The sequence below is a fragment of the Clostridium sp. UBA5119 genome, from assembly GCF_002414285.1.
Taxonomy (GTDB): Bacteria; Bacillota; Clostridia; order Clostridiales; family Clostridiaceae; genus Clostridium_J; species Clostridium_J sulfidigenes.
The window spans coordinates 5003-55941 of sequence record NZ_DHYX01000048.1; the positions used below are offsets into that span (position 1 = coordinate 5003).

At 30.3% G+C, this 50939-nt stretch carries 52 protein-coding genes, 1 tRNA gene, 2 pseudogenes and 4 riboswitches; of the genes and pseudogenes, 41 read left to right on the top strand and 14 right to left on the bottom strand.

Annotated features, from left to right (window positions below; translation table 11 throughout):
* Positions 1-139: 139 nt before the first annotated feature.
* Positions 140-820, top strand: a complete 681-nt coding sequence (locus B2671_RS06685; protein WP_346869707.1) for a ComF family protein — start codon at positions 140-142, stop codon at positions 818-820.
* Between the two features lie 529 nt (positions 821-1349).
* Here the strand turns inward: B2671_RS06685 and B2671_RS06690 are convergent.
* The 4 genes from B2671_RS06690 to B2671_RS06705 all read right to left on the bottom strand — a co-directional run bounded on the left by B2671_RS06690 (position 1350) and on the right by B2671_RS06705 (position 2954).
* A complete protein-coding gene (locus tag B2671_RS06690) occupies positions 1350-1658 on the bottom strand; it encodes a hypothetical protein (protein WP_346869708.1) in 309 nt (102 codons plus the stop codon).
* 46 nt (positions 1659-1704) lie between these two features.
* Positions 1705-2070 (bottom strand): hypothetical protein, encoded by a 366-nt coding sequence (locus B2671_RS06695; RefSeq protein WP_346869709.1) that lies wholly within the window; start codon positions 2068-2070, stop codon positions 1705-1707.
* Positions 2071-2507: 437 nt separating this feature from the next.
* Positions 2508-2756 (bottom strand): spore coat protein, encoded by a 249-nt coding sequence (locus B2671_RS06700; RefSeq protein WP_346869710.1) that lies wholly within the window; start codon positions 2754-2756, stop codon positions 2508-2510.
* A gap of 12 nt (positions 2757-2768) precedes the next feature.
* Positions 2769-2954: a hypothetical protein gene (locus B2671_RS06705; protein ID WP_346869711.1), complete on the bottom strand. Its 186-nt coding sequence runs from the start codon at positions 2952-2954 to the stop codon at positions 2769-2771.
* Between the two features lie 441 nt (positions 2955-3395).
* Here B2671_RS06705 and B2671_RS06710 point away from each other — a divergent pair, with 441 nt between their 5' ends.
* The 4 genes and pseudogenes from B2671_RS06710 (at position 3396) to prfB (ending at position 8876) form a co-directional block, all read left to right on the top strand.
* Positions 3396-3878, top strand: a complete 483-nt coding sequence (locus B2671_RS06710) for a hypothetical protein (RefSeq protein WP_346869712.1) — start codon at positions 3396-3398, stop codon at positions 3876-3878.
* A gap of 610 nt (positions 3879-4488) precedes the next feature.
* The gene (gene hpf / locus B2671_RS06715) at positions 4489-5019 is read left to right on the top strand and encodes a ribosome hibernation-promoting factor, HPF/YfiA family (protein ID WP_346869713.1); all 531 of its coding nucleotides are present in this window, start codon (positions 4489-4491) and stop codon (positions 5017-5019) included.
* A 253-nt stretch (positions 5020-5272) separates the two neighbouring features.
* Positions 5273-7766: pseudogene (secA, locus tag B2671_RS06720) on the top strand (preprotein translocase subunit SecA).
* A 2-nt stretch (positions 7767-7768) separates the two neighbouring features.
* A protein-coding gene (prfB, locus tag B2671_RS06725) for a peptide chain release factor 2 (RefSeq protein WP_346869714.1) occupies positions 7769-8876 on the top strand; the annotation gives its coding sequence in 2 pieces (ribosomal slippage) (positions 7769-7846 and positions 7848-8876; 1107 coding nt in all).
* 6 nt (positions 8877-8882) lie between these two features.
* Here prfB and B2671_RS17580 read toward each other — a convergent pair.
* On the bottom strand, positions 8883-9182 hold the full coding sequence (locus B2671_RS17580) for a M28 family peptidase (protein ID WP_414632621.1): 300 nt from the start codon (positions 9180-9182) through the stop codon (positions 8883-8885).
* Positions 9110-10231 carry a M28 family metallopeptidase gene (locus B2671_RS06730; protein WP_346869715.1) on the bottom strand — a complete coding sequence of 374 codons (1122 nt, stop codon included), beginning with the start codon at positions 10229-10231 and terminating at the stop codon, positions 9110-9112. Before B2671_RS06730 ends, B2671_RS17580 begins: the two co-directional genes overlap by 73 nt.
* A gap of 125 nt (positions 10232-10356) precedes the next feature.
* Here B2671_RS06730 and B2671_RS06735 point away from each other — a divergent pair, with 125 nt between their 5' ends.
* Both B2671_RS06735 and B2671_RS06740 read left to right on the top strand, forming a co-directional pair.
* Positions 10357-12531: a Tex family protein gene (locus tag B2671_RS06735; protein ID WP_346869716.1), complete on the top strand. Its 2175-nt coding sequence runs from the start codon at positions 10357-10359 to the stop codon at positions 12529-12531.
* Between the two features lie 147 nt (positions 12532-12678).
* Positions 12679-12792, top strand: a riboswitch (FMN riboswitch).
* Positions 12793-13104: 312 nt separating this feature from the next.
* Positions 13105-13734 (top strand): ECF transporter S component, encoded by a 630-nt coding sequence (locus B2671_RS06740; RefSeq protein WP_346869717.1) that lies wholly within the window; start codon positions 13105-13107, stop codon positions 13732-13734.
* Between the two features lie 136 nt (positions 13735-13870).
* On the opposite strand, the gene rimI is transcribed toward B2671_RS06740, so the two are convergent.
* The 4 genes from rimI to B2671_RS06760 all read right to left on the bottom strand — a co-directional run bounded on the left by rimI (position 13871) and on the right by B2671_RS06760 (position 16820).
* Positions 13871-14317: a ribosomal protein S18-alanine N-acetyltransferase gene (gene rimI / locus B2671_RS06745; protein ID WP_346869718.1), complete on the bottom strand. Its 447-nt coding sequence runs from the start codon at positions 14315-14317 to the stop codon at positions 13871-13873.
* On the bottom strand, positions 14310-15017 hold the full coding sequence (gene tsaB, locus B2671_RS06750) for a tRNA (adenosine(37)-N6)-threonylcarbamoyltransferase complex dimerization subunit type 1 TsaB (RefSeq protein WP_346869719.1): 708 nt from the start codon (positions 15015-15017) through the stop codon (positions 14310-14312). Before tsaB ends, rimI begins: the two co-directional genes overlap by 8 nt.
* On the bottom strand, positions 15014-15472 hold the full coding sequence (gene tsaE / locus B2671_RS06755; RefSeq protein ID WP_346869720.1) for a tRNA (adenosine(37)-N6)-threonylcarbamoyltransferase complex ATPase subunit type 1 TsaE: 459 nt from the start codon (positions 15470-15472) through the stop codon (positions 15014-15016). Before tsaE ends, tsaB begins: the two co-directional genes overlap by 4 nt.
* Before the next feature lie 94 nt (positions 15473-15566).
* Positions 15567-16820, bottom strand: a complete 1254-nt coding sequence (locus B2671_RS06760) for an HD-GYP domain-containing protein (protein ID WP_346869721.1) — start codon at positions 16818-16820, stop codon at positions 15567-15569.
* A gap of 271 nt (positions 16821-17091) precedes the next feature.
* Between B2671_RS06760 and B2671_RS06765 the strand changes: the two genes are divergently transcribed.
* From B2671_RS06765 to B2671_RS06790, 6 genes are all read left to right on the top strand, one after another.
* The gene (locus tag B2671_RS06765) at positions 17092-17712 is read left to right on the top strand and encodes a CBS domain-containing protein (protein ID WP_346869722.1); all 621 of its coding nucleotides are present in this window, start codon (positions 17092-17094) and stop codon (positions 17710-17712) included.
* A gap of 399 nt (positions 17713-18111) precedes the next feature.
* Complete coding sequence (locus B2671_RS06770; RefSeq protein ID WP_346869786.1) at positions 18112-18672, top strand: DUF3867 domain-containing protein; 561 nt, start codon at positions 18112-18114, stop codon at positions 18670-18672.
* 83 nt (positions 18673-18755) lie between these two features.
* Positions 18756-18831 (top strand) — tRNA-Trp (locus B2671_RS06775).
* 290 nt (positions 18832-19121) lie between these two features.
* Complete coding sequence (locus B2671_RS06780; protein WP_346869723.1) at positions 19122-19793, top strand: hydrolase; 672 nt, start codon at positions 19122-19124, stop codon at positions 19791-19793.
* Between the two features lie 55 nt (positions 19794-19848).
* Positions 19849-20379 (top strand): hypothetical protein, encoded by a 531-nt coding sequence (locus B2671_RS06785; RefSeq protein ID WP_150844086.1) that lies wholly within the window; start codon positions 19849-19851, stop codon positions 20377-20379.
* A 222-nt stretch (positions 20380-20601) separates the two neighbouring features.
* A complete protein-coding gene (locus B2671_RS06790; RefSeq protein ID WP_346869724.1) occupies positions 20602-21753 on the top strand; it encodes an MGDG synthase family glycosyltransferase in 1152 nt (383 codons plus the stop codon).
* A gap of 97 nt (positions 21754-21850) precedes the next feature.
* On the opposite strand, the gene B2671_RS06795 is transcribed toward B2671_RS06790, so the two are convergent.
* Together B2671_RS06795 and B2671_RS06800 are read right to left on the bottom strand one after the other, a co-directional pair.
* The gene (locus B2671_RS06795) at positions 21851-22228 is read right to left on the bottom strand and encodes a hypothetical protein (protein WP_346869725.1); all 378 of its coding nucleotides are present in this window, start codon (positions 22226-22228) and stop codon (positions 21851-21853) included.
* A 254-nt stretch (positions 22229-22482) separates the two neighbouring features.
* Complete coding sequence (locus B2671_RS06800; protein ID WP_346869726.1) at positions 22483-22749, bottom strand: GIY-YIG nuclease family protein; 267 nt, start codon at positions 22747-22749, stop codon at positions 22483-22485.
* Between the two features lie 204 nt (positions 22750-22953).
* A riboswitch (cobalamin riboswitch) is annotated at positions 22954-23134 on the top strand.
* Between the two features lie 144 nt (positions 23135-23278).
* On the opposite strand from B2671_RS06800, the gene B2671_RS06805 reads away from it, so the two are divergent.
* The 25 genes and pseudogenes from B2671_RS06805 to B2671_RS06925 all read left to right on the top strand — a co-directional run bounded on the left by B2671_RS06805 (position 23279) and on the right by B2671_RS06925 (position 46524).
* Positions 23279-24109 (top strand): sirohydrochlorin cobaltochelatase, encoded by an 831-nt coding sequence (locus B2671_RS06805; protein WP_346869727.1) that lies wholly within the window; start codon positions 23279-23281, stop codon positions 24107-24109.
* An 11-nt stretch (positions 24110-24120) separates the two neighbouring features.
* Positions 24121-25437 (top strand): cobyrinate a,c-diamide synthase, encoded by a 1317-nt coding sequence (locus tag B2671_RS06810; RefSeq protein ID WP_346869728.1) that lies wholly within the window; start codon positions 24121-24123, stop codon positions 25435-25437.
* 58 nt (positions 25438-25495) lie between these two features.
* Positions 25496-26122, top strand: a complete 627-nt coding sequence (locus tag B2671_RS06815; RefSeq protein ID WP_346869729.1) for a precorrin-8X methylmutase — start codon at positions 25496-25498, stop codon at positions 26120-26122.
* A 9-nt stretch (positions 26123-26131) separates the two neighbouring features.
* Entirely contained in the window at positions 26132-27211 is a 1080-nt protein-coding gene (gene cbiD / locus B2671_RS06820) for a cobalt-precorrin-5B (C(1))-methyltransferase CbiD (RefSeq protein WP_346869730.1), read from the top strand.
* 10 nt (positions 27212-27221) lie between these two features.
* The gene (gene cbiE / locus B2671_RS06825) at positions 27222-27827 is read left to right on the top strand and encodes a precorrin-6y C5,15-methyltransferase (decarboxylating) subunit CbiE (protein WP_346869731.1); all 606 of its coding nucleotides are present in this window, start codon (positions 27222-27224) and stop codon (positions 27825-27827) included.
* On the top strand, positions 27828-28391 hold the full coding sequence (gene cbiT, locus B2671_RS06830; RefSeq protein WP_346869732.1) for a precorrin-6Y C5,15-methyltransferase (decarboxylating) subunit CbiT: 564 nt from the start codon (positions 27828-27830) through the stop codon (positions 28389-28391).
* Between the two features lie 38 nt (positions 28392-28429).
* Positions 28430-29077 (top strand): cobalt-factor II C(20)-methyltransferase, encoded by a 648-nt coding sequence (locus B2671_RS06835; protein ID WP_346869733.1) that lies wholly within the window; start codon positions 28430-28432, stop codon positions 29075-29077.
* An 11-nt stretch (positions 29078-29088) separates the two neighbouring features.
* A complete protein-coding gene (gene cobM / locus B2671_RS06840) occupies positions 29089-29841 on the top strand; it encodes a precorrin-4 C(11)-methyltransferase (RefSeq protein WP_346869734.1) in 753 nt (250 codons plus the stop codon).
* 171 nt (positions 29842-30012) lie between these two features.
* A complete protein-coding gene (locus B2671_RS06845; RefSeq protein WP_422653224.1) occupies positions 30013-30273 on the top strand; it encodes a hypothetical protein in 261 nt (86 codons plus the stop codon).
* Positions 30263-30871 carry a cobalamin biosynthesis protein gene (locus B2671_RS06850; protein ID WP_346869736.1) on the top strand — a complete coding sequence of 203 codons (609 nt, stop codon included), beginning with the start codon at positions 30263-30265 and terminating at the stop codon, positions 30869-30871. The genes B2671_RS06845 and B2671_RS06850 overlap by 11 nt, the downstream gene beginning before the upstream one ends.
* Positions 30872-30887: 16 nt before the next feature.
* Positions 30888-31613: a precorrin-3B C(17)-methyltransferase gene (cobJ, locus tag B2671_RS06855; RefSeq protein WP_346869737.1), complete on the top strand. Its 726-nt coding sequence runs from the start codon at positions 30888-30890 to the stop codon at positions 31611-31613.
* 21 nt (positions 31614-31634) lie between these two features.
* Positions 31635-32382, top strand: a pseudogene (locus tag B2671_RS06860) (cobalt-precorrin-6A reductase).
* A 230-nt stretch (positions 32383-32612) separates the two neighbouring features.
* Positions 32613-33353 carry an energy-coupling factor ABC transporter permease gene (locus tag B2671_RS06865; RefSeq protein ID WP_346869738.1) on the top strand — a complete coding sequence of 247 codons (741 nt, stop codon included), beginning with the start codon at positions 32613-32615 and terminating at the stop codon, positions 33351-33353.
* A gap of 1 nt (position 33354) precedes the next feature.
* Complete coding sequence (locus tag B2671_RS06870) at positions 33355-33666, top strand: energy-coupling factor ABC transporter substrate-binding protein (RefSeq protein ID WP_051823852.1); 312 nt, start codon at positions 33355-33357, stop codon at positions 33664-33666.
* The gene (locus B2671_RS06875; RefSeq protein ID WP_346869739.1) at positions 33660-34367 is read left to right on the top strand and encodes a CbiQ family ECF transporter T component; all 708 of its coding nucleotides are present in this window, start codon (positions 33660-33662) and stop codon (positions 34365-34367) included. The genes B2671_RS06870 and B2671_RS06875 overlap by 7 nt, the downstream gene beginning before the upstream one ends.
* 437 nt (positions 34368-34804) lie before the next feature.
* Positions 34805-35497, top strand: a complete 693-nt coding sequence (locus B2671_RS06880; protein ID WP_346869740.1) for a Crp/Fnr family transcriptional regulator — start codon at positions 34805-34807, stop codon at positions 35495-35497.
* A 73-nt stretch (positions 35498-35570) separates the two neighbouring features.
* Positions 35571-36344, top strand: coding sequence for a formate/nitrite transporter family protein (locus B2671_RS06885; RefSeq protein WP_346869741.1), 774 nt, complete (start codon positions 35571-35573; stop codon positions 36342-36344).
* Positions 36345-36353: 9 nt separating this feature from the next.
* On the top strand, positions 36354-37361 hold the full coding sequence (gene asrA / locus B2671_RS06890; protein WP_346869742.1) for an anaerobic sulfite reductase subunit AsrA: 1008 nt from the start codon (positions 36354-36356) through the stop codon (positions 37359-37361).
* Positions 37362-38156 (top strand): anaerobic sulfite reductase subunit AsrB, encoded by a 795-nt coding sequence (gene asrB / locus B2671_RS06895; RefSeq protein ID WP_346869743.1) that lies wholly within the window; start codon positions 37362-37364, stop codon positions 38154-38156.
* Positions 38157-38171: 15 nt separating this feature from the next.
* Positions 38172-39134 carry a sulfite reductase subunit C gene (gene asrC, locus B2671_RS06900; RefSeq protein ID WP_346869744.1) on the top strand — a complete coding sequence of 321 codons (963 nt, stop codon included), beginning with the start codon at positions 38172-38174 and terminating at the stop codon, positions 39132-39134.
* Positions 39135-39230: 96 nt separating this feature from the next.
* Positions 39231-39406, top strand: a riboswitch (cobalamin riboswitch).
* Positions 39407-39629: 223 nt separating this feature from the next.
* Positions 39630-40514 carry an energy-coupling factor transporter transmembrane component T gene (locus B2671_RS06905; RefSeq protein WP_346869745.1) on the top strand — a complete coding sequence of 295 codons (885 nt, stop codon included), beginning with the start codon at positions 39630-39632 and terminating at the stop codon, positions 40512-40514.
* Positions 40495-42174, top strand: coding sequence for an energy-coupling factor transporter ATPase (locus B2671_RS06910; RefSeq protein WP_346869746.1), 1680 nt, complete (start codon positions 40495-40497; stop codon positions 42172-42174). The genes B2671_RS06905 and B2671_RS06910 overlap by 20 nt, the downstream gene beginning before the upstream one ends.
* A complete protein-coding gene (locus B2671_RS06915) occupies positions 42161-42850 on the top strand; it encodes an ECF transporter S component (protein WP_346869747.1) in 690 nt (229 codons plus the stop codon). The genes B2671_RS06910 and B2671_RS06915 overlap by 14 nt, the downstream gene beginning before the upstream one ends.
* A gap of 13 nt (positions 42851-42863) precedes the next feature.
* Entirely contained in the window at positions 42864-45638 is a 2775-nt protein-coding gene (locus B2671_RS06920; RefSeq protein WP_346869748.1) for a DUF4430 domain-containing protein, read from the top strand.
* 67 nt (positions 45639-45705) lie between these two features.
* Complete coding sequence (locus tag B2671_RS06925) at positions 45706-46524, top strand: DUF4430 domain-containing protein (protein ID WP_346869749.1); 819 nt, start codon at positions 45706-45708, stop codon at positions 46522-46524.
* A gap of 80 nt (positions 46525-46604) precedes the next feature.
* On the opposite strand, the gene B2671_RS06930 is transcribed toward B2671_RS06925, so the two are convergent.
* Both B2671_RS06930 and B2671_RS06935 read right to left on the bottom strand, forming a co-directional pair.
* Complete coding sequence (locus tag B2671_RS06930; protein WP_346869750.1) at positions 46605-47225, bottom strand: DedA family protein; 621 nt, start codon at positions 47223-47225, stop codon at positions 46605-46607.
* A 352-nt stretch (positions 47226-47577) separates the two neighbouring features.
* A riboswitch (cobalamin riboswitch) is annotated at positions 47578-47760 on the top strand.
* Between the two features lie 237 nt (positions 47761-47997).
* The gene (locus tag B2671_RS06935) at positions 47998-49173 is read right to left on the bottom strand and encodes an aminotransferase class V-fold PLP-dependent enzyme (protein ID WP_346869751.1); all 1176 of its coding nucleotides are present in this window, start codon (positions 49171-49173) and stop codon (positions 47998-48000) included.
* Between the two features lie 238 nt (positions 49174-49411).
* Here B2671_RS06935 and yedE point away from each other — a divergent pair, with 238 nt between their 5' ends.
* The 3 genes from yedE to B2671_RS06950 form a co-directional block, all read left to right on the top strand.
* Complete coding sequence (gene yedE / locus B2671_RS06940) at positions 49412-50509, top strand: YedE family putative selenium transporter (protein ID WP_346869752.1); 1098 nt, start codon at positions 49412-49414, stop codon at positions 50507-50509.
* Entirely contained in the window at positions 50493-50708 is a 216-nt protein-coding gene (locus B2671_RS06945; protein ID WP_346869787.1) for a sulfurtransferase TusA family protein, read from the top strand. The genes yedE and B2671_RS06945 overlap by 17 nt, the downstream gene beginning before the upstream one ends.
* Before the next feature lies 1 nt (position 50709).
* The coding region (locus tag B2671_RS06950; RefSeq protein WP_346869753.1) for a DUF3343 domain-containing protein at positions 50710-50939 on the top strand (230 nt) is incomplete at its 3' end.

The window sequence follows — 50939 nt, forward strand, 5'->3', positions numbered from 1 at the left end:
ATAAGGATTTGATTTATATATCTAGCAAGATAAATAGAAGATCTATGGCAGAGCGAGAAGAGGTTATTTTTCTTTGTAATAGTGAAACTGAGGATATGGATAGATGTAAAAATATTTTAAGGGAGTTAAATAAAAGAGCTTGGGAAGAGGGAGTTTTGAAATTATAAAACAGATAGTAGATAATATATTGTCCACTATATATGGGATAGATGATAAATGTATAATATGTGATGAGTATGAAGATAAGGATTATATTTGTAAAAAATGTAAAAAGAGCATTAATATAATTAATATAGAATCCTCAATAACTCACCAAGATGAGGAATTTATAAGCTATTCTTTAGGATTCTACGGCTATGAATTAAAGAAATTGATTTTAAAACTTAAATACAATAAGAGTTTTTTAGCAGGAAAAATATTAGCAGGTTATATGAGTGATTTCATATTAGAAAATTTGAAGGATAAGGTAGATATATTAACCTTTATTCCAAGTAGTAAATCTGCTTTAAAAAGTAGAGGGTTTAATCAATGTGAAGTACTTTGTAAATATATAAGTAAAAATTGCAAAATTCCTTACAAGGAATTGCTTTATAAAGCAAGTGATAGTGCAGATCAAATTGGATTAGACAATATAAAAAGATGGGAAAATATAAAGGATTCTTTTATAGTTAAAAATAAAAAAGAAATAGAAGAAAAGAGAGTGCTCATTATCGATGATGTAATTACATCTGGAGCTACAGCTTTTTATGCGGCGAAAGCTATTAAGGAAATAAAGGCCAATGAAGTTTTTATATTGACAGTGGCGAAAAGTAGAGTATAATATAAGAGTCGGGTTTGTGGTTGAAAGTCGATGCCAGTCGCAGGCGAAACGATCCACGTAAATTAAATAAAATGTTTAATGAGCNNAGAGGTAAGTCCTACCGCTTTAATGCGAGAGAGTTAGTAGTGAGAGGGTAATTCTGGGTAGCAAAAGCTCCAGTAGGCGAGTGTGGGGTCAAAGACCAGGTCAAACGACATAAAGTGCCCTGTTTTTAAGGGTTTGCAGGTTTACGGACCTGCACTTTTTTTATATTTTTTAAGAATTCCCGACCTATTCCCCACCTATAAATCATAAATGACATCTATTTAGGTACACTTATCCTATAATTTTGAAGAGCTTTCTTAGTGTTTTCTTTATTTATATGGGTGTAAATCTTATGAGTAATCCCAGAACCTTTTTTATGACCAACTATAGCTTGTATAATAGGCTCAGGAACACCGTCAGTAGCCATCTTAGTTATAAAATGTATGTCTTAGTTTGTGAAACGGTCTATAAGGTATTTCAAATTCACTAAGAGCTTTTCCCATTGTCATATTAAATATCTCTTACTCAAAACATCACCTAGTGGATTAGTAAAAACAAAATTATATTTATTATCATAAAGTCCTCCAACTTTAAGTTTACCCTTATTATTTTGAGCTTTAGCTACCTTCCACATATCATCAAAATTCTTTGTATAATCTATATCTCTTACAGAGCTTAAAGCTTTAGGTATTGTTATTTTAAAACTACCACCGATAGCATTTCCATTTTCATCAAAGTCTTTCGTATATATTACAGATTTACTTATGTGTAAAATCCTTCTTTTTAAGTCTACATAATCCCAACTTAATGCCAATATTTCTCCTTCATGCATTCCAAGGCTAAAACCAAGATAAGTTATTCTAGCTATGTGTCCCATATGGATAATTAAGAATTCTATCCTGTTCTTCGGAAGTAAATATTTCTATCTTTGCTGAAATCTTTTCTTTTAAATAATATATTTGTCCAGGAACTTTTAAGCTAACACAAGGATTTTTCAATAGTGCATAAATTTCAATCTGATAGTTAAAGAATCTTTTTAGAAGCTTATATATTTTAGCGAGTAGAAGATAGTTCCTTACCTTACTATGAAGATTGTTTAAAAATGTTTGAATCATTATAGATTTTATATCTTTAATTTTTTTTATACCAATACTAGAATTTTTAATATAAAGCCTATAAATAGATTCATATGTTTCAAATGTACTTGTTTTAATACCAATAGTCATTATGAAGTGTACCCTGTCAAGTAGATAAGGTAAATAAGAAGTTATATGATACGTTTATAGCTTGTTACTAATATCATATTTTATGTATTAAGCAAAGAGACATATAATTAATTTAAGTATATATATGTTTAGTCATAATCTTTATTAGTTGTATAGTTGTATTTAACAGACATTAAGAGTAGTAATTATACAGCTATAATTACTACTCTTAATACTTTTGAATAAATTTTAGGTAATACATAAGTTAATATTTTTAAATATTAATAGAGTAACATTAGTATTTAAATTTAAAAGAAAATATTAAACCAATAGTAAGATTAGGTATTCCAGTAACCATAAATCTCATTGCATAATTAGTATTTTTAAATTTAAATATGAGTATTTAAATTTAAAATAATGATCTTATAAGTTTTACCTATAGAGTTATTACTCTAAAATTATCCCTGTGAAAGCTCTTGTTTAACAGTAGTAATTTCACTAGCTGATGCTGGCTGAGCTGGAATATAATATCCCTTTTCTTTTGCTTTTTGGAAAAGAGCATATTGTCTAGCTTCATCTTGATTTCTAAGAGTTTGAATAGTTCTACGTAATTCTTCATTTTCAGTTTCAGCTATTATTCCACCATATTTAGCTAAGCTTGAATCTAATCCAGCTAAATAATCACTTATCATTTCTTTTTCTTGCATTTCAACTACCTCCTATTCTAAGAAAGCCATTAGCTTTTCTTTACTTGTTTTTGCATCATTAGCATCTTTTTTTAACATATCTTTTAATTGAATATCAGTACATTGATCTGCATAACAATTTAGCTTTTTCTCAATTGTACAATGTCCTCCAATTAAATGACGTAAGTTTTGTAATTCCATTTCATTTAAGTTTGCCATATCTATACCTCCAATCTACCATATTGCAATATTAATATTTGCATCTATACGCCATATTATTCTTATTTTTAAACATTATTTAGAAATACTAAAATTAAAATATAAAGATGCTATAAAAACATTGAAATCATAAGTAATCACATTGGAAGTATAGAAAAATGAATTTAGTATAGGAATATTATGGTGTTTTTTACTTGAATGAGTTTTATATAATATATGAAATATATTAAGTCGGGTTTAAAACACCTTCTTCTACTATAATTAAAAGGTAGAAAGTAATTATAATATTACTTTCTACCTTATTTTTCTTTTGTATAAGCACATGGTTTAAGATGTATTTAGAATATAGACATATAATTTAAAATTTATACATAATAAGTTGACAATATTTCATAAAATGGTAAGATATTCATGTAACTAAAATATTTTAGGGGGTTAATTATGAAAAAATTTTTAAGTATATTATTAAGTGGACTAGTGGTTTTAGGCCTAGTTGGATGTAGTTCAAGTACCGCATCAAAGTCGGATAATCCACCAGTAGAAGTAAAAGAGGAAGCAAAAGAACCAAAGAAGGAATTACCACCAGTTACTATTGAAGAGTTACCTATGAATCTTAAGATTTTAGAACCAGATTCAATTGGTGAGAGGTATATGGAAGCAACATTTACTAATAACTCTAAATATGCTATAAAAGGATTTAATGTAACAATTTTATTAAAAGGTAAAAATGAAAAAACATTCATTAGTAGTTATGATACTGTTATGCCTGGTGAAACTTCACCAAAATTTGAATCACTTGCACCTGAAACAGGTAAGGCTGAGGATATAGAGTATTTGACATATGATATAACCGTAGTAGATGATAAAGGAACTGAAATATACTTATCTTATGATGTAAAATTAAAAAAATATGAATGGCTATAAATGATAAAGACTAGGGATTAACCTAGTCTTTTCTTTTGTCATCAAAATCTTTAAAACTTAATTCCTGATTTTTTCCTGACCAAGTAAGCTAATAGAAGAATAATTTATAGTAAGTTATAAGTAAAAAATATAGCAAAATCAACACTTATCATAACTTATAGTAATGTATAAGTAGACTATTTTCTAAAAGCGAGTGTGGGTTCAAAGGCCAGGTCAAACGACATAAGAACCTTAGTGGTACTAATTAGCAGTCTTTTATGGACTACTATTTTTTCATTATATGTTGAAGTTGTGGTTTTAATTTCAGCTATGAAATGATATTAAAATTTATAAATATGGATAAACAATATTTATATTTTTAGTATATGATATCTAGCACATGTAATTTTATTATAACATAAAATATGAAAGAAATCATATACTATGTAAAGACGATATAAGTCGTAGAGTGAAGGAAAAGAAAGCTAGAAAAGGCTAGAAAGAAAACTTTTCAGAATATTGAGTAAAGTCTTCTTGCAAGTATTTATGGTAAAGTTTAAAATATAATTACAAAATAGAAATATTAAAAGGAAGCACAATAATACTTTTTAATATGAGGGGAGCTGGAATTATGAAAGTTAGAGTTATAGGAAGAAATATAGAGGTTACTGAAGGGCTTAGAGCTGCAGTAGAAAAGAAGTTATCAAAATTAGATAAATTCTTTGTAAATAATGAGAATGCTACAGCTACACTAAGTGTGGAGAAGAACATACACAAAATTGAAGTAATAATTCCGTTTAACAGTGCATTATTAAGAGCAGAAGTAAGAAATGGAGATATGTATAATGCAATAGATACTGTAATTGACAAGCTTGAAGGTCAAATAAGAAAACAAAAAACTAAGCTTGAAAGAAGAAATTATGACAATTCTTTAAAATTTAATAATATAGAACGCTATGCTGACTATGATGAAGAAAAAGAGCCAAGGATAGTAAAGACTAAAAGATTTGCTATAAAACCTATGAGCCAAGAAGAAGCGGTATTACAAATGGAACTTTTAGGACATGATTTCTACGTATTTATGAATGGCGATACAGAGGAAGTAAATGTTGTTTATAAAAGAAAAGATGGAAATTATGGTTTAATTGAACAAGATTTCTAAATTTAATCTTAATGAAAAGTTAAAAATATACTTTTTATATTAATAAAAACTCTATGGCATTAGCTATAGAGTTTTTTATAGTAATAGAAATTATTAATTCTATGTTAAAATAGAACAAAATTTTACTTATTTTGGATAAAAAATATAGGTATAAAGTTGAAGTGACAAAGAATAACTGATATAATCTTAATTAGTATTTATGTGATGATTATAGCTAACAAACCTGAGATAGAAAGAGTGAGGATGATTTTAGATGAAAATATTTAACAAGATATTTGGTACCTACAGTGAAAGAGAAATTAAAAGAATTATGCCAATAGTTAAGAAGGTTAATTCACTTGAAGAGACTATAGAAAAATTAAGTGATGAAGAATTAAGACAAAAGACAGAAGAATTCAAAGATAGATTAAAAAAGGGTGAAACGTTAGATGATATTCTTCCAGAAGCTTTTGCAGTAGTTAGAGAGGCATCTAAAAGAGTTCTTGGTCTTAGACATTATGATGTTCAGATTATAGGTGGAGTTGTATTACACCAAGGCAGAATTTCAGAGATGAGAACAGGAGAAGGTAAAACTTTAGTTGCCACTCTTCCATCTTATTTAAATGCCTTAGCTGGAAAAGGTGTGCACATAATCACAGTTAACGACTATCTTGCTAAGAGAGATAGAGATGAAATGGGAAGAGTTCATGAATTTTTAGGTCTTACAGTAGGAGTTATAATTCATGGTCAGACGCAGATAGAAAAACAACAAATGTATAATTGTGATATTACTTATGGTACTAATAATGAATTTGGGTTCGACTACCTAAGGGATAACATGGTAGTTTATAAAGAAGAAAAGGTTCAAAGAGAATTAAACTATGTTATTGTGGATGAGGTTGANNATAGATGAGGCTAGAACTCCACTTATAATATCAGGTCAAGGAGATAAGTCTACTGATTTTTATAGAATTGCGGACTTTTTCGTTAAAGGATTATTAGAAGAAGATTATTTAATAGATGAAAAAAGAAATTCCGTTATACTTACTGATGAAGGTATAGCAAAGGCAGAAAAATATTTCCATTTAGAAAATTATGCAGATCCTGAAAATATGGATATTCAACACCATTTAGTTCAAGCATTAAAGGCAAACCACATAATGAAGAATGAAAAGGACTATATAGTAAAAGATGGAGAAGTAGTTATTGTTGATGACTTTACAGGAAGACTTATGGAAGGTAGAAGATATAGTGATGGATTGCATCAAGCTATTGAAGCAAAAGAGGGAGTTAAGGTTGAAAAAGAATCTAAAACCCTTGCAACTATAACATTCCAGAACTACTTTAGAATGTATACTAAGCTTGCAGGTATGACTGGTACTGCTGAAACTGAAGAAGCTGAATTTAGAGAGATTTATGGTCTTGATGTAATAGTAATACCAACTCATATGCCAATAGCAAGAGTAGACCATCCAGATGTTGTTTATAAGACTATTAAAGGAAAATATAAGTGTTTAGTAGATGAGATAGGAGAAACTCATAAAAAAGGCCAGCCAGTTTTAGTTGGTACAGTGAGTATAGATAAGTCTGAAGTGATTTCTGCTATGCTTAAGAAAAAAGGAATACCACACCAAGTATTAAATGCTAAGTACCATGAAAGAGAAGCAGAAATTGTAGCATTAGCTGGACAAAAGGGTGCTGTAACTATTGCTACTAACATGGCTGGTAGAGGTACTGACATTAAGCTTGGAGAAGGAGTAGTAGAACTTGGAGGCTTAAAGATATTAGGTACAGAAAGACATGAATCAAGACGTATAGATAACCAATTAAGAGGACGTTCTGGTCGTCAAGGTGATCCAGGTGAATCTAGATTCTATATTTGTCTTGAAGATGATTTAATGAGAATATTTGGTTCTGAGAGACTTGGAGGTATGATTGATAAATTAGGGCTTCAAGAAGAAGATGCCATTGAGAGTAGAATGGTTAGTGGTGCTATAGAAAGTGCACAAAGAAAAGTTGAAGGAAATAACTTTGACGTTAGAAAGAATGTTGTTAAATATGACGACGTAATGAATAAGCAAAGAGAAATTATTTACAAACAAAGACAAGAAGTTCTTATGGGGGCTAATATAAAAGATCAAATACAAACAATGATAAAGGATGTTATAGAAAGTTCAGTTAATACTCATATTAGTGGTATAGACGATACTTTTGAAGATGAATTAAATAAATTAATAAAATACATGGAAGATGTATATCTACCAAAAGATACTGTTACAATAGATGAAATTGCTAAGTTATCTAATAATGAGATTGTAGAATTATTACTAGATAAAGCAATGGAATTATATGCTGAGAAAGAAGTTGAATTTAGCGAAGAGCAAATGAGAGAAATTGAAAGAGTTATCCTACTTAAGATAGTTGATTCTAAGTGGATGGATCATATTGATAGTATGGATCACTTAAAACAAGGTATAGGACTTAGAGCATATAAGCAACAAGATCCAGCTCAAGCGTATCAAATGGAAGGTAGCGAAATGTTTGCGGAAATGATAGAAAATATTAAGCATGAAACAGTTAAGTACCTATTCCATGTTAAAGTTGAGAAGGCTCCAGAAAGAGAAAGAGTAGCTGAAATAACTTCAACTAATGAGGATAATTCTTTAAAGAAAGAGCCAGTAAAAAAACAAGCTAAACCAAATAGGAATGACCCATGTCCATGTGGATCAGGATATAAATATAAGAACTGTTGTGGAAGAGGAGAATAAAAGTGATATTACAATTAGAAGAATGCTTAAATGAAGTAAATGTCATCAGTAGAAAATTACAAGAATTGAAGGTGTCTCTTTGACATAGCAGCAGAAGAAAAGAAATTATCTGAACTTGAGTTTAAAATGCAAGAAGTGGATTTTTGGAGCGATATAAATAAGGCACAAGAAATTACTCAGAATGCAAAATCAATAAAGGATAAATTAGATAATTTTAAAAATTTGGAGATTAGAACAGAAGATGTTCAAATTTTCATAGAGATGAGTTTGGAGGAGGAGGATTCCTCCTCTTATAAGGATATAAAAAGTGAATTAAAGTCTATAGGAGAAGAGATAGAAAATCTTAATATAGAAACTCTTTTAAGTGGAGAATATGATAGAAACAATGCTATACTCGAGCTTCATACAGGTGCTGGAGGTAATGATGCCCAGGACTGGACTAATATGTTATACAGGATGTATACCAGATGGTGTGAAGCCCATGGTTTTAAGGTTACAGTTTTAAACTATGTGGCAGATGATGAAGCTGGAATTAAAGCGGTTACTATTAAGGTTACTGGGGATTTTGCCTATGGATATTTAAAATCAGAAAAGGGTGTTCATAGATTAGTTAGGATATCACCCTATAACTCTAGTGGAAAAAGGCAAACATCCTTTGCTGGATGTGAAGTTTTACCAGAGCTAACTGAAAATCAAGATATAGAAATTAGGTCAGAGGATTTAAAAATAGATACCTATAGATCTAGTGGGTCAGGTGGACAGCATGTAAATACTACAGATTCTGCAGTAAGAATAACCCATATACCTACTAATATAATAGTGCAATGTCAAAATGAAAGAAGTCAGCACACTAATAAGGAATATGCTTTAAAAATGCTGAAAGCTAAGCTTATAGATATTAAAATTCGTGAGCATAAGGATAAAATTGAGGATATAACAGGGGAGATAAAGGATAATGCATGGGGAAGTCAGATAAGATCCTATGTATTCCACCCTTATAATTTAGTTAAGGATCATAGAACTGGAGCTGAAACTTCTAATGTAGGTTCAGTAATGGATGGAAATATAGATATGTTTATAAATGAATATCTAAAACAAATAAAAGAGTAGTTTCAATTAACTACTCTTTTTTGTGTTGTAATAGATAGCACTTAGAATTACAGAAGCGCCTAAGGATAGAAATAGAATTAATTCTAAATGATTATATAGTACATTACTAGAATAACTATCTTTAAATATTTGAGTTTTCATAACACTAAAGCATCTATCAATTGCTTCTTCGCTAATATATTCTATTTTATCATTTGGGGTGTGAATTCTAGATAAATCATAGTCACAAAGGGTTACAGCTTCAATCCCTGCATCAACAAAGGAACCATGGTCACTAGAATTCTCGAAGATGTAATTAAAATATATTTTTNNGTTTTATCTTGGAATGCCTTAGTTAATTCTTCTACTATAGGAGTTTTAGCCGTATTAGTTTTACCAGCCATAATACAAAGAGGAGTACCGTCATAGCTTCCAATCATATCAAAGTTATAAACTCTACTTCCAGATATTAAGTCTTTATATTCTTCTACAAAGGCTTTAGAGCCTTTAAGGCCAAATTCTTCAGCATTAAAGGAAACAAAGATTATATCTCTATCAGGAATGCCTAAGGTTTTAATGTACTTAGCAAGCTCTAAGAGAAATGATACTCCAGAAGCATTATCTAAAGCTCCGTTATAAACAGTTCCACCTAGATCAGTACCTATATGATCGAAGTGGGCACCTAAGATTAAAGGTGGAAGAGATGAGTCCTTACCTTTAATTACACCTACTATGTTATTGATACTTGCTTCTTCTATAGAATAAGGTATATAGGTGTAGATTGAAAAACCTTCATTTAAATAACTTTCTATTTCGGCAAGAGTTTCCTTAGTCACTGTAATAAATAGCCCTTTGTTACTTTCTTCGTAAAAAGAGCTTCTAAACCCAAGAGTATTATTAGAAGAAGTATAAAATATTGCAGTTCCCATATCATTAGAAACTGCTATTGCATCATTGTTTCTAGAAGAGACATCTAAGTTATCAAACTCTATCTCTGTATTCCTAAAGTTAAGTAAATCTTCTTTGTAATTAACACCGTATTCTAAAATCTTATGTATTTTCTTATCTTTATCAATAACTGCAATCATAGGTTCATCTGACAAACTCTTAGGGTAATTTACTTGAAAGCTTTGGTAATAGCCATTACTTAGGGGTTCTAATCCTATGTGTTCAAACTCATCCTTTATATAGGCACCAACTAAAGCATTTTCTAAGGTTCCACTTAATCGCCCTTTAAACTCATCAGAAGATAGATAATGGATAGTATCTTTTACTTCCTTAGCATCGAAGTTTTTAGTTAGCATTAGGCTATTATAACTGATGGAAGAAAGGATTAGGGAAAAGGTTAAAAGAGAAGAAACTATAAATTTTTTCATGGCATCACCTTAAACATTACTATATTAGTATATGTATGAAAAAGTTATTTTGATTATGATAAATTTTCTAATAATGTGATAAAATTAAAGAATACTATGCTTAGAAACAATCAGGAGGAGAAAAGATGTCAATTATAAACGAGAAGTTAATTAAAGAGTTTCCTATGAGCAAGTCTCAAGTGGAGGATGTAATAGAATTATTAGATGAGGGTAATACAGTGCCTTTTATAGCCAGATATAGAAAAGAAAAAACCGGTGGTCTTGATGATGTAATCTTAAGAAAATTTTCAGAAAGACTTACATATCTAAGAAATCTTCAAAGTAGAAAGGAAGATGTTATTAGATTAATTGATGAGCAAGAAAAATTAACAGACGAAATTAAAATTTCTTTAGATAAAGCTGAAACTTTAACAGAAGTAGAAGATATTTATAGACCATTTAAGCCTAAAAAGAGAACAAGAGCTATAATAGCTACAGAGAAGGGATTAGTACCATTAAGTGAGTATATCTTATCTGGAGAGGGAGAAAAATCTCCTGAGGAGTATGCTGCAGAGTTTATAGATGAAGATAAAGGCGTAACTTCTATAGATGAAGCATTACAAGGAGCTATGGATATTATCAGTGAAAAGATTAGTGATAATGCTAAGTTTAGAAAGTGGATAAGAGATTATGTGGTAAATAATGGAGTTATAGAAACTAAAGGAAGCAGTGAAGAGAGAACTCAATATGAAATGTATTATGAGTATAGTGAAAAGGTAAAATTCATACCTTCTCATAGAATTCTTGCTATAAATAGAGGAGAAAATGAAAAAGTTCTTTCAGTTAAGATTACCTGTGATGTAGAAAAAATAAAAAGCTATATAAGCAAATTTATGGTCACTGATAATATGAAGTGTAATGAGTATGTTAATACCAGTACAGATGACTCTATAAAGAGATTAATATATCCATCTATTGAAAGAGAAGTACGTAATATGCTTACGGAAAAAGGAGAAGATGGGGCTATAAAAATATTTAAAGAAAACCTTAAGGCGCTTCTTATGTCTCCACCTATAAAGGGAAAAACTGTAATGGGCTTTGATCCAGGCTTTAGAACTGGATGTAAAGTAGCAATTCTTGATGATACAGGTAAGTTTTTAGAGTATGTCACAGTTCATGCTACAGCTGCAAGTGAAGCTAAGGTTAAAGAGGCTAAAGAAATATTAAAGAAGATGATGATAAAACACAATGTAGATGTAGTTTCTCTTGGAAATGGTACTGCATGTAGAGAGTCAGAAGAGATATTAGGGGAAGTTATAGCACAGATAAAGAAAGAAACAGGTAAAGATATATATTATGTAATAGTATCTGAAGCTGGGGCCTCAGTTTATTCTGCATCAGAGCTTGCAACAAAAGAATATCCAGATTTAGATGTTACGGTAAGAGGAGCTATATCCATAGGAAGAAGGCTTCAAGATCCTCTTGCTGAGTTAGTAAAGATAGACCCTAAATCTATAGGAGTAGGTCAATATCAGCATGATGTTACTGTAAAAAGATTAGATGAATCTCTAAAAAATATAGTTGAAGATTGTGTTAACAATGTAGGAGTAGATTTAAATACAGCAACACCAGCACTTTTATCTTATATTTCTGGAATAAATTCTGGTATAGCTCAGAATATAGTTGCCTATAGAGATGATACAGGAAAGTTTAAATCAAGAAAAGAGCTTTTAAAGGTAAAGAGATTAGGAGCTAAGGCCTATGAGCAATGTGCAGGATTTTTGAGAGTTGATAATAGTAAGGAGCCTTTAGACGGTACATCTGTCCATCCGGAAAGCTATGAAGCTTGTAAAAAACTTATGACTATCCTAGGATATGATGGTAAAGATTTAAGTGGTAAAAATATAGAGGGTATAGATGAAAAAGTTAAAGAGGTAGGAGTATCTAATTTAGCTAAAGAAGTAGGTATAGGGGAACCAACTCTTTTAGATATTATAAAAGAACTTAAAAAACCAGGAAGAGATCCTAGAGAAGAAATGCCAAAACCAATATTTAAAACTGGGGTTATGGAACTATCTCAGCTTAAAAAAGGAATGAAATTATTAGGAACCGTTAGAAATGTATCAGATTTTGGTGCCTTTGTAGATATTGGAGTACACCAAGATGGCCTTGTTCATAAAAGTCAATTAAGTGATAGATTTGTTAAGCATCCACTAGATGTAGTTAAGCTAGGAGATGTAGTAGAGGTTACAGTAATAGATATTGATGAAAAGAGAAATAGAATATCTTTATCAATGAAAAAAGATGTAGAGTTAAAATAAAGTCTGTTTGCGTAGAATAACATTTAAAAAGTAAGATATAAGTTTAAAAATATCGTTAAAAAAATATCTATTTTATCTATGAATTTTAAAAAATATATTGAAGTGTAATGATTTTCATGATAAGATTAAGATGTAATAAAAGTTAATAATGCACTTCAGGGCGGGGCGTAATTCCCCACCGGCGGTAAAGCCCGCGAGCCGAAAGGCTGATTCGGTGAAACTCCGAAGCCGACAGTATAGTCTGGATGAAAGAAGTAGGTATATAGTATTTTAGTGATGCTTGTTTTAGCCCTGATTTTTAATCAGGGCTTTTTTAGATTTGTTATAAGTATTATTTTTAACAATTAAGTTATAATGAACAGTATTAATGAGATAGTCATTAGAGAAATAACAAATCTGAAGGCATTAGGGTACTATAAACAGAGTTCTTAGCTTCTTTGAAGGTTAGAAATCGTTATCCAGGGACGTAGACAATCTTAACACCCATTTCGAAGAAGATGGGAGTATTAGAGTGGATAGTCATCGGATAAATTCACCCTATGAAGTATGCAATAAATTTAGGGGGTATTAAAAATGAACACATCTAAAAATGTAAACAAATTAGTAAAAATCTCTTTATTAGTAGCAATAGCATTTATATTAATGTTATTTGAATTTCCAATACCGGGATTTCCACCATTTTTAAAACTTGATCTTAGTGATTTACCAGCACTTATAGGTGGATTTGCATTGGGACCAGTGGCAGGAGTAATTATAGAAGGTGGAAAAGTAATATTAAATCTAGTTTTTCATGGCACTTACACCGGTGGAGTTGGAGAATTTGCTAACTTTTTAATTGGTGGGTCTTTTGTGTTTGTAGCATCATATGTTTATCATAAAAATAAAACTAAAAAGAGTGCAATTACAGGATTAATTTTAGGAACTATAATAATGACTATAGTAGGAGCAGTATTTAATTACTTTATACTAATTCCATTATATGCTACAATAATGGGTGGCATGGCTAATGTTATAGGAGCATCAGCAGCAGGAAACTCTAATATTTCTAGTTTAACAGGAATAATTGTTCTAGGAATAACTCCTTTTAATATTATAAAAGGAGCCATAGTATCTCTTATAACCTTTGTATCTTATAAGAGAATATCACCACTACTAAATAGAGAGAATGTTTTAGCTGAACAAGCTATGAAAAAGGGTGCCTAATAAAAATGTACTAAATCATATCTTTAATAATTTAAAAAATAAGTTGAAGATAAAATTAAAATATATAAAGATAATTTATAAAAAGACGATAAAAGAAAAATTCTTTTATCGTCTTTAAAATTTCAATATATACCACCTATATGTTGTGGTTCCACATAATGTATCCATCTTCTTTTGGATGTTGATAATAGTTTTTTCTTATACCTTCTACAGAAAAATGGTGTTTTTTATAAAGATTTATTGCAGCTATATTAGAGGCTCTAACCTCTAGAGTCATAGAAACAATATTTATATCTTTAGCAATCGTAATAAGGTTTTCTATTACCACATCTCCAAAATTATTTCTTCTATAGTCGGGATGAACTGCTATATTGGTTATATGACCTTCATCAAAGACAACCCACATTCCACCAAAGGCTACAACTTTATTACCTAACTTTACAACTATATAGACAGCGTTTTTATTAATTAGTTCTTTTTCCATAGATAGTAGAGACCAAGGGCTTGAGAAGCTTAAGTCAGAAATTTCTTTAACTCCTAATATATTAAGGGAACTCATTCTTTCAACAGTTACATCAGTCATGATTTTTTACCTTTTCTTCATATTCACGCTCGGCTTGGCAAAGTCTAAGATATACAGGTGAACTGCTAAGTACATTATCACCTTCATTGTTTATTAACCTAAGATAGCCTAAGTAGCCTATAGAAGATGCCTTTGTCACATTGATATGACTAGGTGCTATGGAAGCATTAGGTAGAGAAGTTAATATGATATCTTTAAATTTTGATGTGCCATCACCTATAAAAGTAATAGGCTCATTAAATTCTGAGCATTTATTTATTACATCTTCCATGGATAATAATTCAGGCTCACTTAAGACTACTAAATTATTATTTTCAAATTTATAAAAATTAGTATATACATTACCCCTCAAAGCATCAATTATAGGACAAATAATACCTTGGATATTAAAGAGATTATTTGCAAGTCCATCTAAAGAATTTATAGACACAAAGGGTTTATTAGTTGCTTGCACAAGACCTTTTATAGTTGACATACCGATTCTAAGACCAGTAAAAGAACCAGGGCCGCTAGAAACTACAAAGCCTTCTATATCTGATATGGATAAACCACAATTTTTTAAAAGGTTATCTATCATAGGCATCATAATTACAGAGTGTTGCTTTTTATAATTTATAATAGTTTCCCCTAATATCTTATCGCTATCAATAATAGCCGCAGTTGCACATTCAGTTGCAGAATCTAAGGATAAAATCTTCATAGCTTCAACTCCTTTATATAATTATATCTATCATTAGTATAGGAAAGAGTAATCTTTCTATAGGTTTCACCTAAGTCTGGAAGTTTAGCTATGTTTATAGTTAAACTTTCTTCTGGTATTAAATCTTCGATATAGTTAGCCCATTCAATGACGCTAACTCCATTTCCAAATATATATTCATCAAAGCCGATGGCAGCAATCTCATCGGGATCATTTACTCTATACACATCAAAATGATACAATTTTAATCTACCTTCATATTCATTAACAATTGTAAAGGTAGGACTAGTTATACAATCATCTATGCCAAGACCTTTTGCAATTCCTTTGNNAAGATGAGTCTTACCAGTACCAAGATCACCTATAAGGCATAAAATATCATTTTCTTTACACATTTTTCCTAGCTGTATACCTAGGGAATCTAATTCATCAACATTACTAACTATAAATTCCATCTGATTCACCTCATTAATATTTTAGCCTAAAAGAAAAAAAATGAAAAGCAAATAGTAAAATTACTTTTCATTAAATAACTGTATAATAATTAAATTAAGGTTTCTTTTCTACACGAGATACTAAAGTATTTTTAAAATGTCTTACTGCATTACCACAAATTAAGTTTCTATTTACCATATCATCTAATATATCAAATGCTTCATACATATACATGCCTTTTCTATAGGGCCTATCAGCAGTTAAAGATTGATATATATCACATACTCCAATAATGCGGCATTCTTCACTAAGGTCCTCAGCCTTAAGTCTTCGTGGATAGCCTTTACCATTTAATTTTTCATGATGACTAGAAGCCCATAAACTAATATCAGATATGTGGTCTATTTTATCTAGAATTAATTTAGTATAGTAGGTATGAGATTTGATAATAGAATATTCTTCTTCTGTTAAAGGACCATCCTTGTCCAATATACTGATGGGAATAGCTAGTTTTCCAATATCGTGAAGTAATCCTGCAATTTTCATTTTAAGGCATTTTTCTTCATTATAGCCTAAATGCTTAGAAACATTATAAGCTAAAGTAGCAATTTCCTTAGAATGTTCTGCAGTAAAAGAACTCTTATTATCAATAATGCTTGCAAATACATCAGCAATTGCTTCAAATTCCGATAGAGAGATAAAAATATCTTTCTCCGGTATTATATTATCAAGGATGAAATTCATATTAGGCAAATTTATAAGGTTTAACCAAAACTCTTCTTTGTCAGCTACCATGAGAAAAGCTTTTACAACCTGTGGTGAAAATAAAGTTTCATTGTGTAGCTTTACCCAATCAATAAGAATATCCTTTTGGATGTGGTAAGGCTTCGAATAATCTACCTGGATTTCAATTAAATCAGCTATTCTCAGAATTTGAGCTTCTATAGGAATTAGTGAACTTTTTAATTTTAAGCATCCACTACCATCATAATTTTCATGATGATAACGTATTATATCATATACTTGTATTAAGGATGGAATACGTTGAATCATTTCAGAGCCAGCAATGCAATGCTTTTTTATATACCATTTTGAGGTGTGAGACTCATCAAATATATTTTGAGTTCCAATATCATGAATCATACAAGCAATATATAAATTATAGTAAGAATTTTCATCTAGCTTCATAGTTTGAGCAATTTCTAAGGCTATATATGAGGTGCATCTAGAATGATTAGAAAATTGCTTATTTGAAATATCTTTAGCATGTGTTGGGTTTATAACATCCTCAAATTTACCCCAATCATTGTCTGTAAGATCCAAGGATAATGATAGAGCAGAAACTATATTCTTTATACTAATATTCATTTTGTCCTCCAAAGCATACCATTTATCTATATAAAAAATTTTAGCATATTTGGCAATGGAATGGTACTAAATATTGTAAAAGTAAATTTATATTTAAGTAAACAAATCTATATATTTTACGTATTATATTTTGGATACGTAAAATAGTAATAATTGATGCAATAATCAAAATATATTTAATATATTAATAATGAAATATATTAAAATACTAACATAGTATACTAAAATAAGGTATAATATAGAATAACAAATAAGTAGAGGAGGATAAATTATGTTTGTAAATAATTTGATGTTATCTAGAGAAAAGTTAATAACTGTAACACCAAAGGTAACCATAGGAGAAGCTCTTAAGGTAATGGAAGAAAATAAGTTTTTATCCATACCAGTAGTAGAAGGAGATAAATTTTGTGGAGTAATTTCAAAAGAGCAAATATACACATATTACTATGAAAAATCTATAGAGAGACAATGTTTACTATCAGATTTTCTAGTTGAAAATGTAATGAGAACTGATGTACCATCAATAACTCCTTTTAATGAAATTGAAGAGGCTGCACATTTCTTAGAAACTAAAAGTGTTTCATTTGTACCAGTAATAAATAAAAATGGAGAAATGCAAGGAATAGTGACACATCACGGTATTTTTCATCAATTTACAGAGTTATTTGGATTAAATAAAGGTAAACGATTAGCTGTAATTGCTTATGACATACCTGGACAAATATCTAAACTATCAAAAATAATTACTGAAAACAAAGGGCAAATTATAAGCTTTGTAGTTGTTGATCCTAAGAGCATAACAGAAGTTAAAGAGATAGTAATAAGATTAAGCACAGACAATATGGATGAAATTCTTGAGAAGGTGAAACAAGCTGGATTCAAGATACAGTAGCATATAGTTGAGTATGTATGTAACTACATACTCAACAGTACATAACTATATATTAAGAAAAGATTAATATATTTTAAATACATAATTAATACAGTAGTAATTTGAATACTTTTATAATATACTGATTTACAAACATATTTCTTAACTTTATACGATGACTATCAGCTCTAATACCCGCATCTTCTTTAAAGTGGGGGTAAAGAGCTCTGTTTATCATCTTTTAACATCAGTTATACTTAAGTAGATTCGTAATGTTTTTATTTCTGATATTATGCAACTATAGGAAATAAAAGTAATTAGAAATTAGATTTAATAAATAATAAGATACTAAAATACAAATTTATGGGATAAAATAAATAATGTGATAGAAGAAATATTGTATTCAAGGAGCTGGTTAAAATTAGTGATGTAATAGATTTTAATGAACTGAAAAATAAGGCTACAGATAAAGATGTAGATAAATTTGAGGATTACATATATTCTATGTATTATTCAATGGCTCAAGGAAAGCTATCCATGGCGGAAATGAGCAGAGAAATATTTAAATATATGAAGGAAAATAATATATCTCAAGAGAAATTTATGAATATTCAGAAGAAGGTTATGGAGAGGTATGGAATTTCTACTGAAGATGTAGAAAGCCAAATGAAGTCTATGGGTATAGAGAATGCTTTAAGTGGATTAGGTAATGAGTATGAAGATGCAAGAAAAATGGTCGGATTTCAAGAAAAGTATAAAGGAAAGCTTAAAGTAAAAAGTGTAACTTCATATAGCATTAAGAATGACAAGAATGATTTAGATATAATGCTTCAAGATGAGAATGTTATATTAAAAAGTTTTGGGAAAATAGATTTAACTGATAATGAGTTAAATGAATTTTTATGTTCCTATAAAAAGGTAATGAATAATAAGATGATAAATATTTCAATATGTGAAAATACTTCGACTTATTTATACTAGTATTGACTTAAGAATATGTTGAATAATTTATATAAAACCTCTTGCATTTATGTTTATTATATAATATAATAAACGAGTAACGAAGGGGTATAGCTCAATTGGTAGAGTAGCGGTCTCCAAAACCGTTGGTTCCGGGTTCAAGTCCTCGTGCCCCTGCCATAAGAACCTAGTGATTTTAGTAATCACTAGGTTTTTTTTATTGTTTTCTTTTATCTTATTTTAGATAGACAAAGAGAGTAGAAATATACCGTATAATTCCATAAAAATAATTAAATAAATTTATTGAGGAAGTAATAAACCTGTGATATAATCTGTAAGTTAAGAAAATAAAATAAGTTATTAATCACATTTTAAGTTTATATATGTGAGTTAAAGTTATCTATGTGAGGCGTGATTTAAGCTATGTTTTTAGAAAGAACATAGCTTTATGTGGTGAAGGGAGAAATTTTATGGAAAAACGTGTGCCAGAATTTAAAGGTTTACTAAGAAGTCATATGATTGAGTTACCTAAGGTTATTAGGGACGCTACTGGAATTGTTATATTTGGGAAAAGAATTAAATCTTTAGTGTTTTCAACTGATGTAGCAGTTATAAGAAATACTAATGCAGATGCTGTTATTGCAGTATATCCATTTACGCCTCAACCTAGAATAACTGAAGCACTATTACTAGCATCAGATATTCCAGTATTTTGTGGGGTAGGTGGATCTATTACTACAGGTAAAAGGGTAATAAATCTAGCATTGGATGCTGAATTTAAGGGGGCTATGGGGGTTGTAGTTAATTCATCTATAGGCAATGATGTTATTGAAGGGATGAGAGAAACTATAGATTTACCAATATTAGTTACCGTTGTTTCAGAGAAAGATGATATAGATGGAAGAATAGCGGCAGGAGCAACTATACTTAATGTATCAGGAGCTAAAGAAACTGCGAATATTGTTAGACATATAAGAAGTAAGTACCCAGATGTACCTATTATAGCAACAGGAGGTCCTACAGATGAGAGCATACGTGAAACTATAATTGCTGGGGCTAATGCTATAACATATACACCACAAAGTACTAGTGAGATATTAAATGAAATAATGATTAAACATAGAAAAAGATATGAAGACTAATTTCATTCAGAAATGTGATATTTGCAACGAATATTATATTTGAGGTGATTTATTTATGGACAAGGCAACTTGGATGTTAGGAATAATAGTGCCATTAATATCTGCAGCATTTGGTGGAGGTATATCTCTATTAATAATGAGAAAACTAATTATGGAAGAGAGAAAAAAATCTAAGAAAGAACGTGCTATAGATATTAATAATGATAAAATAAAAAGTTACAAGGAACTATTTGAACTAAATAAAAAAATTAAAGTCTTTGGAGATAAAATTAAAAATAACACAATACCTAATTGGATAAATGTAGAAAGCTATTATAGAGATGAATTTATAATAGAATTTGAAGAGATTATAAATAATTATAAATTTGTGAATGGTTATATTAATGACAAAAAGATAAATGAATATGCACAAAATGTACTTAAGTTATGCCAAACAATAGTAGTAGAATTAAAAGATAGAGAAAACTACGGTACTACTTCTGAAAAAGTAGAAACCTGTGTAGATACATTGATAGAAGTTTTAAATACAATAGAAAAGAATATTTTATCAGTAGTGCTAGAATTATCTATAGAGAAGTATAAGTAATATTAACTATTTATAGTGAATATATTTTATTCTAAGATAGTATCACGATGAACATATTATCAAATTTGTATTTGATAATAAAAGTATATGAAATGTTTATAATTTTAAATGGATTATGTTAGATTTAATTAATTGGACTAAAGCATAATAGGTGTGGTAAAATAAAATAGTTAAATTTACTACATAAGACCATGTGAAGTAAATAGAGAGAGGATTGTAAATATGAATATTCTTATTTTATCTGCATCTACTGGTGGAGGACATTTAAAAGCATCAAAGGCTTTAGAATCATATATTTTAGAAAATGAGTTAGATGCTAAAGTAAAAGTAGTGGATACCTTAGAGTATGTTAATCCATTTATAAATAAAATAGTAACTAAGGGATATATAGTACTGGCAAAGTATTTAAATTCCTTATATAAAAATATATATAATTTAACGGACAAGTCTGGGGTTTTAACATGTTTAGTAACAAAGTTAATTTATTTGTTTTCGAAAAAATTAATACCACTAATAGAAGCATTTGCTCCAGATGTAATCATAACTACTCATCCATTTCCTACAGAAATGATTTCTATATTAAAGGGAAATAGAAGTATAAAGGTGCCATCAATATGTATAATGACTGATTATGCACCACATAAAACATGGATAAAACCTAATGTAGATGAATATTGTGTAGCATGTGAAGACATGGTGGAAGGTATGATAGATAGAGGAGTTCCTCCAGAAAAAGTCCATCCTTATGGAATCCCTGTATATGATGGTTTTTTTCATCAAGATGAAGATGATAAAAAAATACTGTTAGATGAGCTGGGATTAAGCGAAAATAAAATGACTGTGTTAGTGATGGCTGGAAGCTTTGGAGTATATAATATAGAAAAAATCTATAAGAATATAAATAATATTCCTATAGATTTTCAAATTATAATTCTAACCGGTAATAATAAAAGACTATATAATAAAATTAAGGAACAGATTAAGTTTAGTAAAAAACAGACAAAGCTTATTAAGTTTACCAATGAAGTTCATAGATATATGAACTTAGCAGACGTTTTAATTACTAAACCAGGAGGGCTTACAGTATCAGAAGCGTTAGCAGCAAATCTTCCTTTAATTACTTTTGATGCAATACCTGGACAAGAAGAAGCAAATGCAAAGTTTCTATTAGAACATGGCATGTCCATATCTATAGGTAGAGGTGATAATTGTACTGAAGCTATAAAGGCTTTAATTAAGGACAAAAACAAATTAAAAGAGATTAAAGAAAATTGTATGACTTTTGATAAATCAAATTCAACAAATGAGTTACTAGAACTTATAAGAAGATTAATGAAAGAAAATGAAGCTGAATGTAATTCAGAAATCGCATAGAACTTAAATAATTAAGACCAAGGTTTTTAAGACCTTGGTCTTTTAATCTTATAATGGGAATATTTAGAATTTGACTTTATAATACGAGTCTTTAGGTTTATTTATGAGAGTTTTTAATAGCATTAATAAATTTATCCAAAAATTTAAATGAACCATTTTTAATGTGTAAAAATCCCATTATAGATAATATAACACCACTTAAAGAACCACTTATCATATCTGTCATAGTATCCGTAAGACTATTAAGTTGAGAGTCAAATCCCAATAGCTGATCTCCTGAAAATTCCCAGAACTCCCACAGCGTAGCTCCAGAAATAGTAAAGAGTAATATATATATCCCTATGAATAATGGTGGAAGGGTTTTCAGATTATTTTCACCTATAAGAGGTTTTAAAATTATTAAAGATAAAAACCCTAAAAGAGCCCCTGAAGCAAAATGAAGAAATATGTCCCACCAAGGTAGTATTGAGTACATATTATACATCCGACCTAATAGTAGAGATAAAAATATGAATAATTGTAATAAAAGGTCAGGTAAACTAGATAATTTAACCTTAAATATATTTAAAATTATATCTGGTATAAAGGACGTGATAAGAATTAATAGAATGTTGCTAATGTAATTTGAGTTATTATTAGTTTTTACAAATGAGTAATAAACAAATAGTATTAATAAAATTGATCTAAATATCCATTTAAAAAATAAAGAAAAAGAAGACTTTGTATTTTTCATTGATTTCCCTCCGTGCTATTTATGGTGTTTTCTATAAGAATAAGTTTTTCTGCTCTAGAAAGTTTTTTTATTTCGCATTCTCTTTTTAAAGCTGAAGATTTGTCAGGTAAATTTTCATAGTGAACAATTTCTACAGGTAGTCTGCATCTGGTGTATTTAGCCCCTTTACCACTATTATGGCATTTAAGCCTTCTGTTTAAATCAGTTGTCCATCCTGTATATAAAGTATTGTCATTACATCTTAATATATAAACAAAAAACATATCTTTACCTCATATAAAATATATTAAAAATTAGAATAATTATTACTGTTGTATAATACTATTTAAATAGTATATCATTATTTTATCATGAATATATTATACTGTTTTATAAATACTAGTATATTCATATTGAATTAAATTAAATCATAGGGTATAATTAAATTGGATTAAAAAGAAATAGCAAATAATATGTTGATTTAAATTGAATAAAGTATAGTTTTAGGTACATCATGTTTAATAGGGAAAGTGGTTAAAGTCCACTACAGCCCCCGCTACTGTGTACGAAGACGAAATCTCATAGAAAAACCACTGGAGTGTATTTCTGGGAAGGTGAGATGGAGGATGATACGTGAGTCAGGAGACCTGCCTAAAGCATAGATATGACACTTCGGAGGGAAGGGAGTTAATAGTTTGGTTTGTATATTTATTACAAATTATAATTCTGTTATGAGTTAAATTGAATTTTAACCTCTACCTTTTGGGTAGAGGTTTTATTTTGCACTAATTTATTAAATTTGGAGGAACTAAAATGAAAAAGGCTATATTAGTAGTAAGTTTTGGAACTACTTATAAGGATACATTAAAATTAACTATAGAAAAAATTGAGGATGAAATAAGAGAAAGATTTAAAGAGTATCATGTTATGAGAGCTTTTACAGCCCATATGATAATTAAAAAAATAAAAAATAGGGATGGAATAATTATACCTACTCCGGAGGAAGCTTTAGAGCAACTATATAAAGAAGGCTATGAAGAAGTTATAGTTCAGCCGCTTCATATAATACCAGGGGAAGAGTTCCAATATGTTAGATTAGTAGTTGATAAGTTTAGAGGTAGTAATAAATTTAAATCAATAAAAGTAGGTAGACCAGCCCTTCACTTTCAAGGAGGAGAAGAAACACCTAATGATTACGAGGTATTTATAGATGCTATAAAAGAAATTATACCAAAGGATAAGACCATGGTATTTATGGGACATGGAAGTAATCATCCAGCTAACTCAGCCTTTGTAGCACTTCAAAGCGTATTTACTTACTTAAATTATAATAATGTATATGTTGGAACAGTAGAAGGATATCCTACCGTAGATATGATAGTAGAAATACTTAAAAGAGAAGGTATTGATCACGTTAAGTTAGCACCACTTATGCTAGTAGCTGGAGATCATGCCACTAATGACATGGCTTCTGATGAAGAGGATTCATGGAAGACTATTTTAGAGGAAGCTGGAATTAAAGTAGACATATATCTTCATGGTTTGGGTGAGATTGAGAAGTTTAGACATATATATGTGAATCATGTACAAGATGTAATAGATAATAAATATCTTAATTTGGGAGATACGAAGAAAACACCGTAAAGGAGTAAATTATGAAAAGTATAATAGTTTCTTCAAATAGTAGTGGCGGTGGAAAGACCACTGTTACATTAGCACTTATGAAAACTCTTATAGATAGAGGATATAAGGTTCAAGGATATAAGGTTGGACCTGACTATATAGATCCAGCCTTTCATAGAGAAATAACAGGAGTGGCTACAAGAAACTTAGATTTATTTCTAATGGGAGAACCAGGGGTTAAGGAAAGTTATCTAAGAGGTGAGGGTGATCTAGGAATCATTGAAGGAGTTATGGGACTTTATGATGGAAAAGGTATAGATACTAATTTTTCTACAGCCCATGTATCTAGAACTTTAGATTTGCCTGTGGTATTAGTATTATCTCCTAAAGCTCAATCAGCAACTTTATGTGCTGAAATAGAAGGACTTCGAAATTATGAAAATGTGAACATAGTGGGGATAATACTTAATAATATTAGTGAAAGTTACTATAAACTTTTGAAAAAAGCTATTGAAGTAAATTGTAAAGGGATTAGAATTTTCGGATACATACCTAAGGATGAGAGGTTAGCTTTAAAAAGTAGGCATTTAGGCCTTGTGCAGAGTAGCGAGGTTGAAAATTTATCAAAGAAGATAGAGCTATGCAGTAGCCTTATGGAAGAGTATGTAGATGTAGATAGCCTTATAGAAGAATTTAAAGCTTCAGATATTCAATCTACTAACAGTGAAGATTTCCACGTTGAAAACAAAGATATAAAGATTGCAGTAGCCTATGATAAAGCCTTTAGTTTTTATTATAAAGAGAATATAGAGCTTTTGGAAGAGGTTGGAACAGTTCAGTATTTTAGTCCCCTAAAAGATAAAGAAGTGCCAAAGGATGTAGATTTTATATATATAGGTGGAGGATACCCAGAAGTATTCAAGGAAGAGTTATCTTCTAATAAATCTATGTTAAATAGTATGAGAAAAGCCTTAAACAGTGGAGTAAAATGCTATGCAGAATGTGGTGGACTTATGTATCTTACAGAGAGCATAGATGGAGTTGAAACAGCAGGTTTCTTTAATGGAATATCTTATATGACTGGAAAACTTAATAATTTTGGATACGCAACTATAAAGATAACAGAGGAAAACTCTATAGTGCCAAAGGATATGATAATTAATTGTCATGAATTCCATAAATCACTGGTAGATTTAAAAGAAGAAGAAATATATGAATTAGAAAAGAAAGCCTACGATGGAACCACAAAGAAGTGGAAGTGTGGGTATGTAAAAAATAATGTTTTAGCAGCTTATGGACATATACATTTCTTTTCTAATATTGATTTTTTTAATAGCTTAATTAAGTAGATGTAAATTTAAAATAGAGATTTATAAAGGAAAGTTATTTCCTTAAGTAGGAGGAAAAATGGATTATATAAAAATACCAATGGACATAGAAAAGAGAAGTTTTGAAATTATAGGAGAAGAAATGGGACCTCATAATTTCGATGATAGAGAGCTTTCTATAATTAAGAGAGTTATTCATACTACAGCAGATTTTGAATATAAGGATTTAGTTTATATGACAGATGATGCTATAGATACAGCTCTAGAGATTCTAAAAAAGGGAACAACTATATATACAGATACTAATATGGCACTTTCAGGAATAAATAAAAGAGCCTTAGAAAAGTTAAATTGCAGGGTTGTATGCTATGTATCAGAACCAGAAGTTGTAGAGATAGCAAAGAAAAGAGGTATAACTCGTTCTATGGCTGCAGTAGAAAAGGCGGTAGAAGATGGAGTAGAGTTCTTTGTATTTGGAAATGCTCCAACGGCTTTATTCAAACTTAAAGAGTTTATTGAATCAGGAAAGTCTAATTGTAAATTTATTATAGGAGCTCCAATAGGATTCGTAGGAGCAGCTGAATCAAAAGAGGAAATAGAAAAATTAAAAGATATAGATATGATGACAGTTAGAGGAAGAAAGGGCGGAAGTGCAGTAGCAGCAGCTATAGTCAATGCTCTTATGTATATGTTAGTAGAAAGATAAGGTATTAGAATGCTAGACTTATATGTTAACAGTAATGGTAAAAAATTAAGATGTGGTTATACTACAGGGTCTTGTGCAGCAGCTGCTGCTAAGGCCGCTACCTACATGCTTTTTACTGGTAAAAAAATTAAAGAGATAGAGATTAATACACCAAAGGGAATAATTTTAAACTTAGTAATAGATGAAGTTGTTTTTGGTGATGACTATGTGGAATGTTCCATTATAAAAGATGGTGGAGATGACATAGATGCTACCCATGGATTACCTATATGGGCAAGAGCTGAAAAAGGTGAAGAGAGATATATTTTAAAAGGTGGAAAAGGTGTAGGAGTAGTTAATGGTGAAGGACTCTATATTGAAAAGGGTGAAGCTGCTATTAATCCAGTACCTAGACTTATGATAGAGCAAGAGGTAAGTAGTGTGCTTCCAGAGGATGAAGGAGTTACTATTACTATATTTGTACCAAGGGGAGAAGAAGTAGCAAAGAAAACCTTTAATCCTAGGCTTAATATAGTAGGAGGAATATCCATATTAGGAACTACAGGAATTGTTTATCCTATGTCTGAAGAATCAATTAAAGAATCAATAAAAATTGAGATAACTCAAAAGGCTTTAAAAAATAAGGTTCTTATATTAGCCTTTGGGAATATGGGAGAAAAGGTTGCAGAGTCTATGGGATATTCTATAGATCAAGTGGCTATAATATCAAACTTTGTTGGATTTGCTATAGAATGTTGTGTTAGCTGTGGAGTTAAAGAGATAATTATAATAGGTCATATAGGTAAGATATGCAAGATATCTGCTGGTAGCTTTAACACTCACAGTAGAGTATGTGATGTAAGACTAGAAGTAATAGCATTAGAATTAGCATTAGCAGGAGCTCCACATGACTTAGTTAGAAGTATATATAATGAAAAGACTACAGAGGGTGCTATAAAAGCTTTAAAGGGTGAATATAGTGATATATATAAAACTATTGTAGATAAAGTGAAGAAAAGAATGGAGCTTTATAGCTATGGTGAACTTAAATGTGATGTAGTTATGTATTGGGGTGCAACTAATCCTAAGATATTAGCTACAACATTATAGAGGTGGAAAGATGATTTATGTAGTAGGACTTGGTCCAGGAAGTAAGGAGTATATACTTCCTAAGGCTGTTGAAACTTTAGAAAATAGTGATATGTTAGTAGGATTTTCTAGAGCTTTGGAAAGTGTAAATTTTATAAATACTGAAAGATTGGCAGTTAAGTCTTTATCAGATATTTTGAAGATAGTAGAAGAGAACAAGAGCAAGAAAATATCTATAATTGCATCGGGAGACCCATGTTTTTATGGAGTTACTGATTATATAAAGAGAAACATAAAAGAGGAGCCTATAGAGATAATACCAGGACTTAGCTCTTTTCAATATCTAATGAGCAAGATAGGGAAGAGTTGGAATGGAAAATTTTTAGGCAGTGTCCATGGAAGAGAAGAAGATTTTTTAACTGTTGTTAAAGAAAATAGTATGTGTATATTCTTAACAGATAGTAAAAATTCACCTAAGGTTTTAGCAAATAAACTGTTTATAGAAAATATAAGCTGTAATATATGGGTAGGAGAAAATTTATCCTATGAAGATGAGAAAATAACAGTAGGTACACCAGAGGAGATAATGGAGAAGGAATTTTCGTCATTAAGTGTCTTTGTAGTGGAGGAAGTTTAAATGAAATATATAAAAGATGAAGAGTTTATAAGAGGAAACTGTCCTATGACAAAGGAAGAAGTTAGAGTTTTAAGTGTAGCAAAACTTAATTTAGAAGAAAATTCTAAACTTCTAGATGTAGGAGCTGGAACTGGTTCCATATCAATTCAAGGAAGTAAGATTTGCATTAAGGGTAGTGTAGTTGCAATAGAGAGAGATGAGGGAGCTTTAGAGGTAATCTATAAAAATAAAGATAAATTTAATTGTAATAATTTAGAGGTTATAGAAGGTGAAGCTTTAGAAGCTTTAAACTCTATTAAGGAAAAGTTTAATAGTATTTTTATTGGAGGTAGTGGTGGAAATCTTGAAAAAATAATTGAGAAATGCCATAACCTTCTTGAAGATGATGGAGTAATGGTTTTAAATTTTATAACCATTGATAATGTATATAAAGCAATGAGCACTTTAAAAGAATTAAACGTGAAAATTAGCTGTACTCAAGTTGGCGTAAGTAAAACAAGAGGCCAAAGTTATATGTTATTTGGATATAATCCAATTTTTATTGTAGAGGCTTATAAGAATTAGAAATATTGTTGCATAGTAGAAATAGAGGAGTGAAATAGATGGCAAAGTTATATGGAGTTGGAGTAGGGCCAGGAGATAAAGAACTATTAACCTTAAAGGCGGTTAAAACTATAGAAATGTGTGAAGTAATTGTTTCACCAAGTGCGATGAAAGGTGGAAAAAGTATAGCTTTAGGCATTGCAGAGGACTTTATATCAGAGGATAAAGAAGTTATGATAAAGCAATTTCCAATGGGTGGAGAAGAGCAAGAAGAAAAAATCTATGAAGCCTTTAAAGCTATAGAAGAGAAGCTTAAGGAAGGAAAGAATGTAGCATTCTTAACTTTAGGAGATCCTTTTGTTTATAGTACATATATATATTTACTGAAATATATAGAAGAGCATGGCTTTGAAGTTGAAACAATTCCAGGGATAACTTCCTTCTGTGCTAGTGCTAGTCTTGCGCAAAAACCATTAGTTATAGGTGATGAACCATTACTTATAACACCAGCTAGCAGAGTTTCACATATAAAAGATGAAAAGTATGTAGTTATAATGAAGGTCTATAAAAGAGAAGAAGAAGTATTAGACGTTCTTGATGAAAAAGGCTTTANNGCTGGAAGAGAAGGGCAAGAGATTTTAGATAATAAAGAAGATATTTTAGATAATAAAGAATACATGTCACTAATAATAGCAAATAGAGATTAGGAGGAAGAAGAATGGTTTATTTTATAGGAGCAGGTCCGGGAGATGCAGAGTTAATCACAGTAAAAGGAAGAGATACACTTGCAAAGGCAGATGTAGTTATATATGCAGGCTCTCTTGTAAGCAAGGAGCATATGAATTATTGTAAGGCTGGATGTGAAATACATAATTCAGCATCTATGACTTTAGAACAAGTTATAGAAGTTATGGGTAAGGCTGAAAAAGAAAACAAAATGGTAGTAAGACTTCATACAGGTGATCCAGCTATCTATGGAGCTATCAAAGAACAAATGGATGAACTTGATAAATTAAATATTCAATACAAGGTAATTCCAGGAGTTAGCTCATTTACAGCAGCAGCATCTGTAATAAAAAAAGAATTTACACTTCCATCAGTAACTCAAACTGTAATATTAACTAGAGTTGAGGGAAGAACTCCAGTACCAGAAACTGAAAGCTTAGAAAAACTTGCATCAATTGGTGCATCCATGGCTATATTCCTTTCTATTAGCATGATAGATAAGGTAGTTGCAAAGCTAAGAAAAGGTTATGGAAGGAATGTTAATATAGCTGTAGTTGAAAGAGCTACTTGGGAAGATGAAAGAGCTATAATTGGAACTTTAGATGATATAGTAGAAAAGGTTAAAGAAGCAGGCATCACTAAATGTGCTCAAATATTAGTAGGGGACTTTATAAATTGTGATTATGATAAGAGTCTTCTATATGATAAATCCTTTACTCATATGTTTAGAGAAGGACAAAAGTAATTCTTAGAATGTATAATTCTAGAAAGTAGGAGAGTTATGAAGTTAGCAGCAGTGTCTGTAACAAGACAAGGTGATAATATTGCAAAAAAACTAAGTGAAACTTTAGAGCTTAAGCTTTACTCTAGTTATAATAATAAAAACTTCAAACTAAAATCTGTATGTGAAGAGCTTATGAATACTGTAGATGGAATAATTTTTATCTCATCTACAGGCATTGCAGTAAGAGGAATAGCACCTTTTCTAAAGGGAAAGGATAAGGACCCAGCAGTGGTAGTAGTAGACTGTGAAAGCAGATTTGCCATAAGTCTTGCAGGAGGACATCTTGGAGGAGCTAATGAACTTGCTTTAAATGTCTCAGAAATTCTTAAGGCTACACCAGTTATAACTACAGCCACAGATACCATGGGAATAGATGCTCCNNATGATTGCTAAGAATAATAACCTGATTATAGATGATATGAAAATAGCTAAAGATGTAGCTGCCAAATTAGTTGATAAAGCTAAGGTTGGTTTTTTAGATGATGAAGGCCAAATAAAAATGCCAAAGGGATATGTAATTCCTAAAGGAGATATGAAGGGTATCGTTACAGTATCTAATAAAATAGATGTGGATAACTTGCTTCCCGTTGAAGGCTTGATTCACCTTAAACTCATAAGAAGAAACATCATATTAGGTATGGGATGTAGAAAAGATGTGGATAAGGACAAAGTTAAAAACTTTGTTGTGGATACTTTAAAGAAATATAATATAGATTTAAGAGCCATAAAAACTATTTCTACAGTGGAAGTTAAAAAGAATGAGGGAGCATTAATTGCTTTAAGTGAATTTTTAAATTGTCCCATGGAGATTCATTCTTTAAAAGAAATAGAAAGCATAGAACATAAATACAAGGGCAGTGATTTTGTTAAGAAATCTATAGGTGTGAGAGCGGTATGTGAGCCTTGTGTTGAATTAGCAGGGGCAGAGTTACTTACAGATAAAATTAGTTTTGAAGGTATAACCCTTTGTATTGGAAAGTTAGTCTACTGATAATGGAGGAAAAATAATGGGGAAATTATATGTAGTAGGAATCGGTCCAGGAGGACTTGATTACATGACAATTAAAGCTGTAAAGGCTATAGAAGAAAGCGATATAGTAGTAGGATACACAAAGTATATAGAAATGATAAAGCCACTTTTAGATGGTAAGAAAGTTTATTCTACAGGAATGATGGGTGAAGAGGCAAGATGCCAGGAAGCTTTAAGATTAACTAGTGAAGGAACGGTAGCTGTAGTAAGTACAGGAGATGCTGGAATCTATGGTATGGCTGGGTTAATTCTTGAAATGAAAAAGGATGAAGAAGTAGAGGTAATCCCAGGGGTTACAGCATCATCTTCAGCAGGGTCAATAGTTGGAGCTCCACTTATGCATGATAACTGCAACATAAGCTTAAGTGATTTAATGACTCCATATGAAGATATAAAGAAGAGAGTTAAGCTTGCAGCAGAAGGGGATTTTATAATATCTCTTTATAATCCAAAGAGTAAGGGAAGACCTCATTACTTAAGAGAAGCTATAGATATAATAAAGGAATATAGAAATGAAAATACACCAGTTGCTATTGTAAAGCATGCCTTAAGAGAAGGTCAAGAAGCTACAGTTTGCACTATAGGAACCTTTGATGATTCTATAGTAGATATGATGACTATGGTTATTATAGGAAACACTAAGAGTTATATAAAAGATGGATTATTTATAACTCCAAGAGGATATAAATTAGAAAACAAGTAGACATTAAGGGGGAGAATTACAATGATAGCTTTAATAGTAGGTACTTCAGAGGGAAAGGTAATTCTTTCCCATCTAAATAAATATACAGATAACATTTTAGTATCCACAGCTACCACNNAAATATAAAATATTAAATGATAAACCTTTAGTTTATGAAGAGTTAAAAGCATTATTTATGAAAAGTGGTGTAAGGGTAATTGTAGATGCATCTCATCCCTATGCAGTTCAAATAAGTGGAACAGCTATGAAGATAGCAAAGGATATGGGAATTGAGTATGTAAGGTATGAAAGGATAAGTACTTTGGATACGTTACCTAAAAATGATTTGATAATAGAGGTGCCAACCTATGAAGAATTAGGAGAAGCCCTAAAAGATATAGATGGATGTATTTTAAATACTACAGGAAGTAGAAATATAGATAAGATATTAGATTTAAAACTTCAAAATAGAATAGTTCATAGAGTGCTACCTTCTTTAAAAGTTATGGAGGAAGTATTTGCGTTAGGTGTTAGAGTGGAGGACTTGATATTCATAAAAGGACCTATAGGTTATGAACTAAATAAAGCCTTTATAAAAGAATATGATGGTAGGGCTTTAATAACAAAGGACAGTGGTCCGCAAGGTGGAACTTATGAAAAAATAAAGGCTGCCATAGACATGGGAATTAAAGTTTTTGTAGTAGAAAGAAAGACCATGGATTACGGTAAAGTCTTTAATGATGAAGAAAAATTAAGTAACTATATCTGTAGCAACCAAGAAAACTATTAGTAACATTTCAAAGTGTAATTAAAGACTCGGGTGACGGTGGGAGTAACTTTTATTATACAAAACAAAAAGTTATGTTATAGATTGTATACTGATATATTTAAAGTGCACGTTAAGTATATTATTTATAATCACATTATTTAGCTACAGTTAAATATATAGAAATTTAAATATAAGCAATGCTAGCGGTATTATATTTAAATCATTTTTACTAAATATAAGGGGGAAAAATTATGAATAAATCAAGTATTACTAAAAAATCATTTGTATTTATATGGGCATTAGCATTATTCTTTACAGTGCCTAAATTAGCTTATGGTATGCATATTGCAGAAGGGTTTTTACCAATGGCTTGGTGTGCTTTTTATTTTGTAGCATGTATTCCATTTGTAGCATTAGGAATTAGAGATATAAGAAAGAAAACTATGAGTAGCAAGGATTTAAAAATGCTTTTAGCATTGATTGGAGCCTTTGCTTTTGTATTATCAGCAATGAAACTACCTTCTGTTACAGGAAGTTCATCACATCCAACAGGTACAGGTCTTGGAGCAATGATATTTGGACCATTTGCTATGTCTGTGGTTTCTATAGTAGTTCTTTTATTCCAAGCGCTTTTCTTAGCTCATGGAGGATTAACAACTTTAGGAGCTAACGTTTTATCAATGGGTATTGCAGGACCAATAGTAGCCTTTGCAATTTATAAGGTATTTAAAAATAAAAATAAAAAATTAGCAATATTCCTTGGTGCAACTTTAGGGGACTTAGCAACATACCTAGTTACATCCATTCAACTTGGACTTGCATTCCCAGCTACTACAGGTGGATTTGCAGCGGCATTTATAAAGTTTGTATCAATATTTGCTATAACTCAAGTTCCACTTGCTATAGTAGAAGGAATAATAACTGTTATGATATTTGACTTTATAGAAAAACATGCCTCTGAGGAGTTATTAGAAGTTGGAGGTGTAAGATAATATGAAAAAAAATATAGGATTAATTTTATTATGTATAGCAATTGTGGTAGGATCTTTATTCTTAGGTAGAAATGGTGAATTTAATGGTGCCGATGGAGAAATTGAAGTTAAAATCCAAGAATTAAATGGAGATTATGAACCTTGGGCAGCGCCTATGTGGGAGCCACCATCAGGAGAAATTGAAAGCTTCCTTTTCTGTTTACAAGCAGCAATTGGGGCTGGATTCATAGGATACTACATTGGTGTTAAAAAAGGAGCTTCAAAGAATAAAGGAGCTAAGACTAATGTAGGTGGAAAAGTGAAAGAATGTTAAGGACAGTACTTTCATATTCAAAGCTAAGTAAATTAGCAAATATTCATCCTATAGAGAAAATAATTTTATGTATATTACCAATAATAGCACTTAGTTTTAGTACTAGGTGCTATCCTTTGGTTATAAATATAATTTTTTTTCTTGTACTTCATATTGTTTATAAGAACCCTATGCATATAGTAAAGCACTTTGTAGAGGCGACTTTTTTATTTGCTTTAGTTTCTTCTATAACCTTTGTATTTGATTATGGATGGTATAGTACTTTAATACTTATATTAAAGGCGGTGTCTGGAGGGATATCAGTTAGTTTTTTAACTTTAACTACACCTACAGATCATGTATTTTATATATTCTCTAAGATAAGTTGGCTTAGAGATATTTGTGATATAGGAAAATCTATGGAGAGATTTTTAATACTTATAGATGATGAATTTCAAACATTACGAAAGAGTATGTTATGTAGAGGTGCCTTTGGTGGTTTTAAGAATAAGGTTAAAGACTCAGGAAGTCTTGCTGCTTTACTTTTTATTAATACGTTAAAACGTTGGAAAGAAATTAAGGATGGAATTAATAGTAGAGGCTATAGAGGAAATATTTATTATGGCTTTGAAGAATTCCGTTTGTCATATAAAAGAATAGCTATAATAGTAGGATATATTACATTTCTTATTATTTTGGTGAGTATACCTAAGTGGTTTTAGAAGCTGGGTATACTTTTTATTTTTTTGATAACTCTCTTAATTTAATATAGAATTTTGTAGTTTATAGGGTTAAAGGTATATACTATATAATAGAGGTTGTAAAAAAATATAAATTAAAGTATAGAACTTAAAAGGACAAAAAATAGGAAAAATCCTCCTGAAGTAAATAGAAAGAAATTTCCTATATAAGATAAATATAAAAGATTAAGGATTTAATAATTGATAACTATTATCAATAAATTCATATTACTATAATATTTTACATATGTCAATATAATTGAAAATAATTTTCAATTAAAAATTAATGTATTTAGTAAACATACTTGTTAATATATTATTAAGAGGAGACTTGTAATACATTTATATAAATAAATTTTAAAAAACATGTGGGATATGGATGATAAATTAATTAAAAAATGATTGGGGTAATTTAGAAAATGAGATATGTTAATTTAGAAGAATTGAAAGAGCTCCTAGGTTTTAATAGCATAGATGAAAATACTTTAAGCAAGTTATCTAATATTACTAGAGTCACTAGGTATGAAAAGGGGAAGGTATTATTTAGAGATAAGGATATTGTAGACAATGTCTACATTGTATTAAAGGGAAAGGTATCATTATATAAGTTCAATGAAAAGGGGCAAAAAAAAGTAATATTTATATTGGGCACAGGTGATATTATAAATGAAGTTATATTACAAAGTTCTACTGCATCTATAAATTGTGAAACCATAGAGGACTCTCAAATAATGTATTGTAACACCATAGAGCTTTTACAAGTTATGGAATCAGACTTTGAGTTTACAAAAATGGTACTGTCATCTTTATCTTTAAAAGTAAGAAGAATGTATAGACAATTTAAAAATACTACTGGAGTTTTAAATATGGGAAAGAGAGTTGCATCAAAGCTTTGGAAACTAAGTAGGGATTATGGGGTAGCCAATGACAATGGTATATTAATAGACATGGAGATTAGTATAACCTATCTAGCAGACTTATTTGGAGCACAAAGGGAGACCATATCAAGGGCATGTAAAGAACTTAGTGAATTGGGATTAATTGAATACAATAATAAAAAATTTATAATAAAAAATAAAGAAAAACTTTTAGAATATTTTAAAGCACCGTGATTTTTATCACGGTGCTTTAAATTTTATAAGCCTATAATGAAGCTATAATTATTAAAGAGGGAAGGGATTTATTATGGTTTGTGGAGATTTTAACAAAGTATGTGCAGCTGGTAAAACTAAGATGCAATTGTTGAATGAAAACCCTGTAGGATATTTTATTTCTTCTATGTTGGCTGGATTATTTATAGGATTAGGTTCTATTCTTATCTTTACCATAGGAGGTCAACTGACATCAGCAGGTTCAGGTGCTGTAAAGATTGTTATGGGATTAGCTTTTGGTGGAGCGTTGAGTCTAGTCATAATGGCAGGGGGAGAATTATTTACAGGAAATAACTTTGTACTAGCATCAGCATCCCTAAATAAGGATGTACCATGGAAAGGTACTATAAAGCTATGGTTAGTATGCTTTTTAGGAAATCTACTAGGTTCAATTATAGCAGGAGTAATGTTTAAATTATCAGGTTTAGCTACAGGGAGTGTAGGTGAATATATTGCAAAGGCATCAGAAATAAAAATGACAATGCCATTAATACCACTATTTTTCCGTTCTGTATTCTGTAATATCTTAGTTTGTTTAGCAGTTTGGTGTGGATTTAAATGCAAAGAAGAAGTAGCAAAATTAATTATGATATTTTGGTGCTTATTTATATTTATTACAGTAGGATTTGAGCACAGTATCGCTAATATGACAGTATTAACAATAGGGTTATTATCACCTTTTGATGCTTATGTCACCATAGGTGGATATATATATAATATTTTAGTTGTAACACTTGGTAATATGGTTGGAGGTATTTTCTTCGTAGCTCTTCCATACTACATTATATCAAGAAAAAAAGTAAATTAGAGGTGAATTATGGGTTACAAATTATATTTAGAAAAATTCAATGAAATTTTAAAAGAGCTTTCATCAGAGTATATAATATATGCTCCTATATTAATTAAAGGTGGTGCAAACTTTTCCGATACAGACAGGGTTAGATACGGGCAAATATCAAAGGTTGAAGATATAGTTTTTGATGAAAAATCTCATTTTTCCTTTAAGGAAGTGTTATTACCACAATCTGAAACTCTACTTTATTTTACTGAAGATGAAGTAAAGGAAGCAGCTCCTAAATCTAAAGGGTCAATAGTGTTTTTAAGAAGTTGCGACTTACATGCTGTAAAAAGAATGGATGATATATACTTAAGAAATGGCTTTGAAGATTACTATTACAAAAGACTTAGAGAGAATACAAAATTCATATTGATGGGGTGTGAAAGAACCTTTGAAAATTGTTTCTGTGTAGATATGGGAACTAATAAATCAAATAATTATGATGGATACATTAGGGTAGAAAATCATGAAGTTTACTTTGATAGCAAATGTGAAACTTTTGACATTTTATTAGAGAAAAAAGAGGCTGAGACTTTAGAGGTAGAACCTAAATTTATTTCTGAAAATAATGTTACCGTTAACATTCCAGAAGAACTTAGTATAGATGTTATGAAATTCACCATGTGGGAGGAATATAATCAAAGATGCATTGCTTGTGGTCGTTGTAATTTTGTCTGTCCTACATGTACTTGCTTCACTATGCAAGATATTTTCTATCAAGATAATAAAAATGTAGGAGAACGTAGAAGAGTATGGTCTTCCTGTCAAGTGGATGGATTTACTGATATGGCTGGAGGACATAGCTTCAGACAAAATAAGGGTCAAAGAATGCGTTTTAAGGTGTTACACAAAGTATATGATTACAAGAAAAAATGGGGTTACCATATGTGTGTAGGCTGTGGTAGATGTGATGATATATGCCCAGAATACATTTCATTTAGTAACTGTATTAATAAATTGCAATCAGCATGTGATGAGGTGAAATAGATGAATAAGAATGAATATATACCTTTTATTTCAGAAATAAAGGAAGTAATAAAGCATACAGAAATTGAGTATACCTTTAGAATGAGCTATATTGGTGATGTGAAACCAGGACAGTTCTTTGAAGTATCAATACCTAAATATGGAGAAGCACCTATATCAGTAAGTGGTATTGGAGAAGGAACTGTTGATTTAACAATACGTAAGGTAGGAAAGGTTACTGATGAAATATTTAGTAACTATATAGGTGATAAATTATTTTTAAGAGGACCCTATGGAAATGGTTTTGACATAGATAATTATAAAGGTCATGAAGTTATTGTAGTAGCTGGAGGTACAGGACTTTCTCCAGTAAGAGGAATTGTGGACTATTTTGGTAATAATCCACAGGATGCTAAAAAATTTTCCCTAATTTGTGGATTTAAATCTCTTGAAGATATTTTATTTAAAGAAGATATTAAGAGATGGAATAACACCATGGAATTAATTCTTACTGTAGATAAGGCAGAGGAGAGCTATGGAGGAAATGTTGGAATGGTGACTAAGTACATTCCAGATATGAAAATAGATGATATTAATGATGTACAAGTAGTTGTTGTAGGACCACCAATTATGATGAAGTTTACTGTGGCTGAATTCTTAAAAAGAGGAATTCCAGAAAAAAATATTTGGATTTCTCAAGAGAGAAAAATGTGTTGTGGTATTGGAAAATGTGGACATTGTAAGATAGATGATACGTATATATGCCTAGATGGACCTGTGTTTAACTATACAAAGGGCAAAGAGTTAATAGATTAATTGGAGGTGAAGTACATGGATATAAACACTAAAAACCTAAAAAAGAATGCATTTAGGGTTACAAAAAGAAGAGGGTATACAGCATCAAGAATTCGTGTTCCAGGGGGAAAGATGGATGCTAAATATTTAGCCATGATTCAAGAGATTGCAGAAAAATACGGTGATGGAACTGTAAACATTACTATGAGGCAAGGCTTTGAAGTACCAGGTATTAGCTTTGAACATATGGATAAAGTAAATGAATTATTGCAACCAATTATTGAAGGATTAGAAATTAATCAAACAGATGAAGGAAAGGGTTACTCTGCAGCTGGAACTAGAAATATATCTGCCTGTGTAGGAAACAATATCTGTCCATATGCTAATTACAATACAACGGAATTTGCAAAGAAGATAGAAAAGGCCATCTTCCCCAATGATTTACACTTCAAAGTAGCTTTAACAGGATGTTCTAATGACTGTGGAAAAGTTAGATTAAATGATTTTGGAATAATAGGGATGACAGAACCTCAATATGATATGAATAAATGTGTATCCTGTGGAGCTTGTGTAAGAGCATGTACAAAGAAATCCACTGGAGCATTAACCATGAATAACTACAAAATCCAGCGTGATCATAAGAAGTGTATAGGGTGTGGAGAGTGTGTAATAGCATGTCCAACAGATGCATGGACTAGAAGCAGAGAAAAATATTATAAGCTTGTACTGTTAGGCAGAACAGGAAAGAAAAACCCACGTTTAGCTAAGGATTTTATAGCTTGGGTAGACGAAGAGAGTATAATAAAAATAATTTGTAACACCTACAGCTATGTTAAGCAATATATAGATAAGGATGCACCAGGTGGTAAGGAGCATATAGGATATATTGTAGATAGAACAGGCTTCCCAGAATTTAAAAAGTGGGCAATGGAGGGAGTTAAGCTTTCTGATAAAACTGTTGTTCAAGAAACCATGTATTGGGATGGAATTAAGTATTAAAAATAATATATTTTATTCACAATTGACTTTTGTCCCTTGAATGTAAATATTTGTTGTAGTATAATTATATTTGTAAAATTTGAAAAAATAAATAAAACTAAATAATGAAATATAGGTTTGATTTTATCAATTAAAAGGGAAGTAGGTGTAAATCCTACACGGTCCCGCCGCTGTAAAGGTGGAGTTTTGTACTTATACCACTGGGAAACTGGGAAGGTGTACAAAAACCATGAAACCTGAGTCAGAAGACCTGCCTGTGTTTTAACACATAAACTCTGCGGAGAATGGAGTGGTGTAACACAAGATATTTATATACATATATATACATAAATATATTTTCAATATATTTTTTGTGCTTATATATTTTTATGATGTATATGATTGGTAAATATGATGTTATTTAAGTCCATTTAACTTAGAGTTAAATGGACTTTTTTTACGTTTAAATTTATTTGAAATAAGTAATAAATTAATAATTTTAAAGGGGGCGAAAAATTGAGTTTTAACAAAAGAAAGTTTGATTTTCATGTTTTAACATATATTATTCTATTTTTATCATTAATAATAATAATTTTTTCTAATGATAATCCGGCAGTGGTTTTCTCTCTATATTTTTATATATTTTCATTATTCATATATAGCGGAAACACATATAAATTAAAAAAAGTTTTAGTCTATTTTATACCCTTTGCCATATTTATAATTCTTCTAAATATGATATTTGTTACACAAGGTAGTATTATTTTATTTCAAATTGGAAGTAAAAGATTTACCTTGGAGGCTTTAATATATGCATTAACAATGGCACTTAAGTTATTTGCAGTGGCCAGTCTCTTTATATCTTTTGAATTTATTATTGATTCAGATAGGGCAATTTCATATTTTTCAAGCAAGATGCCAAAATCAACTTTAACTCTGGTTATTGCTTTTAAGTTAGTTCCTGGTCTTAGAGATAGATTAAATAAACTTAAAGAAATTTATACAATTAGAGGAGTTGATTTTAATAAAAAGAGTTCAAGAGAAAAGACTAAAAGCTATGTTCCAGTATTGTCAATATTACTTGAAAATTCCATGGAAAGTTCTTTTGATATAGGGGAAGCAGCTTTTGTTAGAGGATTTTTAAGTAATGAAAGAAGTACCTATGACAGACAGAAGTTTAGAAAAAAAGATATTTCTATTATGGTTTTAAGCGGAGTTTTATTAATAGTATATATATTTGCTCAATATAAAGGAGCTGTTGATTTCAAAATATATGATGGGGTAAGTCTAGTAAATATAGTAAACTATGGAACAACATCAATATTTGTGATTATTCTAGCTATTACATTATTAATTTTAAAATATAGTAGGGAGAAAGACTATGGAATATATAGAGATTGAAAATTTAAGTTATTCATATCCTCTAGAAGGAAAGAAATCTTTAAATAACATAAATTTAGGATTAGGCAGAGGTGAAGTTCTCTTAGTAATTGGGAAGTCAGGTTCAGGGAAATCAACTTTAGCTAAATCAATTACTGGGGCTGTTCCTCATTTTTATGGGGGCACAATATCAGGAGGAATTATCATTGATGGAGTACCGTTAGAAGAGATGAACCATAGCGAAAGGGCAAAGACAGTTACAATGGTTTTTCAGGATCCAGAGAAACAATTAATGATGAATAAGGTTCATAGAGAAATTGCTTTTGGACTTGAGAATATAGGGGTAAGTGAATCAACAATTAAGAGACGTGTCTGGGAGGTCATGGAGTTTATAGGAATAACTGACCTGGCAGAAAGAGATATAACAACTTTATCAGGAGGTCAAAAGCAAAAGGTTGCAATAGCCTCTGCAGTGGCATATTTGCCAAAATGTATTATTTTTGATGAACCTTCCTCTCAGCTTGATGTTTCTGCGGCAGAAAGCATTGTGAATCTAATTAGAAAAATAAATGAAGAATTAGGAATAACAATAATCATTATAGAGCAGCGAGTAAATAAATGGTTTGATATAGCTGATAAAATTGCCTATATGAATGAGGGTAAAGTTAATTTTTATAATAGTAGGCATGATTTTTATAAAAAATCTAAAGAAGAAGTTATTAATTTTTTACCTGATTATTTGAAGCTTAGCAAAAACCTTTCATGGGATAATATGCCTAATAATTTTAAAGAAACTAGATGTAGAATTGATGATAAATATTCTGACATTAGCATAGATTGTTTAGATTTAAAAATAGATAAAAATCATATTAAGAAACAAGTTTGCGAATATGGTAATAATGTAATAAAAATAGAAAAATTAAATTGTTACTTCAATTCGATTCATGCCGTAAAAGATCTTTCATTAAATATTGAAAATAGAGATTTCATAGGTATTATGGGAGCAAATGGGGCCGGTAAGAGTACACTTTTAAATTCTCTTATTGGGATTAAAGAGTATAAAGGTAGTATTAAGGTATTTGGTAATGAAGTGAAGAAATTAACTGTTAATAAGATGGCAAGTATCATTGGATATGTATCACAGAATCCCAATGATTACATATCAAAATCGACGGTGTATGAAGAATTAAAGTTTACAATGGATAATTATAATTCCTTTGATAAGGAAGAATTAGAAAAGGTTTTAAAAGATTTAGATATTTATGAACTTAAGGATAAAAATCCAAGGGATTTAAGTGGAGGTCAAAAACAGAGGGTAGCCATAGGTTCTATATTAGTGATGAAGCCTAAAATACTTCTTATTGATGAGCCAACAAGAGGCCTTGATCTTGAAGTTAAAAATAAATTAGGTAGGGTTCTAAAAAATTTAAATAATAATGGAACTACAATAGTTATGGTCACCCATGATGTGGATTTTGCCTGTGATTTTTGCAAAAGTTTTGCCCTTATGTTTAATGGAGAAATAGTATCAATGGGAAGTAGAGATGAGGTACTAAGCCATGGAATTTACTATACAACTTCCATAAATAAACTTTTTAAGAATGTAAATGAGAAGATTTTTACACTTGATGAAGGAAAAAAATATCTACTAAAAGAGGGACAAGCAAATGAAAAAAATTAGTTTAATAATAACTTCCCTTATTATTTTAGTTCTTATGATACTTACACTGCAAAAGGATATCCAAAATAGTTTTGCCCTACTTTCTACATTGGGGGTTTTGGGAATACTGTTTTTAAGTTATTTTTACTTTGAGAAAAGTATGCTGGGTACAAAGGAGATTGCAGTAATTGCTACTTTAAGTGCATTTACTGCACTATCTAGAATTGCCTTTGCTCCTATACCAAATGTGAAGCCTGTAACATTCCTTGTAGCATTATCAGGTTTTGTATTTGGGCCCTATGAGGGATTTCTTATTGGGAGTACATCAGCATTTTTATCTAATATTTTTTTTGGACAGGGACCATGGACACCGTGGCAGATGTTTTCCTGGGGACTTGTGGGAATTATCTCTGGTATTTGGGGGAGAAAGGGAAAAAGAGTAAGCGCCCTAAAATTTTCAATTATATGTTTTATATATGGATTTATGTTTGATTGGATCATGAATTTTTGGTATGTTTTGGGCTTTGTAAAACCAATTACAATACAAAGTGTTATCATGGCTTATCTGTCAGGATTAACATTTGATATTTTACATGGAGGAGGTAGCTTTATTTTCTCAATTATATTCTATGATAGCTTTATTGATGTACTTTTAAGATACAAAAGAAGGCTTGATATAACTTATATAAAAAATTAATGGAGGGGATTTTATGAAGAATACATTTAAAAAGAATCTATTATGTTTATTAGTTGCATTACTAATTGGATTTACTCAGTTTTCTACAATTTTTACACAAAAAGTTGAAGCTGCTGATAAATCTGTAAAGGTGAAGGTTAGGATTGAAGCTAGTGACCATACTATTGTTCCAGAAACAGAAGTGGATGTAACAAATTTTGAGCTAGAACCTTATAACTGTAATGAAGTTAGCGGTGAGCCTAAGGCAATACATGCTATAATCAAAGCTTTAGAAGCTAATGGTCTTAATCCAAAAGATCAAAGCAAATTTAACTTTGGACGTGGAAGCTATATATCCAATATTGATGGAGTATCTCAGGGATCATTTGGGTCATTTGATGGTTGGGGATATTATGTTAATGATAATTATACAGATAAGTTAGTTGGTGGTCATGATTTAGTAGATGGGGACAGTATAGTACTATTCTATATGGAAAATTATGTGTACGCACGTTATGGTTATTTTAATAAGAAAGCAGTTAGCGCAAAAACTGGGGAAGATATTTCACTAGATTTAACTGGTAAATATTTTTTTCCGGGTGGAATACCAAATGATGTGGCTTTAGTAGATAAGGCAAAAATAATTATTAATGATAAAGAAACCGAATATGTTACTGATGAAAATGGACAAGTAAAACTAAACTTTGATAAACCAGGAACCTACATTGTAACTGCAGATAAAAGGGTAAAGGATTGTGATCCCTTTGACTACAGTAAAACTGGAAGACCCTTCAAAGATAAAGTTCTTGACAATAGAATGCTAGCAAGACCATACTGTAAAATTGTTGTTGAACAAAAGGATGAAGTTGCTCCAGAAATAACAACAAATATAAGTAAAACAACAGTGACAAAAAGTGAGTTTACATTCACAGTATCTGCAATTGATAATGTTGATGGTAAGGTTAATAGTGAAGTTAAATTAGGAGACAATGTTATTGAGCCTAATGAAGATGGACAATATGTTGTTAATCTTTTTAAGGGCGAAAATAGAATATCTATTAAAGCAGTAGATAAGGCTGGAAATGAAGGAAAGAAGACTAGAGTAGTTAACTATAAAGAATTATTACCTATTAGTTCATATGATATTAAGAGTGAATTAGAAAAAACTAAAAACTATATGATTGCTAACAATGGTGATGAGTGGTCAGCTCTAAGTTTAAGTAAATTTGGAATTAAAGGTAATAAAGAAAGTTTTAACAATATAGTTAAACAATTTAAGAGTGGAGTAGAAGAAGACGGATTATCAGAGTATTTTTATAAAGATACAGATCTTGAAAAAATGATAATGTATGTTACTAGCCAAGGTTATAATCCTTATAATTTCTTAGGTCATGACTTGGTTAAGGAGTTATTTAACAGAGATGTAAAAGAATTTAATAGATATGCACAGATATTTGGATTGATGGTTTACGATTACTGTAATGTAAGTGGAGAATATAAAATTACAAAAGATATACTAGCTAAGGAATTAGTTAATAGTAAAGTAGTTTATGATGTAGATGGAAATGAATATTGTGGATGGAATATATGGGGTTCTGAGGTAGATGTTGATACAACTGCTGCTGCAATAAATGCGTTATCAAGCTATTATGATAATAATAAAGAAATTAAAGATACTATTGATAAAGCAGTTAAGACATTAGCATTAATGCAAAAAGAAAATGGATGTTATGAAGCTTGGGGAAGTGAAGCTAGTGAAAGCATTAGTTTTACAATTTTAGGACTTACATCAATAGGTGTTGATCCAGCTGGTGAGTTATTCACTAAATCAAATGGAGAAGACGTAAACAATTTAGTTTCTGCCTTGCTTACATTTAAGGGCACTGATGGTCAATTTAAGCATACAACAGATACTAATAATAATTACATGTCAAGTGAGCAGGCATTAAGAGCTTTAATTGCCTTAGAGCAATTTAGAGGAAATGGTAAATATAATTATTATAAGAGTAATATTGATGCAAAATTATTACCCGTATATATTGAAGGTAATAATAATCCTGTAGTTAATGTTCCAAAAGATACAGATGATATCAAAATACCTATAGGTATAATTAAGAGTTCAGAGTCAAATAAAGTAGTAGTAAATTGGAATGATACATCTTTGAATATACCATCTAAGATTTTTGATTCATATACAGGAATTTTAGAAGATTATCAGGTTATTTTAAAAAGAGAAGTTTTAGATAAAAATTCTAATATATTAAATATAGAAAATGGAACTAAGGTCATAGGTAAGGTTTTTGATTATACTATGTCAGTAAAAGATAATAAAGGAAAGATAACTGAAATAAAGAATTTTGGCAGCAATAAAGTAAAGGTTGTAATAAAATTATCAAAAGATGATATAAAGGGAATAGATGTTTCAAAATTAGCAGCATATTATTACAATGGTACTAAGTGGGAAAAAATAGATGGTGGTAAATTTGATAATAATAATTTAACATTTACCTTTGAAACTACACATTTTAGTGTTTATAGCTTGATGGTTAAAGATGATCAATCTAAGGACAATAGTGATAAAACAGATGAGGAATCAAATAATAAAACAGATAATGAAATAAATAATGATACAAATAACAAAACAAACAATGGTGGTAAGAGTGAGTCCAATACCGTTAATGGTAATAAAGCAGACGAGCTTCCTAAAACAGGAAAAGCTATGGATCTAAATTTACTAATAGCTGGTGCATTGATTTGTATAGTATCAGGGATTGTTTTAATAAGAAGAAAAAAAGTTAGTAATAACTAAAATAGTAAATATATAAGGAAGCTGTGGGCTTCCTTGTGTATTTATTAGAATTTAGAGAGAGGGTGCTATGTTGAAGGGGAAAAATAAGATATTACTTATAATTTCCGCTCTTATTATTTTTGCGGGAATGTTTGTTTTTGCACAAAAACTTCAAAAGTCATACAATAATACAATTGCTGAAAAGGCTACAATCACAGCTGAGCAAGAAAATAAAGAAGACAGCAAAAATGATAAAGTTAATAAGGAAGTAAGTGATAAGGAAACTAGTACGGATAAGACTGATAATAAAGAAGATAGTAAGATTAATAGAAGCAATAAAGAGACTAATGATAAAGAAAATGTCATAGTTAATGATTCATCTAAAGTTAAATATAATTCTGATTCTAACACTGAAAAGAACTCTAATGCTAATAGCTATAATTCGAAAAATTCATCTACTGAAAAGAAAAAAACTGCAATTAAAAAGGAAGAATCATCAAATTCATCAAATAGTTCTAAAGCAGCTGTAAAACCTAAAAAGAAGGAACCAGCTCCAGAGGTAAAAGATGAAACTCCAAACTTTATAGTAATTGATACAATAAGTAATAAAACACTAGCTTCTAAACATGTAGATTATGATAATATTACTGTTGCTCAATTAACATTCAAGGTTTTAGATGAGTTAGGGATAAAATATAGAACTACAGGCTTTAATGATACAATATACTTTGCATCTATTGCAGGGCTTAGAGAGAAAGCAGCTGGTCCTTTAAGTGGATGGTGCTACTATGTAAAGAAAAGTGGTAGTAATGAATTTGTTAAACCTAATGTGGGAACTGGAAGTTGGATTTATAATAAAGGTGATACTGTGATATGGAAATATTGGAAGGATGGAGTTAATAATTAATTTTTATCAATGCCAACATTAGTTAAATATATAAATAAGAAAGTACCTATTATAACTGAAGGCACTTTCTTATTTTTTAATTACTCCAAGGAGTTCTTTCTTTTTTTAATAAATTTATAAGCTAAGAATCCAAAACAAATTACTAGAATAGCTACAGCTACCATAGAATAATCTTTTAAAATCTTTTGAATTAGGTCAGTATTTTCACCTAAAAAATATCCTAAAGATATAAGAATTATGTTCCAAATAGTTATACCCCCAAGGGAGAATAATATAAATTGAGAATAACTCATTTTTACAGCCCCTACAGCTAGTGATATGTAAGTTCTAGTTAAAGGGAATAATCTACTTAGAAACACAGCAGGTTTTCCATACTTATCAAGAAATAAATCTAACTTATTGAAACTCTTTTTTGCACCAGATGATTTACTACAAAGCCAATTTATTATAGGAGAACCTCCAAAGTATCCAATGGTATAGCAAAGAGTTGAACCAATTAATCCTGCTCCAGTACTAAGAAGAATAACTCCAATAAAGCTAAAGTTACCATAAGAAGCTAAAAGCCCTATAAAAGGTAAAAGTACTTCACTAGGCAATGGAAAACAGGAATATTCTAAAAATACCGCTAGGAATACACCAGGATATCCAAATCCTTGTATAGTAGTTATTATTGTATTTAAAAAATCATTTACAAAATCCATATAAGCACCTCAAATTTATATTTTAAGATATAATTAAATAAATGTATTATAAACTTAAAGTGTATAAACTTAAAGTTTAATTAAGTTAAGTTTATGTTAAATACAGTATATTGTAATATATTATTAAAGTTTTAAGGATATAACTTTTATGTATAGTTACTTATACTTTTATATTGAAGGAAATTAATAACAATAATAAGTGTATTGTATAAGATACTAAATGAAAATCAAGGAAAATCCTTGAATTACATAGGTAAAAGTAGTATAATAATATTGTAGTTGATACACTATATTATATTAAAAAACAATATATAACGTTAGCTTACATAAGCTGATTAATAAAGAGAAAATTTAATATAAAAATAATAGAGGTACAAAGTTTAATACTTTGTTTAAAAGGGAAGTAAGTGAAAATCTTATACGGTCCCGCCGCTGTAATGGGGAGAAGCTTCTTAAAGCGCCACTGACGAATGTTGGGAAGGCTGAAGCAACTGTGAACCAAAGTCAGAAGACCTGCCTATATTAATACACTAGATACTCTACGGTAGATGGAGGGGTGTTATAAAAGAATGGATATATATTAAAGTATTGCGTATACTTTAATGTAATTTTTCTGTGATTTTTATACCCCTTAACTGGAGAGTTAAGGGGTTTTGTTGTTAAGTAAATATATAACTTTATATCCCTAATAATTATTGCCCTATAAAAAATTTATATATAATAATTAAAGGTTTGAAGATATTGCATCTTTGAGCCTTTAATTATTATATTGTTAAAAACATAGAGTGTTATTATCTGATGAAGCAATTACTTCTTTAATAGCATTAACAGCATATAATACATCATCTTCAGTGTTAAAGGTGCCAAAGGCGAATCTTACTGTTCCGTTAGGGAAGGTGCCTAAGGTCTTATGAGCTGATGGTGCACAATGAAGCCCACATCTCACAGATATGCCGTATTTTTTAGATAGCATATGGGATATTTGACCATTATCACCCTTAGGAAAATCAATGGATACTACAGAAGTCCTATTTTCAGCAGAGGGTAGTCCCAGAACTTTAATTTCTTTTATATCCTTAATGTTATCTAAAAATAGTTTAGTTAATTTCGTTTCATGATCTTTTATATTACTAAGTCCTTTTTCCTTTAGATATTTTAAGGCTGCACTTAAGCCAAATATTCCAGGTATATTTGGAGTACCACCTTCAAATTTATCAGGCATGTAATCAGGTTGGATTTCATATTCAGAGAAGCTACCAGTACCACCGTCTATAAGAGGAGTAGTTAATTTAGCTAACTCATCTTTTATTAAAAATCCACCTATACCTTGAGGTCCAAGAAGTCCCTTATGACCGGTAAAACATAAAATATCTATATTCATTTTCTCCATATCTATTGGAATTAATCCAGCTGTTTGTGCTGTGTCTGCAATGAAGCAAATATTGTTTGCCTTGCAGAACCGTCCTATTTCTTCAAAGGGCATAATAGTTCCACATACATTAGAGCTATGAGTCATTACTACAGCTTTAGTATTAGGCTTAAGGTATTTATGTAAATCAGATGAATTTAACTGTCCTAGAGAATTACAAGGTACTACAGAGTGCTCTATACCTTTACTTTGTAAGGCGTTTAAAGGGCGAAGTACTGCATTATGTTCCATAGAAGAAGTAATCACATGGTCACCAGTCTTTAAAAATCCTTTTAAAATAACATTAAGACTATGAGTTATATTGCTAGTGAAAATTACATTTTCAGGTTTTGAAAAATTAAATAGTTCACAGAGTAGTTCTCTAGTTTCATAGACTATGTTTTCTGCATTAAAGGAACTATCATAACTACCCCTATTTACATTTCCACCTACATTAACAATATAATTTGTCATAGCTTCAGCTACAGAGTTAGGCTTAGGAAAGGATGTAGCACCATTATCTAAATATACTTTTCTCATAATTACCTCCTGAAATCTATATATCCTATATCTAATTAAAGCTTTAAAAAATTTTTTTCCTACATTATTATAGCATAGAGAATTAAATATAAAGATTTTATATACTAGGGTTACATAAGCATTAAAAAAACAAATAGATTGTTCTTCATCTATTCGTAATAAAAATTTAATAAAAATATAAATATATGTTAAAATTTACTTTGAATGAAGTATTATCAAATATATGGGGGGATAAACGGTGAAAGAAAAAAGAGGCATAATTTTTGCTGGTGGAATCATTGGTCTATTATCTGTAGCTTTGGTGTATTTAGGAAATCCTAAAAACATGGGTGCTTGTATAGCCTGTTTCTTAAGAGATATAGCAGGTGCTGTAGGACTACATAGAGCTGAAGTTGTACAGTATATAAGACCAGAAGTTATTGGAATAGTTTTAGGAGCATTCATAATTGCACTATTTACAAAGGAATTCAAAGTAAAGGGTGGTTCTTCACCATTTTTAAGATTTATTCTTGGTGCTATAGTTATGATTGGAGCTTTAGTATTCTTAGGATGTCCACTTAGAATGGTACTTAGAATTGCTGGTGGAGACTTAAATGCTATAGTAGGCTTACTTGGATTTGCAGCAGGAATATTTGTTGGAATTCAATTTTTAAACAGAGGATTTACTTTAAAGAGAAATTATAACTTAACTACAGCAGAAGGGTATGCAATGCCAGTGATAGCAATAATGTTATTAATATTACTAATATCTGCTCCAGCATTTATATTCTTTAGTGCAAAGGGTCCAGGTTCTATGCATGCACCTATATGGTTTGCTTTAGCAGCAGGACTTATTATAGGAATTGTAGCACAAAGAACAAGACTTTGCATGGTAGGTGGAATTAGGGATTTAATCATGTTTAAAGATAGTTATTTAATGTGGGGATTTATATCTATATTTGTAGTAACATTAATAGGAAACTTAGTTCTGGGAGATTTTAAACTAGGCTTTACAGAACAACCTATAGCTCATAATGATGCACTATGGAACTTTATGGGTATGTTAGTTGCAGGTTGGGGTTCAGTACTTTTAGGAGGATGCCCATTAAGACAATTAATACTTGCTGGAGAAGGAAATGCAGATTCTGCAATCACAGTAATGGGAATGATTGTTGGGGCAGCTTTTGCACATAACTTTAAATTAGCATCTTCAGGAGAAGGTCCTACTGGCAATGGAAAGATTGCAATATTTATAGGAATAGCAATATTGTTAGGAATTTCTTATTTCTGTATGAATAAATCATTTAACATAAGTAAGAGTAAAGCTGATAGCAAAGGTGGTGTTTCTATTGGTTAAGGTAGATGCAAGGGGAATGAGCTGTCCTCAACCAGTTTTAATGGCTAAAAAAGCATTAAGTGCAAACAAAGATGGATTTGAAATATTAGTTGATAATAATGTGGCGAAGGAAAATGTTTCAAGGTTTATTAAAAATGCAGGGTTAAATGCTGTAGTTACAGAAGTAGAAGAAGATTTTCTAATAAAGGCCAATAAATAGAATGGAGTATATTGGAGTTTTTTTCACACACTCAGGGGCTATAAAATATCATAGATATTTAGATAGTCTTGAAATTACTAATGAAACTATGCCAGTCCCAAGAAGGCTTAGCTCTAACTGTGGAATTGGAGTTAAATTCACTACAGACAGAGAGATAAATAATATGATAACTGAAGATATTGAAAAGATATTTAAAATTGAAAATAATGAAAGCATTCTTGTATATGAATG

What these genes read in the sequence shown, in the direction of transcription:
- B2671_RS06695 (WP_346869709.1), bottom strand. Translation starts at nt 2,070, where the DNA reads ATGACTATTGGTATTAAAACAAGTACATTTGAAACATATGAATCTATT.
- B2671_RS06700 (WP_346869710.1), bottom strand. Translation starts at nt 2,756, where the DNA reads ATGCAAGAAAAAGAAATGATAAGTGATTATTTAGCTGGATTAGATTCA.
- B2671_RS06705 (WP_346869711.1), bottom strand. Translation starts at nt 2,954, where the DNA reads ATGGCAAACTTAAATGAAATGGAATTACAAAACTTACGTCATTTAATT.
- B2671_RS06710 (WP_346869712.1), top strand. Translation starts at nt 3,396, where the DNA reads ATGAAAAAATTTTTAAGTATATTATTAAGTGGACTAGTGGTTTTAGGC.
- hpf (WP_346869713.1), top strand. Translation starts at nt 4,489, where the DNA reads ATGAAAGTTAGAGTTATAGGAAGAAATATAGAGGTTACTGAAGGGCTT.
- B2671_RS06735 (WP_346869716.1), top strand. Translation starts at nt 10,357, where the DNA reads ATGTCAATTATAAACGAGAAGTTAATTAAAGAGTTTCCTATGAGCAAG.
- B2671_RS06740 (WP_346869717.1), top strand. Translation starts at nt 13,105, where the DNA reads ATGAACACATCTAAAAATGTAAACAAATTAGTAAAAATCTCTTTATTA.
- rimI (WP_346869718.1), bottom strand. Translation starts at nt 14,317, where the DNA reads ATGACTGATGTAACTGTTGAAAGAATGAGTTCCCTTAATATATTAGGA.
- tsaB (WP_346869719.1), bottom strand. Translation starts at nt 15,017, where the DNA reads ATGAAGATTTTATCCTTAGATTCTGCAACTGAATGTGCAACTGCGGCT.
- B2671_RS06760 (WP_346869721.1), bottom strand. Translation starts at nt 16,820, where the DNA reads ATGAATATTAGTATAAAGAATATAGTTTCTGCTCTATCATTATCCTTG.
- B2671_RS06765 (WP_346869722.1), top strand. Translation starts at nt 17,092, where the DNA reads ATGTTTGTAAATAATTTGATGTTATCTAGAGAAAAGTTAATAACTGTA.
- B2671_RS06780 (WP_346869723.1), top strand. Translation starts at nt 19,122, where the DNA reads ATGGAAAAACGTGTGCCAGAATTTAAAGGTTTACTAAGAAGTCATATG.
- B2671_RS06785 (WP_150844086.1), top strand. Translation starts at nt 19,849, where the DNA reads ATGGACAAGGCAACTTGGATGTTAGGAATAATAGTGCCATTAATATCT.
- B2671_RS06790 (WP_346869724.1), top strand. Translation starts at nt 20,602, where the DNA reads ATGAATATTCTTATTTTATCTGCATCTACTGGTGGAGGACATTTAAAA.
- B2671_RS06795 (WP_346869725.1), bottom strand. Translation starts at nt 22,228, where the DNA reads ATGTACTCAATACTACCTTGGTGGGACATATTTCTTCATTTTGCTTCA.
- B2671_RS06800 (WP_346869726.1), bottom strand. Translation starts at nt 22,749, where the DNA reads ATGTTTTTTGTTTATATATTAAGATGTAATGACAATACTTTATATACA.
- B2671_RS06805 (WP_346869727.1), top strand. Translation starts at nt 23,279, where the DNA reads ATGAAAAAGGCTATATTAGTAGTAAGTTTTGGAACTACTTATAAGGAT.
- B2671_RS06810 (WP_346869728.1), top strand. Translation starts at nt 24,121, where the DNA reads ATGAAAAGTATAATAGTTTCTTCAAATAGTAGTGGCGGTGGAAAGACC.
- B2671_RS06815 (WP_346869729.1), top strand. Translation starts at nt 25,496, where the DNA reads ATGGATTATATAAAAATACCAATGGACATAGAAAAGAGAAGTTTTGAA.
- cbiD (WP_346869730.1), top strand. Translation starts at nt 26,132, where the DNA reads ATGCTAGACTTATATGTTAACAGTAATGGTAAAAAATTAAGATGTGGT.
- cbiE (WP_346869731.1), top strand. Translation starts at nt 27,222, where the DNA reads ATGATTTATGTAGTAGGACTTGGTCCAGGAAGTAAGGAGTATATACTT.
- cbiT (WP_346869732.1), top strand. Translation starts at nt 27,828, where the DNA reads ATGAAATATATAAAAGATGAAGAGTTTATAAGAGGAAACTGTCCTATG.
- cobM (WP_346869734.1), top strand. Translation starts at nt 29,089, where the DNA reads ATGGTTTATTTTATAGGAGCAGGTCCGGGAGATGCAGAGTTAATCACA.
- B2671_RS06850 (WP_346869736.1), top strand. Translation starts at nt 30,263, where the DNA reads ATGATTGCTAAGAATAATAACCTGATTATAGATGATATGAAAATAGCT.
- cobJ (WP_346869737.1), top strand. Translation starts at nt 30,888, where the DNA reads ATGGGGAAATTATATGTAGTAGGAATCGGTCCAGGAGGACTTGATTAC.
- B2671_RS06865 (WP_346869738.1), top strand. Translation starts at nt 32,613, where the DNA reads ATGAATAAATCAAGTATTACTAAAAAATCATTTGTATTTATATGGGCA.
- B2671_RS06870 (WP_051823852.1), top strand. Translation starts at nt 33,355, where the DNA reads ATGAAAAAAAATATAGGATTAATTTTATTATGTATAGCAATTGTGGTA.
- B2671_RS06875 (WP_346869739.1), top strand. Translation starts at nt 33,660, where the DNA reads ATGTTAAGGACAGTACTTTCATATTCAAAGCTAAGTAAATTAGCAAAT.
- B2671_RS06880 (WP_346869740.1), top strand. Translation starts at nt 34,805, where the DNA reads ATGAGATATGTTAATTTAGAAGAATTGAAAGAGCTCCTAGGTTTTAAT.
- B2671_RS06885 (WP_346869741.1), top strand. Translation starts at nt 35,571, where the DNA reads ATGGTTTGTGGAGATTTTAACAAAGTATGTGCAGCTGGTAAAACTAAG.
- asrA (WP_346869742.1), top strand. Translation starts at nt 36,354, where the DNA reads ATGGGTTACAAATTATATTTAGAAAAATTCAATGAAATTTTAAAAGAG.
- asrB (WP_346869743.1), top strand. Translation starts at nt 37,362, where the DNA reads ATGAATAAGAATGAATATATACCTTTTATTTCAGAAATAAAGGAAGTA.
- asrC (WP_346869744.1), top strand. Translation starts at nt 38,172, where the DNA reads ATGGATATAAACACTAAAAACCTAAAAAAGAATGCATTTAGGGTTACA.
- B2671_RS06910 (WP_346869746.1), top strand. Translation starts at nt 40,495, where the DNA reads ATGGAATATATAGAGATTGAAAATTTAAGTTATTCATATCCTCTAGAA.
- B2671_RS06915 (WP_346869747.1), top strand. Translation starts at nt 42,161, where the DNA reads ATGAAAAAAATTAGTTTAATAATAACTTCCCTTATTATTTTAGTTCTT.
- B2671_RS06920 (WP_346869748.1), top strand. Translation starts at nt 42,864, where the DNA reads ATGAAGAATACATTTAAAAAGAATCTATTATGTTTATTAGTTGCATTA.
- B2671_RS06925 (WP_346869749.1), top strand. Translation starts at nt 45,706, where the DNA reads ATGTTGAAGGGGAAAAATAAGATATTACTTATAATTTCCGCTCTTATT.
- B2671_RS06930 (WP_346869750.1), bottom strand. Translation starts at nt 47,225, where the DNA reads ATGGATTTTGTAAATGATTTTTTAAATACAATAATAACTACTATACAA.
- B2671_RS06935 (WP_346869751.1), bottom strand. Translation starts at nt 49,173, where the DNA reads ATGAGAAAAGTATATTTAGATAATGGTGCTACATCCTTTCCTAAGCCT.